The 54,518-nt window shown below is 52.6% G+C and carries 68 protein-coding genes and 3 tRNA genes (1 of these 71 running past the window's edge); 57 read left to right on the top strand and 14 right to left on the bottom strand.

All coding sequences use genetic code 11. The features are described from left to right. The 3 genes in view from DW56_RS10305 to DW56_RS21660 are tightly spaced (at most 35 nt apart) and all read left to right on the top strand, a layout consistent with a single transcriptional unit that may run on beyond the window. Nucleotides 1-84, top strand: partial view of a tellurite resistance TerB family protein gene (locus DW56_RS10305; protein ID WP_029589798.1) — the final stretch only. 348 nt of this gene lie to the left of the window's left edge; only the last 84 of its 432 coding nucleotides appear in the window; its start codon lies off the left edge, out of view; it ends in the stop codon at nt 82-84. Then, nucleotides 81-236: a DUF3927 family protein gene (locus tag DW56_RS22395; RefSeq protein WP_029589797.1), complete on the top strand. Its 156-nt coding sequence runs from the start codon at nt 81-83 to the stop codon at nt 234-236. The genes DW56_RS10305 and DW56_RS22395 overlap by 4 nt, the downstream gene beginning before the upstream one ends. A 35-nt stretch (nt 237-271) precedes the next feature. After that, entirely contained in the window at nt 272-544 is a 273-nt protein-coding gene (locus DW56_RS21660) for a hypothetical protein (RefSeq protein ID WP_071812494.1), read from the top strand. Here DW56_RS21660 and DW56_RS23160 read toward each other — a convergent pair. After that, nucleotides 435-686, bottom strand: coding sequence for an ECs1072 family phage-associated protein (locus DW56_RS23160; RefSeq protein WP_029589796.1), 252 nt, complete (start codon nt 684-686; stop codon nt 435-437). The genes DW56_RS21660 and DW56_RS23160 overlap by 110 nt on opposite strands. Nucleotides 687-827: 141 nt before the next feature. Here DW56_RS23160 and DW56_RS10295 point away from each other — a divergent pair, with 141 nt between their 5' ends. From DW56_RS10295 to DW56_RS10195, 23 genes are all read left to right on the top strand, one after another. Beyond that, nucleotides 828-1,019, top strand: coding sequence for a hypothetical protein (locus DW56_RS10295; RefSeq protein WP_024551882.1), 192 nt, complete (start codon nt 828-830; stop codon nt 1,017-1,019). A 307-nt stretch (nt 1,020-1,326) separates the two neighbouring features. Next, the gene (locus DW56_RS10290) at nt 1,327-1,569 is read left to right on the top strand and encodes a phage holin (protein WP_029589795.1); all 243 of its coding nucleotides are present in this window, start codon (nt 1,327-1,329) and stop codon (nt 1,567-1,569) included. Nucleotides 1,570-1,571: 2 nt separating this feature from the next. Then, complete coding sequence (locus DW56_RS10285; RefSeq protein WP_082456569.1) at nt 1,572-2,075, top strand: lysozyme; 504 nt, start codon at nt 1,572-1,574, stop codon at nt 2,073-2,075. 31 nt (nt 2,076-2,106) lie between these two features. After that, nucleotides 2,107-2,430 (top strand): hypothetical protein, encoded by a 324-nt coding sequence (locus DW56_RS10280; protein WP_412778675.1) that lies wholly within the window; start codon nt 2,107-2,109, stop codon nt 2,428-2,430. Between the two features lie 667 nt (nt 2,431-3,097). Continuing rightward, nucleotides 3,098-3,244, top strand: coding sequence for a hypothetical protein (locus DW56_RS22715; protein WP_162838665.1), 147 nt, complete (start codon nt 3,098-3,100; stop codon nt 3,242-3,244). Nucleotides 3,245-3,686: 442 nt separating this feature from the next. After that, complete coding sequence (locus DW56_RS10275) at nt 3,687-3,941, top strand: hypothetical protein (protein ID WP_029589792.1); 255 nt, start codon at nt 3,687-3,689, stop codon at nt 3,939-3,941. Further along, nucleotides 3,938-4,141, top strand: coding sequence for a hypothetical protein (locus DW56_RS10270; protein WP_029589791.1), 204 nt, complete (start codon nt 3,938-3,940; stop codon nt 4,139-4,141). The genes DW56_RS10275 and DW56_RS10270 overlap by 4 nt, the downstream gene beginning before the upstream one ends. A 3-nt stretch (nt 4,142-4,144) precedes the next feature. Then, on the top strand, nt 4,145-4,783 hold the full coding sequence (locus tag DW56_RS10265) for a putative metallopeptidase (RefSeq protein WP_029589790.1): 639 nt from the start codon (nt 4,145-4,147) through the stop codon (nt 4,781-4,783). A gap of 31 nt (nt 4,784-4,814) precedes the next feature. Further along, the gene (locus DW56_RS10260; RefSeq protein ID WP_029589789.1) at nt 4,815-5,294 is read left to right on the top strand and encodes a DUF2280 domain-containing protein; all 480 of its coding nucleotides are present in this window, start codon (nt 4,815-4,817) and stop codon (nt 5,292-5,294) included. Continuing rightward, on the top strand, nt 5,281-6,768 hold the full coding sequence (locus DW56_RS10255; RefSeq protein ID WP_029589788.1) for a phage terminase large subunit family protein: 1,488 nt from the start codon (nt 5,281-5,283) through the stop codon (nt 6,766-6,768). The genes DW56_RS10260 and DW56_RS10255 overlap by 14 nt, the downstream gene beginning before the upstream one ends. Nucleotides 6,769-6,986: 218 nt before the next feature. Continuing rightward, the gene (locus DW56_RS10250; RefSeq protein ID WP_029589787.1) at nt 6,987-8,348 is read left to right on the top strand and encodes an anti-CBASS protein Acb1 family protein; all 1,362 of its coding nucleotides are present in this window, start codon (nt 6,987-6,989) and stop codon (nt 8,346-8,348) included. After that, nucleotides 8,293-9,231, top strand: a complete 939-nt coding sequence (locus DW56_RS10245) for a phage minor head protein (RefSeq protein ID WP_035889865.1) — start codon at nt 8,293-8,295, stop codon at nt 9,229-9,231. The genes DW56_RS10250 and DW56_RS10245 overlap by 56 nt, the downstream gene beginning before the upstream one ends. Before the next feature lie 3 nt (nt 9,232-9,234). Then, entirely contained in the window at nt 9,235-10,506 is a 1,272-nt protein-coding gene (locus DW56_RS10240; RefSeq protein WP_029589785.1) for a hypothetical protein, read from the top strand. 41 nt (nt 10,507-10,547) lie between these two features. Next, complete coding sequence (locus tag DW56_RS10235; RefSeq protein WP_029589784.1) at nt 10,548-11,006, top strand: gp53 minor capsid family protein; 459 nt, start codon at nt 10,548-10,550, stop codon at nt 11,004-11,006. A gap of 17 nt (nt 11,007-11,023) precedes the next feature. Beyond that, on the top strand, nt 11,024-12,100 hold the full coding sequence (locus tag DW56_RS10230) for a major capsid protein (protein WP_029589783.1): 1,077 nt from the start codon (nt 11,024-11,026) through the stop codon (nt 12,098-12,100). A 9-nt stretch (nt 12,101-12,109) separates the two neighbouring features. Then, on the top strand, nt 12,110-12,403 hold the full coding sequence (locus DW56_RS10225; protein WP_029589782.1) for a hypothetical protein: 294 nt from the start codon (nt 12,110-12,112) through the stop codon (nt 12,401-12,403). Between the two features lie 65 nt (nt 12,404-12,468). Next, nucleotides 12,469-12,873, top strand: a complete 405-nt coding sequence (locus DW56_RS10220; RefSeq protein WP_029589781.1) for a DUF7370 family protein — start codon at nt 12,469-12,471, stop codon at nt 12,871-12,873. Then, nucleotides 12,873-13,046, top strand: a complete 174-nt coding sequence (locus tag DW56_RS22385) for a DUF551 domain-containing protein (RefSeq protein ID WP_152976861.1) — start codon at nt 12,873-12,875, stop codon at nt 13,044-13,046. Before DW56_RS10220 ends, DW56_RS22385 begins: the two co-directional genes overlap by 1 nt. Beyond that, on the top strand, nt 13,043-13,408 hold the full coding sequence (locus DW56_RS10215) for a hypothetical protein (protein WP_029589780.1): 366 nt from the start codon (nt 13,043-13,045) through the stop codon (nt 13,406-13,408). The genes DW56_RS22385 and DW56_RS10215 overlap by 4 nt, the downstream gene beginning before the upstream one ends. 7 nt (nt 13,409-13,415) lie before the next feature. Further along, nucleotides 13,416-13,811 carry a hypothetical protein gene (locus DW56_RS10210; protein ID WP_029589779.1) on the top strand — a complete coding sequence of 132 codons (396 nt, stop codon included), beginning with the start codon at nt 13,416-13,418 and terminating at the stop codon, nt 13,809-13,811. Beyond that, nucleotides 13,808-14,194: a phage tail termination protein gene (locus DW56_RS10205; protein ID WP_029589778.1), complete on the top strand. Its 387-nt coding sequence runs from the start codon at nt 13,808-13,810 to the stop codon at nt 14,192-14,194. Before DW56_RS10210 ends, DW56_RS10205 begins: the two co-directional genes overlap by 4 nt. A 15-nt stretch (nt 14,195-14,209) precedes the next feature. Continuing rightward, nucleotides 14,210-14,944: an immunoglobulin domain-containing protein gene (locus DW56_RS10200; RefSeq protein WP_029589777.1), complete on the top strand. Its 735-nt coding sequence runs from the start codon at nt 14,210-14,212 to the stop codon at nt 14,942-14,944. A 30-nt stretch (nt 14,945-14,974) separates the two neighbouring features. Next, complete coding sequence (locus DW56_RS10195) at nt 14,975-15,628, top strand: DUF6246 family protein (RefSeq protein WP_029589776.1); 654 nt, start codon at nt 14,975-14,977, stop codon at nt 15,626-15,628. Nucleotides 15,629-15,642: 14 nt separating this feature from the next. Here the strand turns inward: DW56_RS10195 and DW56_RS21655 are convergent, their stop codons facing one another. Next, complete coding sequence (locus tag DW56_RS21655; RefSeq protein ID WP_071789726.1) at nt 15,643-16,008, bottom strand: hypothetical protein; 366 nt, start codon at nt 16,006-16,008, stop codon at nt 15,643-15,645. Nucleotides 16,009-16,172: 164 nt separating this feature from the next. On the opposite strand from DW56_RS21655, the gene DW56_RS10190 reads away from it, so the two are divergent. The 11 genes from DW56_RS10190 (at nt 16,173) to DW56_RS10140 (ending at nt 27,706) form a co-directional block, all read left to right on the top strand. After that, entirely contained in the window at nt 16,173-16,529 is a 357-nt protein-coding gene (locus tag DW56_RS10190; RefSeq protein WP_024551903.1) for a hypothetical protein, read from the top strand. A 126-nt stretch (nt 16,530-16,655) separates the two neighbouring features. Next, nucleotides 16,656-17,066, top strand: coding sequence for a hypothetical protein (locus tag DW56_RS10185; RefSeq protein ID WP_029589775.1), 411 nt, complete (start codon nt 16,656-16,658; stop codon nt 17,064-17,066). A gap of 60 nt (nt 17,067-17,126) precedes the next feature. Continuing rightward, nucleotides 17,127-20,753, top strand: coding sequence for a tape measure protein (locus tag DW56_RS10180; RefSeq protein ID WP_029589774.1), 3,627 nt, complete (start codon nt 17,127-17,129; stop codon nt 20,751-20,753). A 43-nt stretch (nt 20,754-20,796) separates the two neighbouring features. Next, nucleotides 20,797-21,009, top strand: coding sequence for a hypothetical protein (locus tag DW56_RS10175; protein ID WP_024551905.1), 213 nt, complete (start codon nt 20,797-20,799; stop codon nt 21,007-21,009). Between the two features lie 54 nt (nt 21,010-21,063). Next, a complete protein-coding gene (locus DW56_RS10170; protein WP_024551906.1) occupies nt 21,064-21,411 on the top strand; it encodes a phage tail protein in 348 nt (115 codons plus the stop codon). 36 nt (nt 21,412-21,447) lie between these two features. Continuing rightward, complete coding sequence (locus DW56_RS10165; protein ID WP_024551907.1) at nt 21,448-22,152, top strand: phage minor tail protein L; 705 nt, start codon at nt 21,448-21,450, stop codon at nt 22,150-22,152. Beyond that, nucleotides 22,080-22,871: a C40 family peptidase gene (locus DW56_RS10160; protein ID WP_411431224.1), complete on the top strand. Its 792-nt coding sequence runs from the start codon at nt 22,080-22,082 to the stop codon at nt 22,869-22,871. The genes DW56_RS10165 and DW56_RS10160 overlap by 73 nt, the downstream gene beginning before the upstream one ends. Further along, the gene (locus tag DW56_RS10155) at nt 22,814-23,344 is read left to right on the top strand and encodes a tail assembly protein (protein ID WP_035889863.1); all 531 of its coding nucleotides are present in this window, start codon (nt 22,814-22,816) and stop codon (nt 23,342-23,344) included. The genes DW56_RS10160 and DW56_RS10155 overlap by 58 nt, the downstream gene beginning before the upstream one ends. Nucleotides 23,345-23,354: 10 nt before the next feature. Beyond that, nucleotides 23,355-26,744 (top strand): TipJ family phage tail tip protein, encoded by a 3,390-nt coding sequence (locus DW56_RS10150; RefSeq protein ID WP_024551910.1) that lies wholly within the window; start codon nt 23,355-23,357, stop codon nt 26,742-26,744. A 54-nt stretch (nt 26,745-26,798) separates the two neighbouring features. Continuing rightward, a complete protein-coding gene (locus tag DW56_RS10145) occupies nt 26,799-27,059 on the top strand; it encodes a hypothetical protein (RefSeq protein WP_139152791.1) in 261 nt (86 codons plus the stop codon). Nucleotides 27,060-27,094: 35 nt separating this feature from the next. Next, on the top strand, nt 27,095-27,706 hold the full coding sequence (locus DW56_RS10140) for a hypothetical protein (RefSeq protein ID WP_234409185.1): 612 nt from the start codon (nt 27,095-27,097) through the stop codon (nt 27,704-27,706). A gap of 87 nt (nt 27,707-27,793) precedes the next feature. Here the strand turns inward: DW56_RS10140 and DW56_RS22380 are convergent, their stop codons facing one another. Then, a complete protein-coding gene (locus DW56_RS22380; protein ID WP_139152792.1) occupies nt 27,794-28,129 on the bottom strand; it encodes a hypothetical protein in 336 nt (111 codons plus the stop codon). Nucleotides 28,130-28,192: 63 nt separating this feature from the next. Here DW56_RS22380 and DW56_RS10135 point away from each other — a divergent pair, with 63 nt between their 5' ends. The 3 genes from DW56_RS10135 to DW56_RS23215 all read left to right on the top strand — a co-directional run bounded on the left by DW56_RS10135 (nt 28,193) and on the right by DW56_RS23215 (nt 30,183). Continuing rightward, on the top strand, nt 28,193-29,482 hold the full coding sequence (locus DW56_RS10135) for a tail fiber domain-containing protein (protein WP_024551913.1): 1,290 nt from the start codon (nt 28,193-28,195) through the stop codon (nt 29,480-29,482). Between the two features lie 82 nt (nt 29,483-29,564). After that, entirely contained in the window at nt 29,565-29,804 is a 240-nt protein-coding gene (locus tag DW56_RS10130) for a hypothetical protein (protein ID WP_024551914.1), read from the top strand. Between the two features lies 1 nt (nt 29,805). Continuing rightward, a complete protein-coding gene (locus DW56_RS23215) occupies nt 29,806-30,183 on the top strand; it encodes a HumD family translesion DNA polymerase (protein WP_024551915.1) in 378 nt (125 codons plus the stop codon). 210 nt (nt 30,184-30,393) lie between these two features. Here DW56_RS23215 and DW56_RS10120 read toward each other — a convergent pair whose 3' ends face one another. The 4 genes from DW56_RS10120 to yedE form a co-directional block, all read right to left on the bottom strand. Next, nucleotides 30,394-31,590, bottom strand: coding sequence for an acyltransferase family protein (locus DW56_RS10120; RefSeq protein WP_024551916.1), 1,197 nt, complete (start codon nt 31,588-31,590; stop codon nt 30,394-30,396). A 198-nt stretch (nt 31,591-31,788) separates the two neighbouring features. After that, complete coding sequence (locus DW56_RS10115) at nt 31,789-32,475, bottom strand: SOS response-associated peptidase family protein (protein ID WP_024551917.1); 687 nt, start codon at nt 32,473-32,475, stop codon at nt 31,789-31,791. 82 nt (nt 32,476-32,557) lie between these two features. Continuing rightward, nucleotides 32,558-32,791: a sulfurtransferase-like selenium metabolism protein YedF gene (yedF, locus tag DW56_RS10110; RefSeq protein ID WP_024551918.1), complete on the bottom strand. Its 234-nt coding sequence runs from the start codon at nt 32,789-32,791 to the stop codon at nt 32,558-32,560. Next, nucleotides 32,788-34,002, bottom strand: coding sequence for a selenium metabolism membrane protein YedE/FdhT (gene yedE, locus DW56_RS10105; protein ID WP_024551919.1), 1,215 nt, complete (start codon nt 34,000-34,002; stop codon nt 32,788-32,790). Before yedE ends, yedF begins: the two co-directional genes overlap by 4 nt. 205 nt (nt 34,003-34,207) lie before the next feature. Between yedE and yedD the strand changes: the two genes are divergently transcribed. Beyond that, nucleotides 34,208-34,621 (top strand): lipoprotein YedD, encoded by a 414-nt coding sequence (gene yedD, locus DW56_RS10100; protein ID WP_024551920.1) that lies wholly within the window; start codon nt 34,208-34,210, stop codon nt 34,619-34,621. 293 nt (nt 34,622-34,914) lie between these two features. Here yedD and fliT read toward each other — a convergent pair whose 3' ends face one another. The 3 genes from fliT to fliD are packed head-to-tail and all read right to left on the bottom strand — an operon-like array spanning nt 34,915 to nt 37,118. Beyond that, on the bottom strand, nt 34,915-35,283 hold the full coding sequence (fliT, locus tag DW56_RS10095; RefSeq protein WP_024551921.1) for a flagella biosynthesis regulatory protein FliT: 369 nt from the start codon (nt 35,281-35,283) through the stop codon (nt 34,915-34,917). After that, nucleotides 35,283-35,690, bottom strand: coding sequence for a flagellar export chaperone FliS (gene fliS / locus DW56_RS10090; protein WP_024551922.1), 408 nt, complete (start codon nt 35,688-35,690; stop codon nt 35,283-35,285). Before fliS ends, fliT begins: the two co-directional genes overlap by 1 nt. Before the next feature lie 15 nt (nt 35,691-35,705). After that, on the bottom strand, nt 35,706-37,118 hold the full coding sequence (gene fliD, locus DW56_RS10085; protein ID WP_024551923.1) for a flagellar filament capping protein FliD: 1,413 nt from the start codon (nt 37,116-37,118) through the stop codon (nt 35,706-35,708). A gap of 254 nt (nt 37,119-37,372) precedes the next feature. On the opposite strand from fliD, the gene DW56_RS10080 reads away from it, so the two are divergent. The 8 genes from DW56_RS10080 (at nt 37,373) to tcyN (ending at nt 45,134) form a co-directional block, all read left to right on the top strand. Beyond that, nucleotides 37,373-38,881 carry a flagellin N-terminal helical domain-containing protein gene (locus DW56_RS10080; RefSeq protein ID WP_024551924.1) on the top strand — a complete coding sequence of 503 codons (1,509 nt, stop codon included), beginning with the start codon at nt 37,373-37,375 and terminating at the stop codon, nt 38,879-38,881. 78 nt (nt 38,882-38,959) lie between these two features. Next, nucleotides 38,960-40,165, top strand: coding sequence for a flagellin lysine-N-methylase (gene fliB / locus DW56_RS10075; protein ID WP_024551925.1), 1,206 nt, complete (start codon nt 38,960-38,962; stop codon nt 40,163-40,165). A gap of 203 nt (nt 40,166-40,368) precedes the next feature. Further along, nucleotides 40,369-41,088 (top strand): RNA polymerase sigma factor FliA, encoded by a 720-nt coding sequence (locus DW56_RS10070; RefSeq protein WP_024551926.1) that lies wholly within the window; start codon nt 40,369-40,371, stop codon nt 41,086-41,088. A 55-nt stretch (nt 41,089-41,143) separates the two neighbouring features. Further along, nucleotides 41,144-41,695 (top strand): flagella biosynthesis regulatory protein FliZ, encoded by a 552-nt coding sequence (gene fliZ / locus DW56_RS10065; RefSeq protein ID WP_024551927.1) that lies wholly within the window; start codon nt 41,144-41,146, stop codon nt 41,693-41,695. Between the two features lie 87 nt (nt 41,696-41,782). Then, nucleotides 41,783-42,583 (top strand): cystine ABC transporter substrate-binding protein, encoded by an 801-nt coding sequence (tcyJ, locus tag DW56_RS10060; RefSeq protein ID WP_029589773.1) that lies wholly within the window; start codon nt 41,783-41,785, stop codon nt 42,581-42,583. A gap of 123 nt (nt 42,584-42,706) precedes the next feature. After that, nucleotides 42,707-43,693 carry a D-cysteine desulfhydrase gene (gene dcyD, locus DW56_RS10055; RefSeq protein ID WP_024551929.1) on the top strand — a complete coding sequence of 329 codons (987 nt, stop codon included), beginning with the start codon at nt 42,707-42,709 and terminating at the stop codon, nt 43,691-43,693. A 23-nt stretch (nt 43,694-43,716) separates the two neighbouring features. Further along, a complete protein-coding gene (tcyL, locus tag DW56_RS10050) occupies nt 43,717-44,385 on the top strand; it encodes a cystine ABC transporter permease (RefSeq protein WP_024551930.1) in 669 nt (222 codons plus the stop codon). Continuing rightward, nucleotides 44,382-45,134: an L-cystine ABC transporter ATP-binding protein TcyN gene (gene tcyN, locus DW56_RS10045; RefSeq protein ID WP_024551931.1), complete on the top strand. Its 753-nt coding sequence runs from the start codon at nt 44,382-44,384 to the stop codon at nt 45,132-45,134. Before tcyL ends, tcyN begins: the two co-directional genes overlap by 4 nt. Before the next feature lie 149 nt (nt 45,135-45,283). Here the strand turns inward: tcyN and DW56_RS10040 are convergent, their stop codons facing one another. Next, the gene (locus tag DW56_RS10040) at nt 45,284-46,645 is read right to left on the bottom strand and encodes a CoA transferase (protein WP_024551932.1); all 1,362 of its coding nucleotides are present in this window, start codon (nt 46,643-46,645) and stop codon (nt 45,284-45,286) included. Nucleotides 46,646-46,795: 150 nt separating this feature from the next. Between DW56_RS10040 and sdiA the strand changes: the two genes are divergently transcribed. Next, nucleotides 46,796-47,521 carry a transcriptional regulator SdiA gene (gene sdiA / locus DW56_RS10035; RefSeq protein ID WP_024551933.1) on the top strand — a complete coding sequence of 242 codons (726 nt, stop codon included), beginning with the start codon at nt 46,796-46,798 and terminating at the stop codon, nt 47,519-47,521. A gap of 68 nt (nt 47,522-47,589) precedes the next feature. Here the strand turns inward: sdiA and DW56_RS10030 are convergent, their stop codons facing one another. Continuing rightward, nucleotides 47,590-47,814, bottom strand: a complete 225-nt coding sequence (locus DW56_RS10030) for a DUF2594 family protein (protein ID WP_024551934.1) — start codon at nt 47,812-47,814, stop codon at nt 47,590-47,592. Nucleotides 47,815-48,302: 488 nt separating this feature from the next. On the opposite strand from DW56_RS10030, the gene uvrY reads away from it, so the two are divergent. The 6 genes from uvrY (at nt 48,303) to DW56_RS10000 (ending at nt 51,860) form a co-directional block, all read left to right on the top strand. Then, nucleotides 48,303-48,959 carry a UvrY/SirA/GacA family response regulator transcription factor gene (uvrY, locus tag DW56_RS10025; protein ID WP_024551935.1) on the top strand — a complete coding sequence of 219 codons (657 nt, stop codon included), beginning with the start codon at nt 48,303-48,305 and terminating at the stop codon, nt 48,957-48,959. Continuing rightward, a complete protein-coding gene (gene uvrC / locus DW56_RS10020) occupies nt 48,956-50,788 on the top strand; it encodes an excinuclease ABC subunit UvrC (protein ID WP_024551936.1) in 1,833 nt (610 codons plus the stop codon). The genes uvrY and uvrC overlap by 4 nt, the downstream gene beginning before the upstream one ends. 55 nt (nt 50,789-50,843) lie before the next feature. Further along, nucleotides 50,844-51,392 (top strand): CDP-diacylglycerol--glycerol-3-phosphate 3-phosphatidyltransferase, encoded by a 549-nt coding sequence (gene pgsA, locus DW56_RS10015; protein WP_024551937.1) that lies wholly within the window; start codon nt 50,844-50,846, stop codon nt 51,390-51,392. 165 nt (nt 51,393-51,557) lie between these two features. Beyond that, nucleotides 51,558-51,633 (top strand) — tRNA-Gly (locus DW56_RS10010). Between the two features lie 54 nt (nt 51,634-51,687). After that, nucleotides 51,688-51,761: transfer RNA gene (locus DW56_RS10005), tRNA-Cys, on the top strand. Between the two features lie 12 nt (nt 51,762-51,773). After that, a tRNA-Leu gene (locus DW56_RS10000) sits at nt 51,774-51,860 on the top strand. A 240-nt stretch (nt 51,861-52,100) separates the two neighbouring features. Here DW56_RS10000 and DW56_RS09995 read toward each other — a convergent pair. Continuing rightward, nucleotides 52,101-52,841, bottom strand: coding sequence for a hypothetical protein (locus DW56_RS09995; protein WP_024551938.1), 741 nt, complete (start codon nt 52,839-52,841; stop codon nt 52,101-52,103). A gap of 80 nt (nt 52,842-52,921) precedes the next feature. Here DW56_RS09995 and DW56_RS09990 point away from each other — a divergent pair, with 80 nt between their 5' ends. Then, nucleotides 52,922-54,121 carry a site-specific integrase gene (locus DW56_RS09990; RefSeq protein WP_001172378.1) on the top strand — a complete coding sequence of 400 codons (1,200 nt, stop codon included), beginning with the start codon at nt 52,922-52,924 and terminating at the stop codon, nt 54,119-54,121. A gap of 340 nt (nt 54,122-54,461) precedes the next feature. Here DW56_RS09990 and DW56_RS23155 read toward each other — a convergent pair whose 3' ends face one another. Next, nucleotides 54,462-54,518, bottom strand: coding sequence for an IS1 family transposase (locus DW56_RS23155; protein WP_003032489.1), 57 nt, complete (start codon nt 54,516-54,518; stop codon nt 54,462-54,464).

The following is a 54,518-nucleotide window of genomic DNA, read 5'->3' as shown; positions in this document are numbered from 1 at the left end:
GACGGTGAAGTTGAGCCAGAAGAGCGCAAGGTGCTGGAAGAGATTGCTAACGCGCTGGGCCTGCGTCTGGAAAACCACCTCTGATGAAAAAACTCCGCTTCGCCGCCGCCGGGGTGCTGCTCTTTCTGGTTATCGCTATCGACTTCACCAGCAAAGTGATGTCTGTCCTGGCGGATGGCGTGCTGGTGGCCGGGGTGATTGCTCTGCTCTGGCCGATTATTCAAAACGAGAAGTAGGGCCGCTCGACGGCATTTTCATCTCCGGAGGCAGTATGGAAAGTATTAAAGATAGTGTTCCCCATTTTTTCAACCCTGGATTGACAACTGAGCAGCTTGAAGACTGGCTTAATCAGCAGCGGTTACATGTATCGCATTTCAACCGTTTGATGAAAGAAAAAGCCGCTCTTGAGGAACGGCTGGAAGAAGTCAGTAAAACTATTGAGTTGCTTTCAGGGCCAGGCTTCGAAGGAATGTTGAGTTTTCCCTATAGTTCCAGTCCTCTTCTGGAAAATCCTCAAACAGAAAAGCAACAGAAGGCAGATTGAACGTGCTCAAAGCGTCCCGAGCTTCGTCGCTGATGTTCTCTACCCTCAGTTCATCCTGAATAACAAATAGAGCATCCTCCAGTTTCAAATCCCTGATCTCTGAAGGCAGCCATTTTGTTTTCATAAAGATGAGGTGGTGCAAAGCAGCTTTTCCCTCAAGTGGATTGAAAATAGTGGCATATTTTTGTCTGTGCTGATGGAGTTCGCTTTCCGCGTGCCGATTTCCCTCCGCTCTATAATTCCACCGTCTGGCTGTTTAGTTTAACAATCACAGGGGGCAGGGATGGAAGAGGGCTTTTACTGGGTGCTTTACGCTGGCGAAAAGCTGGCGGCGTATTATTCGCAAGAAGAAACGCGGCACCATGGGACAGGTGAATTAGTTAACGGCGTCTGGCACTTTGCCGGAACCAGCGGCTGGATAGCACTCAAAGAAGAGGCTTCGGTTCTTGATGGACCGTTACAGCCACCAGCATGAATAAAAGATTTATTCGCTCTGTGAGCGGAGTCACCCTTTCGCTTAACCGGCCATCTATATTTTAAATGTGATGACAGTCTCTCCCGGGCAGATGCCCGGCATCACACCGACGATTAGCATTTGTTGAGTGAATCCTGATTCTCGGCCAGTTCCGTCCGGACTGGCCTTTTTTTTATTCCCGATTCCGCCCGGCTCGTCCGGGCTTTTCTTTGGCCGCAGGCAATCAGCAACCAAACACCCTTGAACCGCATGCCTCGCGGCCATTCCCCACTACGCACAGCCTCCCAACCCTGCGGAGGTACGAGACATGTTTAATATGAGCAAACTGGCTACGGGCGCGGCTTACGGCGCATCTGCCGGGACGGTAGCCAATAGCCTGCTTACCCGGCTCAGCCCTGACGAGTGGAGCGCCGTCGGCGTTATCGTTGGCATCGTGGTCGCGATTATGACCTTCGGCATCAACTGGTATTACAAGCGCAAAACCACACTGGCGCAGATACAGGCTTATGAGCGCTGGCCCGCCGGTCCTCACCAGATTAAAGAGGATTAACCATGGCAATATCTGCTTCATTACGTAACAAGCTTATTGCCGTGGCGGGTGCTGGCTCTATCGCTATCGCAACGGTATTTCTCGGCGGTAAAGACGGCGTGGAAGGGCGCAAGTACGAAGCCTATAAGGATGTGGCTGGCGTCTGGACAGTTTGCGACGGGCATACGGGCCGTGACATCGTGATCGGCAAGAAGTACACCGATCGCGAATGCGACCAACTCCTTTGGAAAGACCTCCAACCCGCTAAAAAGACCGTTGACCAGTTGGTAAAAGTACCGCTCGGCGAATACCAGCGCGCAGCGCTCTACAGCTTCGTGTTCAACGTTGGTGCCGATGCTTTCTCCAAATCTACTCTCCTTCGCAAGCTGAACCGCGGCGACAAGGAAGGCGCATGCGAAGAAATGCGGCGCTGGGTTTTCGCCGGTGGCATGAAGTGGAAAGGCTTGCAGAACCGTCGCGAAATGGAGCGCTCGATGTGTCTGGCGGAGAGTAAAGATGACCTTTAGCATTCGAACGCTCTTGCTTGTTCTGCTCTCAATGGTTCTGCTGGCAGTTGGCTACGGTGAAATACGCTACCGCAACGGCTGGTATGCACATGCTGACCATATCAATGCGCTGGCGGATAAAAAGAAAGACAAGGCGGCTAAAGCAGTCCAGTCGGGCGAGCAAAAAGCGGCGCAGGCCACCAGTGAAGGCAAAGTCATCTACCGAACCATAACCCGCGACGTGGTGAAATATGTTCAGAACCCGAATCGTACCCGCTGTGATTTTGATGATGAGTCTGTCCGGCTGCGCCAACGAGCTATCGACGCTGCCAATTCCATCAGCGGATTTGATGCAGGAGCCGTGCAAGGCAAGTGACGCTGGCAGGAACAGCGATGAAGACCTGCAGTCGGATGTAGAGATAGCGGAATGCCTGCGTCAGCTGCGGCTTGATAAGTATCGCTGGCAGGCCTGGTATAACGCGGTTAAGTGATTGTGGAAAATAGCCCTTCTGGTGAAACCTCTGTTGAAACACCAGAAGGGGGCCAAAGGCCACACATAGTCTAACGTTATAACTATTAGCTATCTTCTGACGTGTTTCCAGAGGGATAAATTTGTTTTATGTATAAGCATTATCAACGGCTTCAGCTACTTCTCAGATAAGAATTATTAGATAATTCGTTGACTAACAGTAAGGGCCTTACGCACTAACTGAGAATAATGAATTCAAAATTACTGATAATAAGCAGGCAAAAAAAAGCCTCCTGGTGCGGAGGCAATTATGAGTCAATCTTTATTATGTGCTTCTTGCTTTAATAGCAGGGCAAAAATAACAGCTCTCTGATAAATTACAAATCAAATGCATCTTTCGAGTTGGCATTCCGTGCTTTTGTTTGTTTACGGCTTCTTATGAATTGGCTTAGCTTATAGCTAGCGCCGCCAGTTGCGTTTTCAAACGTACCGATGCTGATTACACCGACATATTTTGGGCAAGGCTCCTGACTTGACTAGACTTAAGATCCTTTAAGTGAAAAGAGAGGTTCATATGACTGACCGTCCAGTTAATGGTGACCATCCTGACTTTAGCCCCATCCCGGACAATGTAGGTGACGATAAGCCGGAGCAGTCAGAAACAACCAAAAAAGATGATCCTGGCTCAGCACCAGAATCTGGTGATAAAGAGCCAGAATGAACAGAAGCCGCCTCCGGGCGGTTTTTTTGTGACCATCACAAGGCGCTTTCACAGCAGAGCGCCTGATGATGTTCTCTCCGCTGCACAACAACACGGTTAGCCACGCTGTGAAGCGCCGCGAAACCGGCACTACATAGAGAAAAAGTTATGAGCCATTTATCTGATGAAGAGGTACGTCGCCGAGCGGAAAGTCGCCGCCGCCGCGATGAAGAACACCGTCGGCGCATGGTAAGCAATTCAGCCGCAGGTAGTGATCTGATGAACCCGCTCAACCCAGTCAGTCCGGTTTACGTCGGTAATGACTACGGAAGCTCTGATTCATGCAGCAGCAGTTACGACTCTGGCAGTTCGTCGGACAGTGGCGGCAGTTGCAGCAGCGATTAAGGCATTCCAGCAGGCATTTACTGAGTGCCTGGGATAATGCAAACCAGAGGATTAATTCATGCCCCAGTACGCTGTAACGGTCAAAAAGAAAGACGGCACTGTCTACGAAGGCATCATGACCGTCAAAGAGCCTCAACTGGTCAACGGCATGTTTGCCCTCGCCAGAGCTAACGGCGGGTGGAAATACCTTCAGCCTGACACGGTTGATGAAATCGACTATGAGCCGGTTGAAGAGGCAGACACCAAAGGCACCGACGAGCTTCAGGCAGATGAAGCCGGAGTTACGGAAGAAGAGCAGGAGGGTACGAAATGACTAAGATAGGCCCTATCACCCTGAATCTCGACATGAAAGAACATGTTGAAAAATCCCAGGCGGTCATTTCTGAGTTAAAACGCAGGGTCGATGAATTAAGCCCGCAAATTTCAGAAGAGGAAGCCCTTTACATTCTTCTCATCGATATGACCTTCGACTACCTGAAGTTCAAGGATAAGGTAGAGCAAAAAACGGAGTAACCCATGGCTAACGATGACGAGCGCAGGCCCTTCCCGCCGGTTAACTTCATCAACTCCGATAACTGGCAGCCATACACCAGGCTAATCCCCGCCAATGAAGTGCATGAATGGGTAAGCCGTCAAATCCTCAGCGATGCCGGAAGAATCCATAACCCTGACCACGCACACCTTACTGATGCTGACCTTTGCTTCATGTGGGCCTCCGACTCTTTCGCGAAGAAAGGCCGTTACGTTCTGGGGCAGGCTGAGCAGGTAATGCTGAGAGCTGGGGGATGGCAGAAAGCCCGCATGGAACAGCAGATGCATGAATGGTTCGGCCGCATACCGAAGTTCATCATCACGCTGGCCGCTGATTATTGCTCTCAATGCAATGACATCGAGTTCTGCGCGCTGGTGGAACACGAGCTTTATCACATCGCCCAGGCAACTGATGATTTTGGTGCGCCGAAGTTCAACAAAGAGACCGGGCAGCCAGTGCTGACATTACGCGGTCACGATGTGGAAGAGTTCGTCGGGGTTGTGCGTCGTTACGGCGCCAGCAAAGACGTACAGGAATTGGTTGATGCAGCAAACAGGCCAGCGGAGGTTGCGCATCTTGATATCGCCAGGGCGTGCGGAACATGCATGCTGAAACTGGCTTGACTATTGGACTGAATATGACGAGTGGTGATTTATGGCTGCACTAAAACCTGAGGTGAAAGCCTTCATCGTTCAGGCTCTCGCATGCTATGACACGCCGTCACAGGTAGTTGAGTCTGTCCAGGAAGCTTTCGGCATTACGATAAGCCGCCAGCAAGTCGAATCCCACGACCCGACAAAGGTTAGCGGCAAGACACTAGCGCAGAAGTGGGTGGACATGTTCAACGCCGCCCGCGAGCGATTTCAGAACGAAGTCGGCGACATTCCCATCGCCAGTAAGGCGTACCGCCTGCGCGTTCTTAACCGCATGGCTGCCAGCGCTGAAAAGATGAAGAACTTTGGCATGACCTCTCAACTCATCGAGCAGGCTGCCAAGGAGATGGGCGACGCCTACACCAATAAGCACAAGCTTGAACATTCCGGGCCGAACGGTGGCGCCATCCAGACGATCACCATGAGCAAAGAGGAATACAAATCCGCAAGGCAGGAGATGATGGAGGATGACGACTGCTGAGCAAAAGGCATTCGCCCGCAAGGTTGAATGCGAAGAGGATGGTTTGTATTACGCGCGCTACTTCTTCAAGCAGCGTACCGGCGGCAAGATGATCGTCGCGCCGCACCACCGCGTGATTCAGCAGACGCTGGACCGGGTGATAGACGGCGAGATAACCCGCCTCATAATTAACGTTCCTCCTGGCTATACGAAAACAGAACTGGCGACCATCAACATGATGGGGCGAGGGCTGGCGCTGAACCAGCGCGCCCGCTTCATGCACCTGTCGTACTCCCACCAGCTCGCATTACTCAACTCATCCACCGCGCGCGGCATGATCAAGTCACAGGCGTATCAGTCGATGTGGCCGATGGCGCTGCGGGATGATGCCGACAGTAAGGCTATGTGGTGGAACGAATACGGCGGCGGGGTTTATGCCAGTTCGGCAGCCGGGCAGGTTACTGGCTTTCGTGCCGGTCATATGGAGCCAGGCTGGCAGGGCGCGCTGCTTATCGACGACCCGGTTAAACCTGATGATGCTTATTCCGAGGTGGTGCGCGACGGCGTAAACAACCGTTTTAACGAAACCATCAAGTCTCGTCTGGCAATTGAAACGACGCCAATGATAGTGATCATGCAGCGCATCCACTATCACGACCTGAGCGGATACCTGCTGCGCGGCGGCTCCGGCGAGAAATGGCATCATCTGAATCTGCCGGTGATTATCGACAACAGCCAGGCGTATTCAGCGCAGTATCCGGAAAACACTCACGCTATCCCGATTGAACATGGCCTGCCTGATGGCTGGCTCTGGCCGTTTAAGCATAACGAAAGCCATCGCGTTTCTCTTTTCTCGCACAGGCGTACCGCTGAAGCGCAGTACATGCAGAAGCCGCGCAAGTTCAACGCAGAGGGCGCGCTGTGGACTGAGGCAATGATAAGCGCCGCGCGCGACATGGAAATCCATGCCGATAAGGTGCGAACGGTCATTGCAATTGACCCTCAGGCAACGAACAGCGAAGAGAGCGACGAATCAGGCATCGTGGCCGCGAGTGCTTATGGAGCTGGCGACAAGAAGCGGTATTCGGTTGACGGTGACTACAGCGCGAAATACTCCCCAGCGGGCTGGGCTAAGAAGGCCATGTGGGCCTACGAAGAGCACGGTGCCGATGCGATCGTCATCGAAACGAACCAGGGCGGCGACATGGCTGAGGAAACGCTGCGTAACGCCGGGTTTAAAGGTCGCATTATTCGCGTTCACGCGAGCAAAGGTAAGTATGCCCGCGCTGAGCCTATTTCCGCGCTCTACGAGCAGGGGCGCGTAGCGCATCACGGCAATCTCTACGTGCTGGAAAACCAGTTGATGGAGTACGTGCCGGCCACTGCCAAAAAGTCGCCTGACCGCCTCGACGCAATGGTTTATGCGCTTACTGAATTAGGCGGGGTACAGCCGATGGGCATGATGATTCCTAAACGCCTGCAAGGCAGGGGATAAATGAGGGATTATGGAGCTTATATTCTTACTTTGTGTCGCTCTGTTTGTGGGTTTCATACTTTTTGCATCAAATACAGGTAGGTCGCGTGATGGAACCTGTCATCGTTGCGGCGTGGGCATAAAGCCTCCTGCTATGTTCTGCGGCCAATGCAGGCCCGAAAAATTTACTCCGGCCAAGGGGCCAAAACTTCCACCTTTCAAACGCTGACGGACAACTCATGACTGACAAATTAACACTGGCCGTCAACCATGCGTTGAACGATGCGCGAATGGCTCGCGCCAGAATGGCGATGCTGGCGCCCACAATGGGGCTGGATGCGAAGCGCAGCACGGCATGGTGCGAGTACGGCTTCAAAGAGGACATTACCTATGATGACCTCTACGCCCTGTACCGGCGCGGCGGTATCGCCCATGGCGCAGTGAAGAAAATCATCAGCGCGTGCTGGCAGACCAATCCGGAAATCATTGAAGGCGATGAGCAGGACGAAACGCGCAAAGAGACCGCATGGGAGAGAAAGGCAAAGACGGTTTTCACAAACCGTTTCTGGCGGGCACTCGCTGAGGCAGACCTTCGTCGGCTTGTGGGCCGCTATTCCGGCATCTTGCTGCATATACGCGACAACAAGGACTGGAACCTGCCCGCCACTATAGGAAAGGGGCTGGAGAAAATCACCGTCGCCTGGGCTGGTTCGCTACAGGTCAAAGAGTGGGATACAGGCATTAACTCCCGCACCTACGGGCAGCCGAAGATGTGGCAGTACCTGGAGAGCCTGCCTAATGGCAGCTCGCGGCGAGTGGATGTTCATCCCGATCGCGTATTCATCCTCGGAGATTACTCAGCGGACGCTATCGGCTTTCTTGAGCCTGCCTATAACGCTTTCGTTAGCCTGGAGAAAGTAGAGGGTGGCTCGGGTGAATCATTCCTGAAGAACGCCGCCCGCCAGCTCAACATCAATTTCGATAGAGAAATCGAATTTTCCAATATCGCCTCGATGTATGGCGTAACTGTTGAAGAGTTGCAGGGCAAGTTCAATGAGGCTGCTGCTGAAGTTAACAAGGGTAATGACGTTCTGTTGACAACGCAGGGCGCAAGCGTCACCCCCCTGGTGACTTCAGTCGCTGACCCCGGGCCAACCTATGACGTAAACCTTCAGACAGCAGCAGCTGCGCTGGACATCCCCACGAAAGTGCTTGTCGGCATGCAGACAGGTGAGCGTGCCAGCACCGAAGACCAGCGTTATATGAATAAGCGCTGCCAGTCTCGCCGCGGCGATCTGTCGTTTGATATCGAAGACCTCTGCGACAAGCTGGTTGGTCTTGGCATTCTCGACCCGGTATCGCAAAAGACGGTTATCTGGGATGACCTGAACGCCAGCACCGACGCCGAAAAGCTGGCATCTGCCAAGCTGATGGCCGATATCAACAGTGCATCCATTGCCACTGGCGAGCAGCCGTTCTCTGGCAAAGAGATTCGCGTCGCGGCTGGTTACGAAGGTGAGTCGCAGTCACTGGGAGAGGATGACGATGAAGAAACGGAAGGCGAAGAAGACCCGACCTCCGATCCTGCCGGGAAACCTTAGCGACCCGACCGGCGTTGACAGACTTGAACGCGGCGCGATTAACGAGTTCTCCAGGCGAATGAAGAAGGTCGCAAAAGTATATCAAAGCATTCTCGACCGTATCCCCGCATCACTCGCAGTAAACCAGCGTTACACCTTCGACCTCGACACAACCATGCTTTCGATGCTTCTGAATAACGCATCGGCATTCGTTGACGAGATTCTCTACGGGAACAGCGATATCGATTTCTGGCTCTGGTCTGATTACGTCAAGCCAGCGTACCAGCGCGGTACGGCGCAGGAGTTTGCCAGCCTGTCGCAGCAGTCGCCGGTCTATGCCGCCGGGCAGGAGAGTCTGGAGCAGGTGCTGCTGAGCGAGCCTTACCGCCGTCGCCTGTCTCTGCAACGCGCTCGCACGTTTGAGGAGATGAAGGGACTCAGTGCTCAGGTTAAGACAGACATGGCGCGCATCCTGACGGATGGCCTCGGGCGCGGGCAGAACCCGCTTGATATTGCTGAGCGCCTTAATGAGCAGATCGGTATTGAGCAACGCCGGGCGAACCGCATTGCCCGCACCGAAATTACTACCGCTTTACGCCGAGCGCGCTGGGATGAGACCGATGAGGCAACAGAGCAGTACGGCATCCGCATGAAACTGATGCACATCTCGGCGCTTAGCCCCACGACGCGACGGAGCCACGCAGCGCGCCATGCGCACCTGTACACCTCTGAAGAGGTGAGGGAGTGGTATTCCATCGGCGCCAACGCCATCAACTGCAAATGCAGCCAGATTTCCGTGCTGGTGGATGAGGATGGGCAGCCGCTCAACGAAAACATCGTCGAAAAGGCAAAGAAAACATTCAACACAATGAAGGCCCGGGGCTACGGCTGGGCTGAGGGTTAATTCATGCCACAAGTACAAGTCAACGTCACCACTAAGGTGAACAGTCAGGCCATTCGCCGCGAAGTTCATAACGGACGCGATCACTTGGTTCTGCCGAGTTATACGCTTCCGGCCAATGTCGTAATGAACGGTGGGCTTTATCCGGCCAGTGAAATCGACGCGCATTATAAAGGCCTTGAAGGGACGCTGGCGCCGCTGGGGCATCCTCAGGTTAACGGCCAGTTTGTCTCTGCGTTCTCGCCCGAAGGGCTGAACGTGGGCTTTGTCGGCGCGTGGAACCGTAACGTTAAAAAGGCAGGCAATCGCATCTACCTGGAAAAATGGGTTGATGTGAACAAGGCCAGTGAATCAGAAGGCGGGCGTGAGCTGCTGGAACGAGTAGAGGCCATTGAACGCGGGGATGACGTGCCGCCCATTCATACCAGTGTCGCCGTGTTCCTTGACCAGCTTGAAGCCAACGAAGAGCAGAAATCGCTCGGCGCTGAGTGGGTGGCGAAGATTCACGGCATGGACCACGACGCGATTCTCCTGCATGAAGTGGGGGCGGCTACCCCGGAGCAGGGCGTAGGCCTGATGGTTAACGCGGACCTCGCTACGCCCTTAAAAGCCAATTCTGGCGCGCTGGTGGGGGAATCATACCGCGAACGCGAGCAGCGCCTTGACCGTGCTGCTAAAGCGCGATTTGCGCCCGGCGAGAACGAATACGCCTGGGTGGCGGACTTCACCGACTCGCAGGTAGTCATCATCCGCAACGGTGGCAATGCTCAGGTGTTTGGGTACACCTCAGAAGGCGGAAAAATCACCTTTGACGAAACCGGAACGTCGGTTGCACGCCAGGAGTCGTGGGTCACCATCGTAGCCAACAAAGTTAAATCCCTTTTTACTCCGCAGGATCAGCCTGCACCTAACCATCAAACGGAGGGCGACATGCCTTTAACCAAAGAAGAAATGGAACAGATCGGCACCATGATCGGTGAGGCTGTGGCCACCAACACCAGTAAGGCTATCGAGCCTCTTCAGCAGCAAATTACTGCTTTACAGGCCAACCAGCAGCAACTCACTGACACCATTACCGCTAATTCTCGTGCTGAAGAGCAGACAATGCGCGAAGCAGTGAAAGCAGTGCATGGCGAGCTGGTGGCAAACGCGCTTTCTGGCGATGCCCTGAAAGACATGTACAGCAAGCTTGGTAATGCCGCTCCGCTGGGCGCCAATTCTGCCACGCAGCCGAGCCAAAGCGGCGCGCCGGACGCAAGCACCTACTTCCCGGCCTAAGTAATCAGGCTGAACAGTCATCTATTTAAGAGGAGACCGGCATGGCTTCCCGCTATCGTCGCGTAAATATCGACGGGCAGTCGCTCTATAAGACTGAAACCCGCACCACCGCCGCAGCATTGCTGCCCGGTACCGCAGCTGTCATCAATGCTGATGGCGAGTTTGCACAGGCCACTGCGATTACCGGCCGCCTGTACATCATCGACTCCGCTTATCACCAGGGTCTTGGCATCCGTGATGCCGTTCCGGCAGGTGATTCCGCGGTTGGCAATTACGTCGAAGAGGGCCGCGAACTGGCGCTGCTTTGCGTGCCCGGCGCGTACAAGAAAGACAGCCCGATTAAGCTCGGCGCGAATGGTCAGTTCACCCTTGCGACCGATGACACCGACTCGGTGATCGGCTACAGCCAGGATGAGGCGACTATTGCCGCCAGCTCCACTGATTTCATTCGCGTGCGTATGCGCGTCGGCACCGCAGCCGCCGCAGATGCTGGCGCATAACTAAAGGACAGACGCACATGTATTTTTCACGAGAAACACTGGCGACTAACAGTCGCCTTGGCGGGCACTGGAATGAACTGTGGGCGAACCGCAACATGTGGAATCTGCAGAATGATTCCATCATTGCGGCTAACCGCGCAATCATGACTCCGGATATGCTGGCCTGTAACGCTGTGGGTGGTTTCACCCGCGATTTCTGGGCTGAAATCGACCGGCAGGTGCTGCAACTGCGAGACCAGGAAGTCGGCATGGAAATCGTGAACGACCTGATCGGCGTTCAGACGGTGCTGCCGGTTGGCAAAACCGCCAAGCTGTACAGCGTGGTTGGCGATATTGCTGACGACGTTTCAGTAAGCATCGATGGTCAGGCGCCGTTCTCCTTCGACCACACTGAGTACGCCAGCGATGGCGACCCGATTCCGGTATTCACTGCCGGTTACGGTGTTAACTGGCGTCATGCTGCCGGCCTGAACTCTGTTGGAATTGATCTGGTGCTGGACTCGCAGATGGCGAAGATGCGCAAATTCAACCAGAAACGCGTTAACTACTATCTGAACGGTGACGCCAACATTCAGGTTCAGTCATACCCGGCGCAGGGTATTAAAAATCACCGCAATACCAAGAAAATTAACCTCGGATCTGGTGCAGGCGGTGCAAACATCGATTTGACCACCGCAGACATGACTGCGCTGTTCACTTTCTTCGGTAAAGGTGCTTTCGGGACTCTGGCCCGCGAAAACAAAGTTGCGACCTATGATGTGATGTGGGTATCACCTGAAATCTGGGCCAACCTGGCACAGCCGTATGTTGTGAATGGTGTTGTGAGTGGCAATATACTGAACGCTGTTCTGCCTTTCGCCCCGGTCCGCGAAATTCGCCCAACCTTCGCGCTGTCAGGCAACGAATTTATCGCCTACGTTCGCCGTCAGGACGTTATCTCTCCGCTGGTTGGCATGGCTGTCGGCGTTGTGCCGCTGCCGCGTCCGCTGCCGAACGTTAACTACAACTTCCAGATCATGTCTGCTGAAGGTCTGCAAATCACCGCAGATGAGCAGGGGCTGTCCGGTGTTGTTTACGGCGCCAATCTGGCCTAAGGGGTGAGCATGGCTAAGTACGAAGTAGTGCGCCCGTGGAATGGCGTTTCGCTGGGTCAGGTGGTTGAGATGGAAACACTGCATCCGGCTCTTAAATCCAATGTCCGCCTGATGCGCGGTGAGGCGGGCGGCACGCTTACCCCGGCAACACCGGAAGGTGGCACTGGCGAGAAATCCCGTAAAGAGATCATCGCTGAGCGGTTGAAAGAGTTGAACATTGAGTTCAAAGGCAATCTGGGAGCAGACAGGCTCACGGAGCTGCTGCCGGAAGGCGAGCTCGAAAACCTCTTCCCCGCTGAATAACAGCCGCCGCTAAGGCGGTTTTTTATGCCCCGCTCCGGCGGGGTATCTCACTTATGGAGTCGATGATGGTAACTCTCGAACAGGCGAAGGAGTACCTGACCGGTCAGGGGATTACCATTCCTGATTTCGTGCTTCAGGCTCTCGTTGACCAGGCTAACAGCATTCAGGATTGCCTTGATGCTCATTATTCGGCATCAACAGCGCTGCTGATTCAGGTCTACCTCCTGGCACTGATGGGGCTGGGGCAAGGTGACAAATACATCTCCAGCCAGACGGCGCCAAACGGCGCGTCACGCTCTTTCAGATTCCAGTCATTCTCCGATCGCTGGAAAGGCGCACTAAGCCTGTTGCGTGGGCTCGATAAACACGGCTGCGCGACAGCGCTTATCCCCGCTGACCCGACGGCAGCTCCCGCTTTTGCGGGCATCTGGATAGCGAAGGGCGGCTGCATGTGCAACGGTGACCGTTAATGACCTGGATATCCGTTAAGCAAAGACTGCCTGAGCCGTTCACGAAAGTCTGGGTGCTGACCGACAGCGGCAGGAAGGTAACCGGATACGTCAAAAGTAACGGCGAATGGCATCTGTTATGCCCGCAGGTAGCCGCTACAAAGCCTGAAGTTATCCGCTGGGAGGGCGAATGAGCGCTACGTCAGAATGGGTGTATACCAACCTGTGCACTGTTTACCCACTTGTCGGCTATGAAGACTGGAATAACCGTCATCAGTACGGCGAGCCCTATCTCATCGCCTGCACATGGGAATCTGAAGCTAAAACCGTAACGGACGACAACGGCAAAGAGTTCGTTTGTCAGCAGACGATCTACACCGAGTCGAAACTGAATGGCGAGCTGGTTCGCTTGCCGCAGCGTGAAGACTATATCTCGCATGGCGACACCAGGGTGCAGGCCGATCCGCTCAAGGCCGACGCTGACAAGATTGTTGCTGTTCGCAGCGATGACATGAGCTTTTTTGGCGAAGACCCTGATTATCAGATTATGACGTGAGGTGAATATGCCCGTTAAAGGCATAAAGCGCGTGCAGATGAACGCAAAAAAGATGCTGGGGGATATCGCCGGGAATCGTACCGAAAAGGTGCTGACCGAAGTGATGATTGTGGGCTCCGCTTATGCGGCGCAGATTACGCCAGTTCACACCTCGACGCTGGTTAACAGCATGTATCGTCAACTGAAACCTGTAGCTGGTGGCATGACAGGGCGTGTCGGATACACAGCAAGTTATGCCGCTTTCGTTAATGCATCTGAAGGCACTCTTAAAGGCACGCCGCGGCCAGATGGTAGCGGTAATTACTGGGACCCTGACGGTGAACCAGACTTCCTGCGTAAAGGCTTCGAGCGCGACGGCCTTAACGATATCAGGGAGACCATTAAAAGAGGTTACAAGCTATGACCCGTGGCGAGGTTTACGACGCGTTGCGCGCCTGGCTCCAGAAGCATGGTCTTGATGCTGGCTACCGCGTGCAAAAACGCGTCTGGAATGAACTGGAGGATACGCAAAGCGATCGCTATCTCGTGATCCAGCAGAACGGCGGCGGCGCCACAGAAGAAGCGTTAACGCGTGATTATTATCGCTTCATTCTGCTATCCGGTCAGAACGACGCCAGCGTTGATGAGGTTGAAAACCGAGCCGATGCTATCCGCCAGGCGCTTATCGACGACCATAAAATCGAATGCATCACCTCGATGCAGCCAGTCGGCGGCATCCCCGCCATCCGAACAGAAGAGGGGCGTTTTCTCTTCGAAATTAACTTTCAAACCATCATTTCCCGCTAATACGGAGCAAAATATATGGCATGTGAATCAGGTGCATTCACAGGGCGCGACGTCGTCGTTTATTACGCGATCGGCTGTCCCGAGGTTCAGCCAGCGGCGAACCAGTATCGCCGCCTTGGCATGATGCGCGGCAAAACCACCGGGGTCGAGTGGGATACTGCTGACGCTACTGCTGACCAGAGCGCAGCCTACACCCAGGAAAACCTTGTCACGTATAAAAACGTGTCGTTCTCCGGTGACGGCGTGACGCGCAAGGAAGATGCCTATGCGCAGAACGCGCTTAAGCGTCATGTTTACAACCCGCCGGCGGCCACCAGCAGCCAGCCTTATGTGTGGTTTAAAATCATCTCCCCGAACGACATCACCGAAGGCCCGTTTCTGGTGACCAGCTGGGAAGATGAATCGCCGCATGATGATGTTGCAACCTGGTCTCTGGAAGCATCCAGCGCCGGGCTGGTGGACGTGCGTGATGTTGGCGAGGTGATCACTGTGACCTCTCAGCCTGTCGATAAGGCTCTGACTGAGGGGCAGACGCTTACGCTGACAGTGGCCGCTGCTGCGACCGACAATTCACCGCTTACCTACCAGTGGCAGAAAGACGGCTCTGATATCACTGGTGCTACGTCAGCAACCTACACCAAGGCTAACGTGGCGGAAGCCGATGAAGGCTCCTACGCCTGCATCGTTTCGTCCCCTACGGCAGGCAGCGTAACGTCCAACCCGGCGACAGTTACCGTAAGCGCCGATTAACAGCAGGGGCTACGGCCCCTTTGAGGATTTATGCAGGCGATTACCGATATCGGCCAGGCGGTGATCCGCGCTGGTGGGCGTGAGATTTTCCTTAACCCGTCTTTTCTTGCAATGTCCCGGCTCGGAAGCCCAGAAGAAATCGTTGAGATATTTGTCACTGTTCATGCAGGGCATTATCCGCAGCACCGCATCAGCGACAAAGCCGTTATGAAGGGCGTTCTGGCGCATTGCTTTGCTGAGATGGCGGTAGCTGCCGCTGCGGTGGTTCAGGCCTGTGCAGGCGAAAAGTTGAAGGACGTGATCGGTTCTTTTGCCGTGACGTCGAAAGGGAAGCTCTCTTATCGCCCGGGTGCGATACCCGTTTCTGACGTGCTGGAGCTGGCGCGCCATCTGATACGTCATGGTGTGATGGGCGATCAGCCACCGGAAGAGTTCGCGGAAAAAAAGGGCGAATACTCCAGCAGGTTTGATGCACGGTCATTTGTTTATACGGCGGTGGCGCACATTGGCATGAGTGAAGCCGATGCCTGGAACATGACTATGACAAGCTTCCGCGCGGCGATGAATGCCAAATATCCACCGAAAGAGAAGGCAAAAATCCCGACCCAGAAGAAGTACGACGAGGTTATGGACTGGGCCGAGAAGATGCTGGCGCGTGATGCGCAGCGGAATGGACTTCACTGACCCAGGATGATTGATCAGGGAGTACAGCCGAACTGGTTGCAGTAATGAGAATAGCTTTGTCCTTTAGAGTTGGTGCCGGTAACCATTCTGCTCCCGCCGCCAAGATTCGTCTGCGTTTGATTCCATGACTGACCATTTGCAGCCCGGCCATTGGTATAGGTCTGGTTGCCAAATGTCTGAGAGGTTTGAGACCACGTTGAACCCGTGCTGGCATTACTTCCGTTAACGGTTGTCATTCCACCCATGCGATTGACAGTATATGTGTTACCGTTGTTGTCATAGCAGGTGGAAAGCGCACTGCTGCCTATACATTGCGCCATGGCACCAGATGAAATGCCACTCACTGCGACTGTTAAAAGCACTGCTGCTAGTTTATTCATTTGGGTATCCGAATCGATGGTTGATTTGCAATAAACATATTAACGCATGGTTTTATGACGTTCCCTTAATACCTGCTTACGATTGACCTACCAATAATAAGGGGTAAAGCAATAAGGGAAATAAATGTTAGGATGTTTCCGATTGCAATCAATGGAAACATAAAATGAAAAAGGTAGTGGCTATCGCGCTTGGAGCGCTTTTGTTGTCTGGTTGTACTGTCCGTGTTGCTGATATGACTGTTGGTAGTACCAAAAATTATAACCTGAACTCAGCGCAGTTTGTAAAAGGCGCTCGCGTTATTGGTGAAGACACCGCACCAGTATTTATCTTCCCGCTGGGTATCCCCAACGTCAAAACCGCAATGGATCGCGCCATTGAAAAAAACCGTTGTTCCGTAGCTTTGTCTGACGTTGTTGTTACACAGCTCAACCATGCATTCATTGTTGGGCAGATTGGCTACCGCATCGAAGGTACATCCATTATTGATCGCAGCCAGCCTGGTTGTGAGAACGCGAACTAACACTTAAGCCACCTCCGGGTGGCTTTTTTGTATTTCTCTCATGAGATCAAAAAATCACCCGTCGCCGTTGCGCCGGAGCGCTGCCCTGTTAGGATGTGACTAAACGTTACTGATGGGACCTTTAAAATGATGATGGAAATACCCGGCAGCGTTCAAGATTACTACACAGAATCAGAAAACGAAGCGGGAGAAAAGATTTACCTGGCTAACCGGCAAAGGTTGCGGGCTTTAGTTTCCCTGATAAATCAGAAAACACAGGAAGTAATTGCGAGCGGTGGTAACCCGCATACTGCATCCCTTGATCTGAACGACCAGTTTAATGATTTTATTTCCACAGCCCCTGTATTGGCGCAGGTTTCAATACTGGATGTTTTTGCTCAAGAAATGAATGCATCTGCTATGGAGATGAATGATGAGGCTAATCGCCTGAACAGGCAGGCAGCCAAACATGAGGCTGCTGGTTTTGCAATTGGTCAATGGGTCGGCGCAGGCATTCTTCTGATATTCCTTCTGGTTTTATTTGGCATCATTTCCTAATCAAATCTAGTAAAAATAAACCTCGCTTCGGCGGGGTTTTTTATTGCCCGGAGATAATCAATGTCTGAAAACCTTGGAACCATTGAATACATTATCAAGGCTGACACAGCTCAGTTGTTGATGGCTGATAAGGAGGTCGCCAAGGCTACCGATAATATGCAGGATGGCTTTGACGCGGCTGATGAGGCGGCACAGTCACTATCATCATCTCTGGGCGAGTTGAGTAAAATTGCTGCGGCTGTGATGGCTGTGTTATCGGTGAACCAGGTATCAAAATATGCTGATGCCTGGACCGAGCTCAACAACAAACTTACAAACGCCCTACGTCCAAATGAAGATTTGGTTGATGTAACTGAGCGCGTTTTCAATATAACTCAGCAAACCCGATCAAGCCTGGATGCTACAGCATCGCTCTACTCTCGCCTGGAGCGAGCAACTAGGCAGTACGGTACCAGCGCAGAAGATTTAGCGAAGCTTACATCCATCATCAACCAGGGATTTATTGTTTCTGGAGCATCAGCTGAAGAGGCAGAAAATGCCATCATTCAGCTTTCTCAAGGGCTGGCTTCTGGTGCGCTTCGCGGTGAAGAATTCAACTCCGTTAACGAGCAAGGAAATCGTTTAATCGTGGCTCTTGCTGATTCACTGGGAGTCACGATCGGGCAAATGAGGCAACTGGCTGCGGATGGAAAGCTTACAACCGATGTAGTTGTTAATGGCCTTTTATCACAAGGGACAACTATCGGTGCTGAATTTGCCAAAACCACAACAACTATCAGCCAGGCAATGCAGGTTGCTGGCAACAACATCACCAAATTCATTGGAGAAAGTACATCAGTTAAAACCGGCGTTGCAATTTTCAATGATGCCATTATCACTGCTAGCGATAACATCTCAGGGCTGAGCTTGGCCTTAACCGCAGTTGCGGCTTTAATGGGCAGCCGATATGTTGGCGCACTCACTATGGCAGCATCGGCACAGGTTCGCAGCACTGTGGCTAAGATTGCTGATGCCAAGGCTGCAGCAGCTACAGCGTCGGCAGCTGAAGCACAGGCTGCTGCGCAACTGCGTTCTGCTCAGGCCAGTAAAAGCGCAGCAACGTCTGAACTCAATCTTGCGCAGGCCAGGCTGAACACCCTTAAAGCGACCGGAGCAGCGTCTGTTGAAGAGGTGCGCCTTGCTGCCGCCGAATCGCAGACAATCCGCACCCAACTGGCACAAATCAATTCTGAGAAAGCTCTTGAGACTCAGCGTTTGCGTGCACAGATTACAGAGCAAGGGCGCATTCAGACAGCCACCAGAATGGCTCAATTACAGCAGGCTTCAGCAACACTTACCGCGCGACTGGCTGCTGCAGAATCTGCCGTTTCGCAATCGCGCGCTGCAGCTATAGCCTCAGCTGAAGCCCAAGTATCAGCAGCTCGAATGGCTCTTGCTGATGCAACTGGAGTTGCTACGGCAGCTAACGGAAGGTATATCGCTTCACAAGAAGCATCGGCAGTAGCATCCCGCGCTGCGTCTACAGCAGCTACTTTAGCCAAAGGCGCTCTTTCTCTTATTGGTGGGCCTGCTGGCGCAGCCATGATAGCCGCTGGCGCCATATTCTATTTTTGGCAAAAAGCTCAACAAGCCAGAGAAGAAGCTATCTCTTTCGCTGACGGCGTCGATAAATTAAATGCCTCGTTGAAGTCGATGAGTAATACCCAACTTAGAGGAACTATCGCTGACGCGAATATTGCTTTTAAAGGCCAGACAGATGCGGTTCAGGATCTGAAAGATGAAATTAAAGACCTGACCGCTGAACGAGATAGGGCACAAAAAGCGGGAGAGATATACGGCACCACTATTGAACAGGGAAACGGCTTGCTAAAAAGGGCCGCAGACCTTACTGATCGGATAAACCAGAAGCAGCGAGACCTTGAATCCTTAGAGCAAAAGGCTGCCAGGACAAAACAGTTACTTGCTGATGCCACCACTCAAGTAACTAATAACATGCTTTCTTCAATGGGTGTTCACGATAAGCTTATTAAAAAAGGCACCACGCTGGAACGAGTACAAGGTGCGGTGGCCCGGGCTTTCGGTGATACAGCGGATGAAATAAACCGCGCCAATCAGGCCGGTAAAAGCTTTAATCCTAAGGCTTTGCAGGTTTCACCTCCTACCGAAGATGGCGATAAAGTAATTCTGAATCTTCAGGAGCAAAATGAGCTGCTGAAAATACAGGATGACCGCTTGAGAGCTGTAACCAAAGCCGGAATGGAGGCAGCCAAAGCAACCAGCAATCCTAATCAGATAGAATCTGCCCGGCGCCTAGCTGGTGAAAATTACGACCTTCAGCAAGCTGAAGATGAGCGTAAAAAAGCACAGCAGGAAAGCGAACAACAAGGAAAAAGGTCAGCGAATGCAGCTGAATCAGTAGCCCAGAAACTCGCGAATCTTAAGCAGCAATCTGAACTTGCAGCTGACTCAACGCAAACTTTGAGCAGAGAGCAGGCAATTCTGCAAGCCCAACAGTCTCTTGGTAAGGCCGCTACAGAGACGGATATCAAGCTTGCGGGTGAATACGCTGCGAAAAAGTGGGATACGGCAAACGCTTTAAAAGCGCAAGCGGCAGCGGAAAAACTAATTCCGGATTTACGTGAGAACGCATCTTACGCCAAGGATGTTAGTGACCTACAAGCCGCTTTAGATGCGAAAAAAATAACACAGCAGCAATATGATGCTGCATCGGTAAGAATGGAGCAGGACCATCAAGCAAATCTCGCTAAAATCCGTTCACAACAGGCTATAACGCCTCAACAAGAGGCTGCCGGGCAAATCGACCCGGTGCAACAGTTGGCCAACCAGCACGCGCAAGAACTGGCGATGATTCAACAGTTCGAGCAGCAGGGCGTGCTGGCACATGAACAGGCCCTTGCTCTTAAAAACGCAGCAGATACAGAGTACGAACAGCAGCGCATTGCCGCGCAGTGGGAAATATTCCGTAACCAGAGTCAGGCTAACGAGTTGCTGGCATCTTCTCTCGATGGACTTCAGAGCGGAACCAGTAGCGCTATTACTGGCCTGTTAAATGGCACGCAGAGCCTTCAGGAATCATTCGCCAACATCGGATCCACCATCCTAAATAGTGTGGTCGGCAGCCTTGTGCAAATGGGTGTCGAGTGGGTTAAAAGCCAGATTATGGGGCAGGCGGCAGCGGCTACTTCGCTGGCTTCCACCATGGCTCAGGCGACTGCGGCAGCGGCCGCGTGGGCACCAGCAGCGATAAGCGCCTCGATAGCAACGATGGGAGCTGCGAACGCAACCGGTCAGGCAGCGTATGCCACATCACTTGCCACAGCGAAGGGGATGGCGCTTGCAGGTGCCCGCCGATATGGCGGCACCGTTTCGGCAGGCAATGCCTACCGTATCAACGAGAGCGGCGAATCTGAGATTTTCCAAACTGCGGGAGGGAAGCAAGCCTTCATCCCAAACCAGTCGGGAAAGGTCATTCCAGCGGATAAGGTCGGAGGTGGTGGAGTTCAAAATGTTTACTTCACCATTAACACTACTGGCGGAATAAGTGATGCTGAGTGGGCGCAGATCGAGGCAAAGGCCGTTAGTATTAGTAAGAAAATGGCGCTTTACCAGATTAGCGACCAAGCCAACAGGCCGGGCGGAATAATACAGCGAAGGAAGAACGGATAGTTATTGTTATCATGCTGCTTCAACCAAATGATGGAGTTTTTGTATGGAATACCAGATTGAAGACATCACGCCTTATGAAGACGAAAGTGGCTCAGCTATCCTTGCCTGCGTATATGTAAATTACGAAGATCACTGCAAGGGTGTAAAAGTCCGCGTTCATTTACCGTTAAACCGGGAAAAGACACTGGCGGAAATAGAGCAGCAAATTCTTGAAGAAGCAAAGCAACAACTAAAGGAACTTGTCGCCACCTTTTAATTTAATCGCTGCTCATATGCCCCGCTCCGGCGGGGTTTTTTATTGGGGAAAATTATGCCAGAAGTATTCACATGGATACCGCAGAAGGGATACAGCGTTGAGCGAACGCCGAACGTTTCTGTCGTAAAACTGGGTGACGGCTACGAGCAGAGACAGGTGAAGGGTATCAATCCGCTTATGGATAAATACTCTCTCACGTTTAGAGGCGTGGGCAGCGCCTGCCGGAGTAATTCTGCTAAGGATGCTGAGGCCTTCCTGAAAGCCAGAGGGGCGGTTGAATCGTTCTACTGGACACCATCAGATACGGGAGTGCAAAGGCTCTTTGTTTGCCGCTCCTGGAGCATGGTTAAAACCGGGCCGTTATACGAACTCACGGCCACATTTGAGCAAGTGCCACGATAAGCCGCCTACGGGTGGCTTTTTTATTGGGAGTTATCCGTGCGCGATATTCCAGCGGAACTGATTATTGAAAGCGTTGATGCCGGAGTAGGCGCTTTCATTGACCTTTTTGAAGCGGACCTGCAACCCTACGGCGGTGATGTTGTCCGTTTCCATTCCGGTACGAATGGTTATTACGGCGATGTTATCTGGCGCGGGCTCGCCTACCCGGCGTACCCGATAGCAGTCGAAGGCTTCGAGCAAAAAAACGAAGGCACTTATTCCCGCCCAACAATGACGGTAGCCAATATCACCGGTCTGATAACGGGCATAAACCATGATTTCGACGACATGCGTGGTGTCGTTATCACCCGCCGGCAGGTTCCCGTAAAGCATCTTGACGCAGTGAACTTCCCTAACGGCAACCCCGATGCCGATCCGACTATGGAAGCGCTGTCGCGATATGTCGTGGAAGAGATGAGCCAGGAAACGGCGGAGCAGGTTACCTATGAACTTGCGACGCCCATCGATTGCGACAACGCCATTATTCCGGCTCGGACAATACTGGCCGATGTGTGCCAGTGGCAGTACCGCGGCATCGGGTGCGGTTATGACGGCCCGCCGGTGGCAGATGAGCGGGATAACCCGACATCTGATCCGGCGAAAGATAAATGTTCACACAGGAGATCAGGATGTCGCTTCCGCTACCCGCGGCCCGAGCCGATGCCGATCAGCAGCTTCCCCGGTTCGCAGAAAGTGAGTTGATAGGCGCATGCCTGGACTATGCGGCCTCATCAGCTGAGGAGGTATGCGGCCTGATTATCGACAATTGCCGCTTGCATCGCTGCCGCAACATCCACCCGCAGCCCACCACCAGCTTTCGCATCAGCGATGATGACTGGCTGGCGGCTGAGGATTCAGGCCAGATAACGGCCGTGTTTCACTCCCACCCGATGCTCTCTCCGGTGCTCTCTGGCGCCGATCGTCAGATGCAGATAATAACCGGGCTACCGTGGTGGCTGGCCTGCGGCGGCTCGCTGAGGCAGTTCCGGCCGGTTCCGCATCTGCTGGGCCGTCGGTTCGAGCATGGCACCATGGACTGTTACACGTTGTTCAGGGATGCCTATCACCTGTGCGGCATTGATTTGCCTGACTTTGAGCGAAGCAATGGCTGGTGGTTGCGCGGCGAGAACCTTTACATCAAGAACATGGCCGCCAATGGCTTCTGCCAGGTGTCTGCCAGCGAGGCATGTCCCGGCGATGTAATCATTCGCCAGCCTTTCCCTGGTGCTGACCCTTGCCACGCGATGATCCTTCTGGAAGACCATAAGGTGCTTCATCACGACTGTGCCGGGCACCTGAGCCGACGTGAGGATTACCGTCTGGCCTTTATAAAACAAACCCATTCGATATGGAGGCACGAACAATGCTCGTCTTTAGATTTGCGGGGCATTTCCGCCGACATTTCCGCCAGGTCTCACTGAATGTTGATACGCCTGCTCAGGGGCTTCGTCTGTTGCTGGCGCAGAATCAGGAGTTTAAAAAAGATTTCCTCAGAACACGTTTTCGAATGCGAATAGCGGGAGAAGAGGTAAAGGAAGTCGACATGAAGCTGCACATGGACAGGCATCTTAACGACGGATCAACCGTGTTTTTTGTGCCCGTGGTGGAAGGCGCAGGTATCGAAATCGGTATCGCAGGCTGGATTGCTATCAGCCTGGCTGCGGCGTCGGTTGCTTACTCCGTTTATGCTGCGCGCAACTTGAAAACCAAAACTTCGGCAGAGGCGGCCGAAACGAACACCATCACGAATAACTCATTCACCAGCGCTGAAAACCGCGTCGGGCAGGGGCGACCGGTTCCTATTTTACTCGGCGAGATGATGGTGGGCTCAAACGTAATTTCCCTCGGTATCGACACATCGAATAACCAGGACTGGACCGAATCAATTAGCTAAGGTGGCTTAAATGTCTTCAGGCGGCGGTAAAGCATCCACTCCGAAACTCCTCAACGATAACCTCAAATCAAAACAGTTTTACCGCGTGCTGGACCTTATCAGCGAGGGGCCGATTTATGGGCCGGTAGACCAGGCTCACCTGTCGTCTTTCATGCTGAACAAAACACCAATCACCGACACCAGCGGCAATGTCAGTATTAACGGTGTAAGCGTTGCCTGGCGGCCGGGTTCTGAAACACAGGCGCCGATTAATGGGTTTGGTGCCATTGAGGCGACAACCATTATCAATACCGAAGTCACCTACGATACGCCGCTGGTGCGTACCGTAACCGACTCGGAGGTGACCCGCGTACGCTTTAATATCGGCGTAACAAGCCTTGTTGAGCAGGATTCAAAAGGCAACCAGAAAAACACCTCAGTAACCATGGTTATCGAGACGCGGACAGCAGGCGGAGCGTTTGCCATTGCAAAGACGGTAACCATCGGGCCGAATAAAATCTCCGGAGAATACCTCGAGGCGCATGTTATCGACGCGCCGGGAATCAAACCGTTCGATATTCGCGTTCGGCGCATTACCCCAGACAGCACCAGCGATTTGCTGAATAACGGGACCATCTGGAACAGTTACACCGAAATCACTGACGACAATCTGTCTTATCCTTTTTCGGCTATTGCCGGGGCCGTTATCGACCGTGACCAGTACACCGATACGCCGAGCCGAACCTATCACCTTCGGGGATTGATCGTTGATGTGCCGGATAACTATGACCCGATAGCGCGAACGTATTCAGGCCTGTGGCTTGGAGGCTTTAAAAAGGCGTGGACCAATAACCCCGCCTGGCTGTTCCGTGAGTTGGTGAAAAATACCCGTTTCGGGCTTGCCCGCCGCGCTGGTTACATCGATGTTGATGACGGCGCTCTGTATGTGCTTTCTCAGTATTGCGATCAGCAAGTAGATGATGGCTACGGCGGAAAAGAGCCGCGTATGGTGCTGAACGCCTATATCACCGAGCAGGCCAGCGCCCGCGACATTCTTGATAAAATCGCCGGGATGTTTCGCGGTATTGCATTGTGGGACGGCATGCGCCTGACGGTCATGCTGGACGCGCCGCAGGACCCGATCGCCACAGTAACCAATGCTAACGTGGTTGACGGCAAGTTCAGCCGTAGCTCGGTGAAGCGCTCTGAGAAATACAATGCTGTGGTTGTGTCCTGGACGGACCCGGATAACGGCTGGGAGCAGGTGAAAGAGTACGTCTCTGATGATGAGATGATCGCGCGCAGCACCTATAACGAAACCACACTGGAGGCGTTTGGTTGCACTTCCCGTGGACAGGCCTGGCGCGCGGGAAAATGGCTGCTTGAGACAGCGAAAAGGGAAGGGGAACGGCTGTCGTTCCAGATGGCGAGGGATGCTATCCACTTTACGCCTGGCGATATTATTGAGGTAATGGATAACAACTATGCCGGGACGCGACTTGGCGGTCGCATTATGTCTCATTCCGGTACCAGAATAAGGGTTGATGCGGTTGACCCATCTCTTATAAGTAATGGCGATACCATGTCTGTTATGGGTCCAGACGGTAAGTTTGTTAAATACGAAATTGCCTCCGCCACGGATAGCATTGTCACCCTGAAAACAGCGCCCGCCTGGATTCGCGACGGTACAGTATTCGCTATTTCCACCAGCGAGATATCAGTCCGCTTATTCCGCATTCTCAGTATTGCCGAAACAGAGAATAATTCCGTTTACAGCATCACAGCATCTCAGCACGACCCTAACAAACAGGCTGTCGTGGACGAAGGCGCGGTTTTCGATATACCCAGCGACACTCTGAACGGATACCGTGTGCCGAACATTGAAAACCTGCGTATTCTGAACACGAACAGCGAGACCGTGCAGGTGACCGCAACGTGGGAGACGGCCACCACGACTAAAAAACTGGTATTCGAACTGTACGTTTATACCGAGAGCGGCGCGGTTGTGGCGCAGTATGAAACTGATCAGTTCCGTTACGACTTTTACGGGCTAAACGCCGGGAATTACACACTTGGCGTACGTGGTCGCAATGAAAATGGGATGAAAGGTGCAGAAACTCAGGTTAGCCTACTAATTGGTGCCCCTTTACCTCCCAACTCAGTGCAGTGGATACCCGGGCCTTTGCAGGCCACTCTTGTCCCGGTTATGTCTGTTTCTGCCACCTCTGATACTTCATTTGAATTCTGGTATGCAGGGGAAATCCCTGTTACTGGCGATATTGAAAACAACACACAGTTCCTGGGTCGCGGATACCAGTGGACGCTTCAGAGGCTTAAATTCGACCACACCTATTACGTTTATGTCCGAACCCGGAATGCTTTTGGCGTGTCTGATTTTGTTGAGGCCTCAGGTAAACCGACAGACGATTTCAGTGATATTACTGATGCAATTCTTGAGGAAATGGAGGAAACAGAACTCTTCAAGGATATGGTCGAAAACGCCGTTGATACCAGCGAGAAGGTCTCGCAGATGGTGACGGATATCCAGGCCAACGCTGACAGCCTTGAGCAGCAGGCGCAGCAGATTAAGGAAAATGCCGACGGACTTTCAGCGGCAGAAACCAAAATCGATGATATGCGCGTGAGCATCGACGGGATGAGCGGCGGCGTTAAAAACTCTGCAATCTCTATCATCCAGGGCAATCTCGCGCAGGTTACGAGCCGCCGCAGCCAGACGGCTAAGAACGCCAGTAATTCGGCGTCTATTGACCGTGTTGAAACAACAATAGCGACTAATGAAGAGGCAACCGCGCAGGCATTAACCGAGATTCGTGCCAGTGTTGCCACCAACACCGCAAGTGTCGTGTCGCTGACGACATCATTTGCGGATTATCGACAGGCCACAGCAACGCAAATAGATTCTTTGACTGTTTCCGTAAACGGAACAACCGCAGCCGTTACGACAAATGCCCAGGCTATTGCATCACTGTCGGGGAGCCTGTCCGCGATGTATTCAATCAAAGTAGGGGTGGATGCAAACGGCGTGAAGTACGCAGCGGGAATGGGGCTGGGTGTTGAAAATACTCCGTCCGGCATGCAGTCGCAGGTCATTTTCCTGGCGGACCGTTTCGCTGTAATGAGTCAGGCGGGCAGTGCTGTAAGTCTGCCATTTGTTATTCAGAATGGTCAGACGTTCATTCGCGACACGTTCATCCAGGACGGCACCATCACTAACGCCAAAATCGGCAGCTTTATTCAGTCGTCAAACTATGTGGCAGGTTCGGCTGGCTGGAGACTGGACAAGAGCGGAACATTTGAGCGCAATGCCGCCAATGGCGCCGGAAGAACGGTAGATAACGGCGTTCTGCGACTGGTTTACGACGCTAACGGAACGCTCAGAATTCGTGACGGACTCTGGTAAGGAGGAGTTATGCCGTGCGGTTTACAGTGCTGGGATGCGAGTGGAAAGCTGATAGTGGATATCGGCGACTACAACACGCGTTATCTCGGTAGGACAACCATCACAATCCCGGACAATATAAATGCAGTTACCGGCGGATTTGCAGGGCTGACAGCAGCAGGCAGCTTTGTTGTTGTCGTATCAACGGTGAGTTCCGTCAATTATACCCCAGCTAATTTCGCAGCCCGTGCTTATGATGGAGGGTTCCGCATTTTCAAGTTATCGAGATATACCCCCTCCGTAACTCTCACTCTGGATATGTATGCATTCTTATGAGCGGATATCAGGTATGGAATGATAAAGGCGCCCTTGTGATCGACTCGAATTATAAAGGAACCTATTATTACGATAATCGTATTTATTCCGGAATAAGCGATATCGGATATTACAATATATCCTGCCAACTGGGTAACTCTGTTGATATGGGTTTTGCGGGTGGCAGTGCCCCGCTGGATGATGGTCTCAGGTGGTTTAAACCTAACAATAACGCAAAGATGTTTTTTGCCGGACCGGACTGGATGACGGCGAACGCGGGTTCAATGGCAAGAACACGAAACGACATCCCGGTTGAAAGTGGTTATCGCGATATTTTTAATGCCGCCGGTCAACTGGTGTGGTCTGCCGTTATGGCCGCTAAAATCCCCCGTATTCTGGGGTTTTTTGATGTGCCAGCAGGTTTTGACCTTGATAATGCGGTGTATTCCCAGACCATCGGCACCAACAGCTGGATACTGGTAAGCGCTGTGCCAGGAGGAAATATTTCAGATGATGGTACCGTTACAGGTTTTTCCGGCCCGTTTTTCAGGTTCGTCAACGGTGTGCTCCAGTGTCAGTGGGTTAACCAGAACCAGCAAACATGGGCTAATACACTGAAACCCTACGGGATGCGGATACCTTACGGCATCCTTTCAAATCTGTCTTAAACCTGCATAAAGCACTGAGCATTTCAAAGTAAACAGTCCGCCGGACAGCGGGCTGTTTTATTTGTGGGGTATTGGGCTGTAGCTTATCTAAACCGGCGTTCTTGATGGCTGAGTGGCAAGCATGTTCTGGCCGGTTCCTCTTACCGGGTCAAAACGATAGGTTACTTTAAACTGTCCCTGTTTTTTAAAGCATATATTCCAGGCTCTTCTGTTGAGATGCCTGGCGAATATTCCATTGCTTGTGTCTGATATTACGGACACCTCTTTTTTATCACAGTCAACAACAGCTGTAATTTCTCCGCCCAAAGACATTCTTGATGCTTCTACAGGGTAATCCATCACGTAATCAGTATTTCTTCCGGACGTTGCACAGGCAGAGGTAGCCAAAGCAATAACCAGAGTCATGGCTTTTGTCAGTTTCACTTAAATACCTTTTTGTTTTTTATTTTATGCCTGCCGATTATATCAGTAGGCTGGAGAAATAATATGATTTACAGCACGGGAACAATTTCTTTAAACGGCAATATAGCTACCGGAAATGGTAGTAACTGGACCGCCCCTTCAAGTCAGGTTCGTCAGGGGCAAGTGTTAATTGTTCTCTCCACGCCTGTGCAACTGTTCCAGATTAATGCGGTAAACAGCGCAACAGAACTTACCGTGTCGCCGGCAGCCGCAGCCCCTTTAAACGACCAGGAATACGGGATTCTTGTCAGTGATGCCATGTCAATTGACGGCCTGGCTCAGGCGATGTCACAGCTCATCAATGAGTACGATGAGAATATCGGTTCATGGGAAGCCTTCGCGCTCACATCTGCGGCGCAGGATATTACGGTCACCATCAACGGCCAGCAGCTCAGCATCCCTTCAATTGGTAAACTGAAAGACAGCATTAGCAAAAAAGCGGACAAAGATGCTCTCGAAAAGAAAGCCGACCTTGTTTCTGGTGCTGTTCCTGTAACGCAGGGTGGCACCGGCGCCACTGATGCGGCGGGGGCACGAACGAACCTGGGTCTCAAAGGCGCAGCAACGCGCGATGTCGGGAAGGCTTCGGGTACAGTCGCAGCGGGTGATGATTCTCGACTCAACACAATCGACGGCAAAACGGGCGGAGCTGTTACAGACTCAATATATGTCAAGACGATAAATAACAATCTCGGTGTTGTCGGCGGGACAATTGCATCGACCATACAGAATACCATTGGTGGAACCAGCACGCAGTTCCAGATGTTTTCTCAGCTGGCATCAGGGGGGCAGCGTTACGGATTTCTGCGTTTGTATCAGGATACATCTTACAAAGACTGGTACTTTGACTACAGTGGCGGCGTTGCTTATGCACCTGTGGGCTGGAGTCAAGCCTCTGACAGGCGCGTAAAAGATAAAATAACCAGAATTCCAGAGCCTTTAGCCAAGATGCGCAAGATATCTGGAAATACATGGGTTCGTAAGGATGACCAGTCCAAAGGTGCATTCGGGATGGGGTTCATTGCTCAGGAAGTAGCTGAAGTATTCCCTGAAGCCGTTAGCTATGCAAGAGAGGGCTGCTACACGGTTGATGGGAAAGTGATAGATAAGCCTTTAGCTCTTTCCCCGGGCGATGTTGCCGCTGCCCTGCATCACGAATCGCTACTTAGCCTGATGGATATCCTGAAATCAGCGCTGGAAGTTATTGCAGACTCCACTTCCGATACCGAGACACGGGAAAAACTGTCTGCCATTGCGGCATTGATACCTGAAGCAGGGACGGCGCAAAAAGATAGCGCCGTTGAAAATCAGTAATATTGATAGGCCGCTTCGTCTTGATCCCCCTCCTGTTTAAAAATACTGTATATAAAAACAGTATAATTTATTGGGAGGGAATATGCCGCGCAGAGATGACATTGAAACGGCCTTCAGAGCCGCAGTTGAGTTCAAACCAGATGCCCGCCGGATTGTGACGACGGAAGCGTTTGTGAGGGAGTTGCAGAAACATAACTGGGACTGGACACTGAAAGAGGCGAATAAGTGGATTGAGCTTTCCGTCAGCACGTTCAGAGACGTGTCCACGGAGGAGGGCGAGAACAGGACGTTCACTCTCTACAATCCGAACGGAGGCCTGTGACATGTTCGCATCTCCGGCTACCGATTACCTCGAACAAAAGATATCGCTCGACGCGCTCTGCGTCAGGAGTCCGGCATCTACCTATTTCCTCCGCGCCAGTAACACATACTGGAAGGCGGGTATACTTAACGGCTCACTGCTCGTAGTAGACATGAGCGTTAAGCCGTGCGACGGGTCAATCGTTGTATGCGCATATGAAGGCGAGTTAGTGCTTAGGCGGCTTAAGCTTATCTCGCGTCGTTGTTTGCAGGATATCGACCACCCAAACTTCACATGGCCGCTGCCAACGGAAGAGGATGAGGTGAGGGTTGTTTATGGCGTGGTGACGTATGTCATTAACGATACCCGGGGAGGGGAGTTTGATGACACTCCGTTTTGATGGGGCATGTATGGGGCAAAAAAACATGCGTGAACTATAACGAACTACACCGCCACGCTTTCTCGTGACGGCTAATAAACTGTTATGTAAAGCGCTCTTGGACGATCTATAACGTTTAGAAAAAATGCATCTTCATATTATGAACATGCAGGTCTAGTTTCCCCGCTTTAATTCAGCCAGCTTTTCGTGCTGGCTGAAGGGTAAAACTCCTCATTCTTTTGCATTTGCAGGCGTAAACGCATAAACCGCTTTTTTACTCTGTTTAATAAAGGGGCGCTCGACCCACCGGTAAGTCAGCATGCTGACGGATGCGGTAATCAGCAGGCTGATGATTACGCCCGGTATAAAGCTCAGATGCGTCCAGGTAAAAATGCAGGCATAGACAACGCCATGCAGCAAATAGATGCTGTAGCTGGCGGTGCCTGCCAGTCTTAACGGCATAAACGTTAATAAGCCCAGTAGCGACGCGCCGGAAGCGACCGAAATAAAAAGCGGAAACAGCATCGGCGCGCTGTAAATACTGTAGGCCTTATATTTCAATCCCCAGACCATAATCACCAGCGAAGCGATGGCGAATAAGACAAAGAGCTTGTTCACCAGCACCCTTTTTAGCGCCGGGTAATATTCATGCAGCAGCGCGGCCAGAATGCCAAAGCCAAAACAGAGCGCAAGCGTAGCGTTTTTCTCGTTAATGATACCTAGCTTACAAACGGCGGCTATCGTTATAATCGCCACAGCCAGGCAGGCGACTTTATTTCGAAAAAGACAAATAAAAGCAATGATGGCCGGGAAGGCGAGGTAAAACATCCACTCATAAGCCAGCGTCCAGATAACGCCGGCGACAATCAGCGAACCCCGATAAACAGGGGTGAACGACACCGGCTCCACAAAACCAAACGTTAGCCAGGAGACGATAAAACGCAGGATCTCCGCAAGCGTTGTCGACGGCTTAAGCCCCATGGCAAAGGAAACAAAGAGCACCGCCACCAGGACAAAAAGGTATTGCGGAACGATGCGGGCAAACCGCTTGTAATAAAAAAGCGGAATGTTGATGCCGTTATTTTTAATGCCGTGATTACCGAAAAGATAACCTGTTATCATAAAAAAAAGCATGACCGGCACATAGCCAAATGAGGCCAGCAAAATTAACGGGTAGTCATTCTCTGTTGAAAAGAAATGATTCCCTTCGCTCAGCGACCAGCTTCCCTGATGATAATAGTTATAAGCAAAGACCGAATGGTGTAGCGCTACCAGCAACGCCGCAAGGCCTCGCAGCGCATTAATATGGTTAGAACCCGGATCGCGATATTCTGAATCAGCCAGTAAAGTGGATTTTTTATAAGAGGCCAGCCAGAACGGCAACAGAGCGGCAGCCATAAACAGCAGATAAGCTGCAAGAGCGTACATTTTTTTCTCGCTTACAGGCTCTAAGGCGTGCAGAGGAACCAGGATAGTAATAGCGTAGCGAAGGGCGGTAAAAAGCAAAGCGCGAAAAATGAAATACAGATTAAGGCTATGCCCTTATTCACGATCTAAAGGAGTTGGCCGCCGCTAACCTTTTACATATCAATAAGTAAATATAAGCGGCCGCCCGCAGAAAAAAACCTAAGAATGGGGTTTATCTACCGGCTCCACTAATTCAGGCCCCTGGTTTTTTACATTCCCCACCGCTCTTGTTACCGGATGCCAGGCGAAAGCGTCGGCAGGCAGCGCGCCTTCATGGGCAAGCTCATCCGCCCGCTTAGCGGATGTGTCGGGGTGCAGCCAGGCAAGGGCCGCTTCGGGCGTTAACACCAGCGGACGACGATCGTGGATATCCACCAGCCCTGCATCTGCGGCAGCGGTGACGATGACAAACCCTTCGGCTTCACTGTTGGCGTCAAACGGCGTTTTGCCAATCGCAGCGAAACAGAGCGGCGCTTTATCCTCGCGATAGATAAAGTAGGGCTGCTTTTTATCGCCCACACGCTGCCATTCATACCAGCCATCAGCGAAAACAATGGCCCGGCCGTTCTGCCACAGCGGTTTAAACATCCGGCTTTGCGAGGCGGTTTCCACGCGGGCGTTAATCAGCGGCGCTTTATGCCACCACTCCGGGGCGTAACCCCAGACCACGGGATCTAAATGCAGCGTATCGTTTTCATCCATGCTGAGCAGCAAAACGCGGCTGCGCGGGGCAACGTTGTAGTGGGCGAGCGGCTCCGGGTCCCAGGGAATATCACGTTCAAAATTCTCGGTGAAAGGGGCAAGGTATTCTTCCCGGCTTCGCGTTTGCGCGAATCGTCCGCACATGGCCGTCTCCTTAAAGCAGAAATAATGATTAAGTATAGGGCACAAAATGCGTGGCCCTGCGCGAAGCAGGGCCGGGAGGGCGTTAACGCTGGATCAGGTAGCGGATGGTTGGCCCGTCTTGCTGAATATCCAGCACCGTATAGCCGTGGTTGCGGGCATCAAGCGGAATGTTGTTGATCGACTGGGGGCAATCGCTCACGACTTCAAGAATTTCCCCTTTCCTGAGCTGCGGCATGGCTTCAAGGGTAGCGACCGCCGGGTAAGGACACGGCTCGCCGACCATATCGAGCCGGTAATCAGGAACCCAATTTTTCATACGCTCTCCTTAACAGGTTGCGAAGCGACAGTACGGGCCGCGCGGAAAAAGCGTTTTTCCCAGACGATCACAAAAAGCAGCGCGGCGAGCAGCAACAGGTAGGTGACCAGCAGGCCGCCGAGCGGGCCGAAAGCGGTAAGCAGATTCACCTTATCCCAGCGGGTGGCAAGCGCCGGGGAGATATCGTCCCAGAAATAAGCCAGAAGCGTGGAGCCAATGACGTTGCCAAGGCCCACCCACCAGTAATGCACCTGGCCTTCCACGGCGCGGTACATCCAGCCGGTTTCGCAGCCGCCCGCCAGCACGATGCCGAAGCCGAAAAGCAGCCCGCCGATCGCGGCGTTAGGCCCGGCCCACATGATCTTCGGCTCCGCGCCAAGCTGCACATAGCTAAAGATGCCGATGGCGCTCGCCGCCATGCCGAAGATAATCGCCTTCGCCATATGGGTGCGCCCGGTTATCCACATATCGCGAAACGCCGAGGTAAAGCAGATTTGCGCGCGTTCAATCAGCAGCCCAAAACCAACCCCAAAAAGCATCGCCAGCCCCAGTTTCGGCATCTGCATGGCGGTAAGCAGCGCCCAGCCAACGGCGCCGATAAACACCAGCATGCCGAGACGAAAACGGCGGCGCGCCTGCGCAAGATTCTGGGTGAGCGGCGAGGCGCTGGAGACCTTTTGCAGCTTCACCGGAATACGGAACATCGGCAGCAGCGTAAAGCGGGCGCCCGCCCAGGAGCCGATGGCGGTAGCAATAGCGAAAAACCAGGCGTGGAGAGAGAACTGCGGAATGCCGGTGAAAAAGGCCGCCAGGTTACACCCCATGGCAAGACGGGCGCCAAAGCCTGCAATAATGCCGCCGGCTACCGCCTGGATAATACGGATACGATGCTGCGGCAGGCGCAGCTTCACGTTGTTCGCCCAGAGCGCGGCGGCGAAACAGCCAGCGAACATGCCGATAATCATCCGCCCGTCGATGCGGGTGAGGGGCGTTCCCTCAAGGTGGATAAGCTTAAAGTATCCCCACGTCTGCGCCTGTACGCCCATCAGTTGCAACAGCTGTCCGCCCCAGCGGGTAAATTCGCCGGTCACGGCCCAGAAGGTGCCGGTGAGACCGAAATAATAAGTGGAAAGAATACCTGCTGCGATAACGGCGGGAAAAGGAGACCAGAACGTAATGAGATAGTGTTGTTTAAAGTATTGCCATGACATGAAACTTTAGCCTCTGAACTCAGACGGAACTAAAACGCGCCCGGGCGGGCGCAAGGAGTCGAGATAGTACTCCCCGCAAGCGCGATGCCCAGCGAAAAAAAGCGAAAACTTCGTCTCGATCAATTTTTGCGGCGCTCCGGAGTAATGCTGGCGAGCTTACGGCTTTAATGCCACACTCCTTTTTCTTCGCAGGGAGGAAAAACGAATGAAAAAATTGATGCTGTTAACCGCATGGCTGGCTTTATCGGGTTGTGTGCAGGTGAGTGATTATAATGAGGTTGTTAAAGCGCCCGCGCCCGCTGGGCTTGCGGGATACTGGCAGAGCCAGGGGCCGCAAAGCGAACTGGTAAGCCCGCAGGCGATAGCAAGCCTGGTGGTCACCGCACAGGGCGATACGCTGGATTGCCGCCAGTGGCAACGCGTTATTGCGCTGCCCGGCAAGCTGATGCAGCGGGGCGGCGACCTCTACAACGTGACGGTAAAACAGGAAGTTTATGACCTTGAGCGGGCAGGCGATACGCTGGAATACGCAGGCATGACGCTTAAACGCGTGGCGCGCCCGACTGCGGAATGCGCGGAGGTGCTGGCGAAAAGCCCGCTTGCCACGCCGCTGCCTTAATGCGGCTGTTTATCTGACGCACTCCTGGCGCAATAAATGGTAAGCCAGCCCGCGTTTGTTGCGGTCGTTTTGAGAGGGCGTGTCGGCGAGCGCGCTCGACGTGCAGGGTGTTATTACTCCCTTCGCCAGCCGACGAGGCGATTAACGGCGTCGGAGCGTTGTTAATGACGAAGCATAAGGGGAACGCCTGTTCCTTTTTTCGGGATTTTCGTCGCAGCAGGAAAGCCGGCGAGCTTTATTGCCTCTATGCTCCGGCAGGCTGTCAACACCGTTCGGAGCATGGAGGAAGGCGGTCATTGTCCTGAAGGCGCCCCTGGCACTAAAAGCATACCAGAGAGCCGGCCATAGGTATGGTTAAGCGATTGCTGACGGGATGATTGCCCAATCAAGGAGCTGAGCTCATCAAGCCGTTTTTTTAACAACAGCTTCAGTTGCTCTTCATTATCCAGCGTTTGTCTGAGATAGCCCGCAACCAGACTCTGAACATTTTTTGGCAACCCTTGTGGAGTTTCGGATCCCATTACAGTTTCGACACTCTGGAGGTAGACAACTTCCTGTTCCAGTAAAAGATCCCATTCACCTCGCTGTGCAAGTTCAAGCAGCGACTGGCTGAGCAACGCAATCTGTTGCCAGCGGTTAATAAACTCCACATAAGGCGACATCAAATGGACTCCTGCGCGGTGTGGTTTGGAGAGATTTGCTTCCAGGCTTCTGCAATATTGGTGAGCAAGTGTTCCACTTCCTCGATCGCCTGGGTATCGTTACGCAAATTCGCCTGCAATAAGCGCCGAATCATGTAATCGTACAGAGAAGAAAGGTTATCTGCGATCTCCCCGCCTTTCTCCTGATCCAGCCCCGCCTTGAGTCCGTTATCGATAATGTTAATCGCTTTACTGAGCGCTTCGCCTTTAGCAACGGTTTCGCCCTGTTGCATAAACAGACGCGCGCGCACCAGCGCGCTCATCGCGCCGTCAAATAACAGGGTTATCAACTGATGGGGACTTGCGCTCATGACGGCGCTCTCCACGCCGATTTGAGCATACGCTTTTGTACCGCTCGCGGTATACATATCAACCTCTTATCATTACGAACTGCTGCTCATCGATTCAAACTGCTGAGACAGGTAAGAACTGGTGTTGTTTAACTGGCTCATCATGGTGTCGAGCTGCGTAAATTGCGCTTTATAGCGGGCCATGGTGTCATCAATACTCTGGCTTACTGAGAGATATTGCTTCGTCAGTTTCTTCAGCGTCGAGTTGATACTGTCCTGCGCGCTGTCAATAATGCCGTCATCCGCGAGGTAGCCTTTTACCTGTGTAGCGACTTTGGTGGTGATGCCTGTGGTTTTGCCATCGCCAACCAGCAGTTGCTGTACATCAACTGACTTATCGGTAAGCGCCGTTTTTAATTTGGCGTCATCGATTTTCAGCTTGCCTGTAGAAGCATCCTGAGTGATGCCTATCTGCGTCAGGGTCTGGAAACTGCCGCCGTTGCCTACATCCGTGAACTGCGCGCGAATGCCTGTCTGGATCGTGCGTACCGCGCTGTCGCCAAGCAGGGCGCCGTTGCTGGTGTCTTGCGCGTCCGTACCGGCATCGACGGAGGTGTACTTGGTCAGCGAACCAATGGTATCGACCAGCGAGTTATAAGCATCGACCCAGGTTTTAATCGCGCTTGTCGCTTTGTCGTTGCTCTTGCTGACAGTAACGGTGACGTCGCTGACGACTTTAGAAAGATTGAGCGTCACGCCCTGCGGCGCATCGGTAATGGTGTTGCTGCTGCGAACGATATTAATGCCGTTAACGCTTAACTCTGCGTCTTTCGCCTCGACAATTTGTTCCACGCCGCTGCCGGTCACATCCGGATTATTGAAGCTGATGAACTGATTGAGCGTGTCGTCTCCCGAAACCGAGATGCTCATTTTATTGGCGGTGCCGGTTTCGCTGGAGGTCAGCACCAGCTGGAAATCATTATCTTTGAGCTTAACAATACTGGCTGAAACGCCGCCGTTGGCGTTGTTGATAGCATCGCGAATGCCTTCAAGCGAGGTCTGGTCTTTCGTCAGCTTAATTTCTAACGGCTTTTCTTTACCGTCCTGCTTGATTACCAGCGTGCGTTCTTCGTTGCTGTTGCCTTGCGCCGCTTTTGAATCGGTCACGGTTGCCGTCGTGCGTACCGATTGCGCTTGCGCCAGCTGGGTCACATTAATCTTATAGGTGCCTGCCGCTGCGCCTGCGGTGGTGCTGACGGTTAAGTCTGTGCTGTTGCTGGTCGCCGTCGTGCTTTTAAATAAGGAAGCGTCATTTAATGCCGTATTGGCTGTCTGGAACTTTTCAAGTGAGCTTTTCAGTGTGCCATAGGCCGTAAGCTTGGCCGAGAAGCTACTCTGCTGGGTTGAAATCGGGGTCAAACGACCTTTCTCAGCGGTTTCCAGGTTAGTCAGCAACGTACTCAGCGGCAGGTTTGAACCCACGCCTAAAGAAGTAAAAGCAGCCATGCGTGATCCCTTTTTATGCAAATAGTGGTTAAGCACGGTATCGGCAACAGAAGAACAAAGTTTAGAGGTTTATTTATTCAGTTAATGGACCGAATAGTGGCTAATAGAGAGGCTATTTCGCCCTGGAAAAAAAAGTCGTGGGAAGTACAAAATTTTCTAAAGTTCGAATTTAAGGTGCCGATACATGGGTTACGGTGCGAAACCGTGGGCAACAGCCCAACAACATCAAGATGTAAATTGATAAGGAAAAGATCATGGCACAAGTCATCAATACTAACAGCCTGTCGCTGTTGACCCAAAACAACCTGAACAAATCTCAGTCTGCTTTAGGCTCTGCTATCGAGCGTCTGTCCTCTGGTCTGCGTATTAACAGCGCGAAAGACGACGCTGCCGGCCAGGCGATTGCTAACCGTTTCACTGCGAACATCAAAGGTCTGACCCAGGCTTCCCGTAACGCGAACGACGGTATCTCCATCGCGCAGACCACTGAAGGTTCTCTGTCTGAAATCAACAACAACTTGCAGCGTGTTCGTGAGCTGTCTGTTCAGGCGACCAACGGTACTAACTCCGACTCCGACCTGAAATCTATCCAGGCTGAAATCACCCAACGTCTGCAGGAAATCGATCGCGTTTCTGGTCAGACTCAGTTCAACGGCGTGAAAGTGCTGGCTTCTGACCAGACGCTGAAAATTCAGGTTGGGGCGAACGATGGCGAAACTATCGATATCAACCTGAAAGAGATCACTTCCAGCACCCCAGGCCTGGGCAACCTGGACGTGACCAACAAAGGTCTGGACCTGAGCAAGCTGTCTTCTGCTGCTCTGACCGAAGCTAAGCCATCTTCAAGTGTTGCTGGCGTGAGCAAAACTCTGGTTGGCGTTGATAAAGCAACTGCCAGCAACTATGAGCTGTATGTTGACGATGCTGATGCAAGCAAAGTTTACGTAGGTGACGGCACCGATTACTATGCAGTAGATGGCTACAATAAAGATACTGGCGTAGTTTCCTTCGATGGTTCTACTAAGATAGGCACGCCGCCGACTGCAACTAAAGTTACTGCTGGGCAGACTGTTAACATCGACGGTACCACCGTCGCTGATGCTGACGACCTGACCCTGACCAACACCGAAGCAGCTGCATCAACCAGTTTCTCCGTGGACGAAGATGGTAAAATGTACGTCACTGTGGGGTCTAATACCTATAACGGTACGCTGAACCAGGCGACTGGGGTTGTTGAGTATGACAGCAGTTCTACAGCTGTGTCCCCAGCAGGTACTGAAGCGACTGTCACCACTGCAGACGTTATCGGCAGCACAACTCCAGCGGTTAAGCTGAACACCAGCGGTATCACCGACCTGGGTGATAACCCGCAGGTGTTCTCCGTTAAAGGCGGTGGCTATGTAATCAAAGGTACCGAGAATGGAGCTGATGCTTACTACAGCGCAACCATTAAAGATGACGGTACCGTTGTTAAAGGTGACGAGCTGAACTCTGACCCGCTGGCTGCGATCGACAAAGCGTTGGCACAGGTTGACTCCCTGCGTTCCGACCTGGGTGCGGTACAGAACCGTTTCGATTCCACCATCACCAACCTGGGCAACACCGTAAACAACCTGTCTTCTGCACGTAGCCGTATCGAAGACGCTGATTACGCGACCGAAGTTTCCAACATGTCCCGCGCGCAGATCCTGCAGCAGGCTGGTACTTCTGTTCTGGCTCAGGCTAACCAAACTACTCAGAACGTACTCTCTCTGCTGCGTTAATCCAGCGATTGAAATTTGGGAAGTTGAAGATAATCAAGGCAGCGAAAGCTGCCTTTTTTTTCGACCGGAGCAAGCGTAATGAAAGAAATAGTGATTAACGAACCTGCATTTGTGCGTTCATTCAGCTGTACGGGAGGAGCCTGCCGCGACCATTGCTGTAAGGGTTGGCAGATTACGCTTGATAAGCAGACAGTAAAGAAATACACCACCAGCAAAGACTTTATTATCCGCACGATCGCGGAGCAAAGTATTGATATTGTAAAAAAGAGCCAGCAGGACTGGGGTATTGTAAAGTTTTCACCACAAACCGGGAACTGCCCTTATTTCGATGAGGATCGGTTATGCCGGGTGCAGAAAAGTATGGGGGCTCAGGCGTTAAGTCAAACCTGTTCTGTTTTCCCACGTTCGAATCGTGTCTATAAAGCGGAGGTTCAGCATTCGCTGAATATTTCCTGCCCGGAAGTGGCGTCAATTATTTTTAGCGATGCGGATGCAATGCGTTTTTCTGAGCGCGTCGTATTGCAGGATAAATTCAATAACACCGGGCCTGCTCGCGCGCAAAACAAGCTTCTTAACCTGTTTTGTCTGAGCCTGATTGATTTTGTTGAAACGGATGTTGAAACGGGTCTCTACGCTATCATCAAGTTTCTTATGTTTATTGAGAAAATTGAAATAATTGATGATGCTTCGCTTGTTGAAATTGAAAACGCCTATGCCATTTTAGCCGGGCAGTTACAGTCGGGCGAAATGAAACAAGAGTTGGCCGCACTTAGTACCGATAAAAAAGTGAAAGTATCGTTGGTCTTATTAATGCAGGATTTCTTTCGCAAAAAAGCGACGACCCGTGGCAGCGGCGTGCTTAATTATTATATCGATTACTTATTACATGCGCTCTTCGCACAGCAGGATGCGGGTCTCGAAGAAAAAATTACTGCTATTGAAAACGCCTGGCAAGAAATCGTGCTGCCTTCTTTTGAAGAGAGCGCGTTCGCCATCAAAAACTTTATTCTTTATAAGTTCTGGCAAAACAATTTCCCTAACTATCAGGGCGTGCCGCCGCTGCGTGCGCTCTATATGATCGTAGCCGAATATTACTTTATTAAACTTCTGGCTTCGGCTTGTGCGAAGCATAAAGGTTCGATAGAGCGCGACGATTTGGTGAATATTGTCTACAGCTTCCATTCGCTAAGTCAGCATAACAAAGCGCTGACCGAGACGTTTTATGGTCATATCGAAAGCGTGAGATCGGGTGACGATCTCTCTATGATCCATCTTCTTGGTTAATCATCAACGGCAGGTTCTCCTGCCGTTAAAATGTTTATATCATTGAAATATATAAATAAATCCGCTGGGTGTCGTCTTTTTTTCCTGCTATCTGGTTAACAAAAGTCAAATAACCCTCCTTTTGTGTCTTTATTCATTCGATAGATACCCCTCCAGAAACGGATAATCGTGCCGATAACTCAATTAACGCAGGGCTGTTTATCGTGAATTCAATGTATACCGCTGAAGGTGTAATGGATAAACACTCGCTGTGGCAGCGTTATGTGCCGCTGGTGCGTCACGAAGCATTGCGCCTTCAGGTGCGGCTGCCGGCGAGCGTGGAACTGGACGATCTGCTTCAGGCGGGCGGTATTGGCCTGTTGAACGCGGTCGAACGCTACGACGCCCTGCAAGGAACGGCATTTACCACTTACGCAGTGCAGCGTATTCGTGGCGCGATGCTGGATGAACTGCGCAGCCGTGACTGGGTACCGCGCAGCGTCCGACGCAACGCGCGCGAAGTGGCGCAGGCGATAGGCCAACTGGAACAGGAACTGGGACGCAACGCGACGGAAACCGAAGTGGCGCAGCGCCTGGATATCCCGCTCGAAGAGTACCGGCAGATGCTGCTCGATACCAATAACAGCCAGCTTTTTTCCTACGACGAGTGGCGGGAGGAGCATGGCGACAGCATCGAGCTGGTCACCGACGAGCACCAGAATGAAAACCCGTTGCAGCAGTTGATGGAGAGCAATCTTCGTCATCGCGTCATGGAAGCGATCGAATCGCTGCCGGAGCGCGAACAGCTGGTGCTGACGCTCTACTACCAGGAAGAGCTCAATCTCAAAGAGATTGGCGCGGTGCTGGAAGTGGGAGAGTCGCGGGTGAGCCAGCTGCACAGCCAGGCTATTAAACGTCTGCGCACCCGGCTGGGTAAGCTTTAGGTTGAGTTGCTCACCTGCCGGTAACGCCACACACAGCATTTATTGAGGAGTTATCATGACGGTGCAGCAACTAAAAAGACGGCCTTTGAGCCGCTACCTGAAAGATTTCAAACACGCGCAAACCCATTGCGCGCACTGCCATAAGCTGCTTGATCGCATCACCCTGGTCCGCCAGGGCGAGATAGTCAACAAAATCGCTATCGCCCAGCTCGATACCCTGATGGACGAAGCGGCCTGGGAAGAAGAGCGGCAGGCATGGGTGGCGCTTTGCCGCTTCTGCGGCGATTTGCACTGCAAAGAGCAGAGCAACTACTTCGATATCATCGGCTTCAAGCAGTACCTTTTCGAACAAACCGACATGAGCCACGGCACGATCCGCGAATATGTGGTTCGCCTGCGCCGTCTGGGCGCGCATCTGTCGCAAAAACAGGTGCCGCAAGAGCTGGCGAAGCAGGGCGATATCGACGCCCGGCTTGAAATGTGGCTGCCGCTTACCAGCACCAACAACTACCGCATCGCGCTGCGCAAGTATGCCCAGTATCTGGCGCAAAAATCTTTTCCTCCCGCGCATAAACCCGTCGTCCAGCCAGCATGTGATATATATTAAAAAAGAATAAGTTGTAGCGGAGTGGATTTTGCTTTCACTGCGAAACTATTTACACTGCGGCTTAACGTTTTGACTCTTGGGGGAAATATGAAATTAGCTACTTTTGGCCGCCAGGCGCTGATGGGCGTCATGGCGGTAGCGCTGGTTGCGGGCATGAGCATGAAAACTTACGCTGCGGAAAATCTGCTGAATAAAGTCAAAGAGCGCGGCACGCTGCTGGTAGGGCTGGAAGGCACCTATCCGCCGTTCAGCTACCAGGGCGACGACGGCAAGCTGACCGGCTTTGAGGTCGATTTTGCCGAGGAGCTGGCGAAACATCTTGGCGTGAAAGCGTCGTTGAAGCCGACCAAATGGGACGGCATGCTTGCGTCGCTCGACTCTAAACGCATCGACGTGGTGATAAACCAGGTCACCATCTCCGACGAGCGTAAGAAAAAGTATGATTTCTCCACCCCTTATACCGTTTCCGGTATCCAGGCGCTGGTGAAGAAAGAGAATGCCGGCAGCATTACCAATGCGGAATCGCTGAAGGGCAAAAAAGTGGGCGTAGGCCTTGGCACTAACTACGAAGAGTGGCTGCGCCAGAATGTGCAGGGCGTGGACATTCGTACCTATGACGACGATCCGACCAAGTATCAGGATCTGCGCGTAGGCCGTATCGACGCCATTCTGGTTGACCGTCTGGCGGCGCTGGATCTGGTGAAGAAAACCAACAACACGCTGGCGGCGGCGGGCGAACCGTTCTCACGTCAGGAAGCAGGCGTGGCGCTGCGCAAAGGCAATGACGATCTGCTGAACGCCATCAACAAGGCGATTGCGGATATGCAGCAGGATGGCTCGCTCAAGCAGCTTTCCGAAAAGTGGTTTGGCGCTGATGTAACCAAATAAGCGGCGTTTTAGCGAAAAAAGGTGCTGATTTCAGCACCTTTTTTTATTGTATTTAGCCGGGCTCGCGCCGGGTGATGCATAATAAAACGTTACGCCCTTTCTGAAACGGCAACCGGAGGCTGTATGTCTTTGCAAAATTTGACCCGCTTTGCGCGTCTGGAACTGATTGGCGCGCCGACGCCGCTTGAATACCTGCCGCGCCTGTCTGACTACCTGGGCCGCGAAATTTACATCAAGCGCGATGACGTCACGCCGGTGGCGATGGGCGGCAATAAGCTGCGCAAACTGGAATTTCTCGCCGCCGAAGCGCTGCGCGAAGGCGCGGACACGCTGATTACCGCGGGCGCCATTCAGTCTAACCATGTGCGCCAGACGGCGGCCGTGGCGGCGAAGCTTGGGCTTCACTGCGTGGCGCTGCTGGAAAACCCGATGGGCACGCGCGCTGAAAACTACCTCAGCAACGGCAATCGTCTGCTGCTGGACCTCTTCAACGCGCAAACTGAAATGTGCGATGCGCTGACCGACCCGGACGCGCAGCTTGAAGCGCTCGCAACCCGCGTGGAAGCGCAGGGCTTTCGGCCCTACGTCATTCCGGTGGGCGGCTCAAACGCGCTGGGCGCGCTTGGCTATGTGGAAAGCGCGCTGGAAATCGCGCAGCAGTGCGAAGGCGCGGTCGACCTCTCATCTGTCGTCGTCGCCTCCGGCAGCGCCGGCACGCATGCCGGGCTTGCGGTGGGGCTGGAACAGCTGATGCCCGAAGTGGAACTGGTTGGCGTAACGGTTTCACGCACCGTTGAGCAGCAAAAGCCTAAAGTGCTGGCTCTGCAACAGGCGGTGGCGCAAACGCTGGAGCTGGAAGCCCATGCCGACATTATTTTATGGGACGACTACTTTGCGCCAGCCTACGGCGTGCCGAACGACGAAGGCATGGAGGCGGTGAAACTGCTGGCCCGCCTTGAAGGCATTCTGCTCGACCCGGTTTACACCGGCAAGGCGATGGCCGGGCTGATTGACGGCATTGAGCAGCAGCGCTTTAAAGATAACGGTCCCATTCTCTTTGTGCATACGGGCGGCGCGCCGGCGCTTTTTGCCTATCATCCGCATATCTGATAACCCAGGGTGCTATTTATATAATGCAAGAAAGTATTCAACTGGTGATCGACTCCGCGCCCTTTTTGCTGCGGGGCGCGGTCTTTACGCTACAGCTTAGTATCGGCGGCATGTTTTTCGGCCTGGTGCTCGGTTTTGTGCTGGCGCTTATGCGCCTGTCTCACTTCTGGCCGGTCTCCTGGCTGGCGCGCTTTTATATTTCGATTTTCCGCGGCACGCCGCTTATCGCCCAGCTCTTTATGATCTACTACGGCCTGCCGCAGTTCGGCATTGAACTCGATCCGATCCCGGCGGCGATGATTGGCCTTTCGCTTAACACTGCGGCTTATACCTCCGAAACCCTGCGCGCGGCGATCTCCTCCATCGACAAAGGGCAGTGGGAAGCAGCGGCGAGTATTGGCATGACGCCGTGGCAGACGCTGCGCCGCGCTATCCTGCCGCAGGCGGCGCGCGTGGCGTTGCCGCCGCTCAGCAACAGTTTCATCAGCCTTGTAAAAGACACCTCGCTCGCCGCCACCATTCAGGTGCCGGAGCTGTTCCGCCAGGCGCAGCTGATAACGTCGCGCACGCTGGAAGTCTTTACGATGTATCTGGCCGCGTCGCTGATTTACTGGGTGATGGCGACCGTGCTTTCCGCGCTGCAAAACTATTTCGAAAACCAGCTGAACCGCCAGGAGCGTGACCCGAAATGAGTGCGATTGATGTCAAAAATCTGGTGAAAGCGTTTCACGGCCAGACGGTGCTGCACGGCATTGACCTGGAGGTTAACGAGGGTGAAGTCGTGGCGATCATCGGGCCGAGCGGCTCAGGTAAAACCACCTTGCTGCGCAGCATTAATCTGCTCGAGCAGCCTGACAGCGGCACAATCAAAGTAGGCGAAATCGTTATCGACGCCGGTAAGCCGATGAGCCAGCAAAAGGCGCTGGTGCGCCGGTTGCGTCAGCATGTTGGCTTTGTGTTCCAGAGCTTTAACCTTTTTCCTCACCGCACGGTGCTGGAAAACATTATTGAAGGGCCGGTTATCGTTAAGGGCGAACCAAAAGCCGAGGCCGCCGCCCGGGCGCGTGAGCTGCTGGCGAAAGTCGGGCTGACGGGAAAAGAGTCCAGTTATCCTAAGCGGCTTTCCGGTGGGCAGCAGCAGCGCGTGGCGATAGCGCGAGCGCTGGCGATGCGCCCGGATGTCATTCTCTTCGATGAGCCCACTTCAGCGCTGGATCCTGAACTGGTAGGCGAAGTGCTTAATACTATCCGTCAGCTGGCGCAGGAGAAGCGCACCATGGTCATCGTCACCCATGAGATGAGCTTTGCCCGCGACGTGGCGGATCGCGCCATTTTTATGGATCAAGGACGCATCGTGGAGCAGGGGCCAGCGAAGACGTTGTTTGCTAACCCGCAGCAACCGCGCACCCGGCAGTTCCTCGAAAAATTTCTAAACGCCTGATGTTGTTCGCCTGATACCGGCGTTAAGCCGGTGTCAGACTAAAACGCCGTAAGCAGGCGTTTCGGCGCTGAGCGCTTTTCCCTTTCCCGGGAGGGGAAAACGGGCCAGCGCCGGGTAACTATTTACGCTTTCACAGGCGCCGCCGCTGTCTATTCCCATCTTGCTTTATCGCTGCCACAGGGCGAAGGCGCCCGCGCCCAGGCAAGCGGCGTCCCTGAAAGCCATAGCGGCGGTTTAAGACGCGCACCGAGTCCGAACGAAGACCACTCGTAATAAGGCATTTCATCATGGCGGCTTCGCGGAGCGAATGCTTCCTGAGGTGGTTGAGGAAAAGCCATCAATAATGCGGCGGTTCGCGCAAGCGACAACCGCGCCTGGTAACCCTGTTGATGATGCAGCCGGTGGTAAAGCCCTTTCAACACGGCAGCCGCCATCAGGTAGCCCGTCGCGTGGTCAAGCGCCTGCACCGGCAGCGGGGTGGGCTTGTCGCCGCCTCGCCACAACATGCCCGCATGAGCTATTCCGCAGGCCATCTGAACCAGGCTGTCGAAACCCCGACGGTTGCGCCACGGGCCGCTCCAGCCCCAGGCGTTCAGCGAGACATCCACCAGGCCCGGCGCCAGCGCGCTGCGCGTTTCTTCATCAAAACCGAGCGCCGCCAGCGCATCGGCGCGGTAGCCATGCACCACCACATCGGCTTTAGCCAGTAGCTCGCGCAGTTGCGCTTTGCCTGCGTCACTTTTCAGATCAAGCCGCGCGCAACGCTTGCCTGGCGTTATCTCTTCTTCCAGCGTCGGTTCGGCCCAGTCTGGCGGGTCAATACGCAGCACCTGCGCGCCAAGGCCCGCCAGTAGCCGGGTGGCGACCGGGCCGGCGATAATACGGGTTAAATCCAGTACGCGAATGCCGAGCAAAGGTCGCGCGGCAGGCAAAGGCCAGCCGGGGGCAGGCGCAAAACCCGTGGTTTGCTGAAGAAAAAGCGGTTCGCGTGCGACCGCCAGGCCCTGAGGATGCGTTCGCCATTCGTCTTCACTGCGCATCGCCGCTGCGCAGCCGCCCGCCTCAGCAATCGCCTCTTCAAGCGTTGCGCTTTGCCAGCCTTTTACCGTAACGCTTAGCGCCTCCCGGTTGAGAGGCTTACCCAGCACGCTTTCCATTGCACGGCGGTGATGCGCGGCATTGGTGTGCAGCCTTATCCAGCCATCCTGCGTGGCGTAATCGCCAGCGAAAGGATCCCACAACGCCGGCGCAGGGCGGTTAAGCGGGCGCAGGCTCATGGCAAACCACAGGCTGGCCAGCCGGCGATCAACAACGGGGATGGACGCAGAGTCGATGAGCGAGCGTAACGTTCCGGCGACTAAACCCAGACTGGCGGCGGCAAGGTCGCTCACCGCATAACAGGAGGGCAGGGTGCCAGGAGCGGTAAAGGTAATATCAGGAAGCGGGGAAGGGTCGTGAAGCGATCGCCAGAGCATGGCATAAAGCGATACTGTCTCTGTTGGTTTACACATTTTTATCTCCTACTTATCGCATAAACCTTAGCAAGAGATTCCTTCTCATGTTGCGTTCAATGATAATGTGTACAAATGATTTCAAAGAAATGTTACGTTGTATTCGCATAATTGGACAATATTAATAACGCAGGGGAATAATCGCACAGCATGAAGGAAAGTGATTTTTTTGACTGGCGACAGGATATACTGGCTCGCTTTCAGTCAATCGAAACTGCCGATGAGATTTACGACCTGCTACACCAGCAAACGCAAAAATTAGAATTTGATTATTTCGCGCTTTGTATTAAGCATCCCGTTCCTTTCACACGGCCAAGATTAACGCTTTATTCCACTTACCCGCAGGCGTGGTTAGGTCACTATCAGGCGGAAAATTATTTCGCGATCGATCCGGTGCTAAAACCACAGAATTACCGGCGTGGTTTTCTTAAGTGGAATGATGAACTTTTTGCCGCGCCGGCAGAGGAGTTGTGGCAGAGAGCGCGTGATTTCGGGCTTCGTAAGGGAATAACGCAGTGTGTCATGGCGCCAAGCCGTACTCAGGGCTTCCTTTCCGTTTCCCGTACTCAGGCTAACGGTAAAACGTTTGCTGACAGCGAAATGGAGCTACGTCTTCACTATTTAACAGAGCTGAGCATGATGACGCTCGCGCGGATCGAAGACCCGGCAATGGCCTGCCTTGAGATGAAACTCAGCAAAAGGGAAAAAGAGATTTTGCAGTGGACGGCGGAAGGCAAAACGTCAGCGGAAATTGCTATCATCCTTGCGATTTCCGAAAACACCGTTAATTTCCACCAGAAGAATATGCAGAAGAAGTTCAATGCGCCCAATAAAACGCAAATTGCCTGCTATGCGGCGGCGATAGGCCTGATATGACATTTTCTTAGGTTCTGCGTGTCAGACAGCAAAACGGCAGCCCGCTTATCCGGCTGCCGTTTTTTATATTACTGACGGTAAGCTTGTTTAATTTGCTTAACCGTATTGCTGAAAACGGCGGCCTGCGCTTCATCTTCCATTTCAGCAATCTGCCTTTCCATTTTAATGATAACCCGACCGGCGTCCGCCTGGCCCATAGCCTGCAACATCAGGGTAATCAGGCTTTTCAGACAGGTGACTTCCTGGGCCAGTTCCTGAAGATTGTCTGCGGTAGAAAAATCTGGGGTGCTCATCTCTTTTCCTCTGTGATTGGCGCAACCAAAAGCGCGGCGAGATTATTGAGGGCGCGGAGTATACCATAAGGCGTACAAAAGTAATCATTGCTGCTTTTTTGAACGCCGATTCGCGCTGGGTTTAGCTTTGCAAAAGTAATTTTTCATACGCTACATTCCGGCAATGTGAGTAACATTTTTCACGCCGTTAAATATTATGTTTCATGCTGGTTTTTCAATGGTTAATTAATATATTCGATAATTTAGATTTATTTTTTCTTCGCTTGCTAAAATGGTTATATAAAACTAAGCTATTGAAAAGTAAGGGTGTGCATTTTTGGTGTGGCATTGTGTTGCCACTTTTGGGCCGGAGTCGTCGCGTTTTATTTCCAAAAAAAGGCGGAAACTGAACTACCGCTAACGTTTTACATTTTAAAGTTAGCTTAAAACCCGTTAATATACGGCGGATTGGCTTTATCAGCGTTATCCCTTTTCTGGAGAGTTTTCCATTGATCAACGTTCTTCTTGTTGATGACCACGAACTGGTGCGCGCAGGGATACGACGCATTCTTGAAGATATAAAGGGCATTAAAGTGGCAGGCGAAGCTTGCTGCGGCGAGGACGCCATCAAATGGTGCCGCACAAATCCGGTAGATGTTGTCTTAATGGACATGAACATGCCGGGTATCGGCGGCCTTGAGGCAACCCGAAAAATCGCCCGTTACTCTTCTGACATCAAAGTCATTATGTTAACCGTGCATACGGAAAATCCGCTACCCGCTAAAGTCATGCAAGCTGGCGCTGCGGGATACCTGAGTAAAGGCGCCGCGCCTGCTGAAGTGGTCAGCGCTATCCGCTGCGTTCATGCCGGTCAGCGTTACATCGCATCAGACATCGCTCAGCAGATGGCGCTCAGCCAGATAGAGCCTGCAAAGACGGAATCGCCGTTTGCCAGTTTGTCTGAACGCGAATTGCAGATTATGCTCATGATTACCAAAGGCCAGAAGGTCACTGAGATTTCCGAGCAGCTTAATCTCAGCCCGAAGACGGTGAACAGCTACCGCTATCGGATGTTCAGCAAGCTGAATATTCATGGCGATGTGGAGCTGACTCATCTGGCAATCCGCCATGGCCTGTGTAATGCGGAGACGTTAACAAGTCAGTGAGTGAAGTTTTTGATTCCAAATCTTTCCTGAAAACCGTGACCAGCCAGCCTGGCGTTTATCGAATGTATGACGCCAGCGGCACGGTTATCTATGTCGGTAAGGCAAAAGATCTCAAGAAGCGCCTTTCAAGCTACTTTCGCAGCAACCTCGCCAGCCGGAAAACGGAAGCGCTGGTCGCGCAAATTCAGCAGATTGACGTGACGGTAACCCATACCGAAACGGAAGCGCTGCTTCTTGAACATAACTACATCAAGCTTTATCAGCCGCGCTATAACGTCTTATTGCGCGATGATAAATCTTATCCTTACATCTTTCTGAGCGGCGATACGCACCCGCGCCTCGCCATGCACCGCGGCGCCAAGCATGCCAAAGGCGAATATTTCGGCCCGTTCCCTAATGGCTATGCGGTAAGAGAAACGCTGGCGCTGCTGCAAAAAATCTTCCCCATCCGGCAGTGCGAAAACAGCGTTTACCGCAACCGCTCGCGCCCCTGCCTGCAATACCAGATTGGCCGCTGCCTTGGGCCGTGCGTTGAAGGGCTGGTGAGCGAAGAGGACTATGCGCAGCAGGTGGAGTATGTGCGCCTCTTTCTCGCCGGGAAAGATGACCAGGTTATAAACCAGCTGGTGGCGCGCATGGAGAAAGCGAGCCAGAGCATGGAGTTTGAAGAGGCGGCGCGCATTCGTGACCAGATACAGGCCGTGCGCCGCGTCACTGAAAAACAGTTTGTTTCTAACACCGGCGACGACCTGGACGTTATCGGCGTGGCGTTTGACGCGGGCATGGCCTGCGTACATGTGCTGTTTATTCGCCAGGGTAAAGTACTGGGCAGCCGCAGCTATTTCCCGAAAGTGCCCGGCGGCACGGACTTAGCGGAAGTGGTGGAGACGTTTGTCGGCCAGTTTTATTTACAGGGCAGCCAGATGCGCACGCTGCCGGGGGAAATTCTGCTCGATTTCGCGCTGGCGGACCAGAACGTGCTGGCGGAATCCCTGAGCGAGCTCGCCGGACGGCGCGTACACGTGCAGACTAAACCGCGCGGCGATCGCGCCCGTTATCTTAAGCTTGCGCGCACTAACGCCGCGACGGCGCTGACCACGAAGCTTTCTCAGCAGTCTACTATTACCCAGCGGCTGCTGGCGCTGGCTAAAACGCTCGATCTGCCGGAAGTGAAGCGGATGGAGTGCTTTGATATCAGCCACACCATGGGCGAGCAAACGGTCGCTTCCTGCGTGGTGTTTGACAGCAACGGCCCTGTGCGGGCGGAATATCGACGCTACAATATTACCGGCATTACGCCAGGCGATGACTATGCGGCGATGAATCAGGTGCTGCGTCGCCGCTATGGTAAAGCTATTGATGAAAGCAAAGTACCCGATCTCATTCTTATTGACGGCGGCAAAGGTCAGTTGGCGCAGGCTAAAACCGTTTTCGCCGAACTCGACGTGCCGTGGGATAAGCATCATCCGTTGTTGTTGGGCGTGGCGAAAGGCAGTGACCGAAAAGCGGGCCTTGAGACGCTTTTCTTCGAGCCGGAAGGGGAGGGCTTCTCTTTGCCGCCTGACTCGCCTGCGCTGCATGTCATCCAGCATATCCGTGATGAATCGCACAACCATGCGATAACCGGGCATCGTAAAAAACGCGCTAAGGTCAAAAACACCAGCACGCTGGAAGAAATAGAAGGCATCGGGCCGAAACGGCGTCAGGTTCTGCTGAAATATATGGGCGGGTTGCAGCCTCTGCTGAATGCTTCTATTGATGAAATCGCCAAAGTGCCGGGGATTTCACAGGCGCTGGCAGAAAAGATCTACTACTCGTTGAAACATTAGGGGCTATGTAGCAACATAGCGGTAATTTTACTGACGACAGATAGTTACCTGCATTATGCGATTTAATATTCCTACGTTGCTAACCCTGTTTCGCGTCATCCTGATCCCATTTTTTGTGCTGGCATTTTATCTGCCGTTCCACTGGGCGCCTTTTGTCTGCGCCCTTATTTTTTGCTTCGCGGCCATTACCGACTGGTTCGATGGCTACCTGGCTCGCCGCTGGAACCAAAGTACGCGCTTCGGCGCTTTCCTTGATCCGGTCGCCGATAAAGTGCTGGTTGGCATTGCCATGGTGCTGGTGGCGGAGCATTACCACAGCTGGTGGATAACATTGCCTGCCGCTACCATGATCGCCCGTGAAATTATCATCTCCGCATTGCGTGAATGGATGGCGGAACTCGGCAAGCGCAGCAGCGTGGCGGTTTCCTGGATAGGTAAAGTGAAAACCACGGCGCAGATGCTGGCGCTGGTCGGGCTTTTGTGGCGGCCTAACCTGTGGATTGAGTACGCCGGCATTGCGCTCTTTTTTGTCGCCGCGGTGCTGACCTTCTGGTCAATGTTCCAGTATTTGCACGCTGCGCGGGGCGATTTGCTCGAACGGTGATCTATCCGGCGCAAAATTCAGCAAACAAACCGGCTGATGGGAAAATTTCGTTGACTCATTTCGTCAGGTAAGTAGAATGCAACGCATCGAACGGCGGCACAGGTTGCCGGGAGATAAAGAAATCAAGCAATTAAGTTAAGAAATTAAGTCTGGTTGCTTCGATAAGCGGGAATAGCTCAGTTGGTAGAGCACGACCTTGCCAAGGTCGGGGTCGCGAGTTCGAGTCTCGTTTCCCGCTCCAGATTAAAAGCGCTGGCCGTTACGGCGGGTGCGGTCTGAAAAGACAAAGTATTAAGGCGCGTTAACAAAGCGGTTATGTAGCGGATTGCAAATCCGCCTAGTCCGGTTCGACTCCGGAACGCGCCTCCACTTTCTTCCCGAGCCCGGATGGTGGAATCGGTAGACACAAGGGATTTAAAATCCCTCGGCGTTCGCGCTGTGCGGGTTCAAGTCCCGCTCCGGGTACCATGGGAAAGACAAGAATAATCAAAGCAATAAGCAGTGTCGTGAAACCACCTCCGGGTGGTTTTTTTGTGCCTGAAATTCATGTCCTGTGCATATCCTGTGCTCACGGGGTGCGATGAGCTGCAATCTTCAGCCTGGCAATGCCGAATCGAACGTGTCGCTTCCAGCATAGAGAACCAGGCCGCTTTGCCTGTTTTCCGGTACGCTTCCGGGAAGGGGGCCCGCTGAGCAAGCTGTAATGCTCTAGCCACCCTGAGTACAAAGTTGCTTAATTCGTGCAATCACCTCATCTCTGTACTTCTGGTGTCCGCGCATAGCCCGTGGATGGGCAATTCTGAAACAGATTGCATTACCTGTTTTGAACTCCCATAGCTTCCCCGGAATGACTGAAGAAGTCTCATAGCCGCCCAGCTCAGTAAGCACCTGTTTTATGATGTAGTCTGTTCTCCGGGCTCCAGATGCAAAGATGATGAAATCAGGCTCAAGGTGTTTAATTTGTACCGCCAGCAGTTTCAGTGAGGCTAATATGACTTCCTGCAATTCATTTTGAGGGCGATCGAGGGGGGTCAGTCCGTCGTAATCCCACGCCATTAGATTGGCATACACGATAGCCTGAGGAGGAATATTAAGCTCCCGGGCCAGCCGGAAATGATACTGCGTGAAGCGGCTACGTGATTTGAGGTTCGTGGTGCCATCATTTTGTACCGGAAGATGATTCCTGTAACGATCTACAGCCTCTCCAACCACCTGCCCGATGGTGACGTCAGGTATAAGTCCCAGCACCCGTGATATCGTGTTCTTACCATTCAGAGTATTCCAGCCAGCGGTTTCACGTCCAACCAGCATGATTTTTACCGGTGAGTGCCAGTATTCTTCAAAGGGCACGGGTAAAAAGACGCCTGAGTATTTATCCTCATTCAGGTTAAATGACTGGGCGTCAACTTCCTGTAATATCCGTTTGTACGCGTCTAATAGCTTTTCCATTCTTCAATCCTGCCCCGTAATAAAAACACCTTCAGATATATATTATCTCCATGATATCAATCAGATACATGAGGATAAATATGCAAAAATCCTTCCGATTCACCAATTCATCCATCAAAGCCCTTCCGGCAAACACAGATACCCGATCTACAGAGCTTGAGGTATCCGATACTGAGGTCATTGGCCTCAAATGCCTCTCAGGTCGAACGGGTAACAAACGTTTCCTCCTGCGCTACACATTCCACGGTACCAAAAAAAGTATCAGTATTGGCAGATTCCCTGAAATCGATGTGGGGACAGCCCGTCAGATAGCTCGTCGTCACAAGGAGGCGATTGCACTGGGAAATGACCCTAAAGCAGAACGCGATAATTATCGTGCGATGCCAACACTTAGTGAGTTTTTTCACCAGACCTATGTTCCGTTCATCAAACGCCATAAAAAGTCCTGGGATAAGGATGTTCAGCGTTTCACGCAATACATTGAACCTCGTCTGGGAAAGATACGTTACTGCGATCTCAGGGCCAGAGAGATACAACAGGTGCTGTTTGACATGCTGGAGGGGCGTATTCACGGGCAGCAATATGCGCCGTCTACCTGTAACAGAGCCCTTGCTATTCTGAAAACGATGGGGCGTTATGCGTTGCGACAGGATGTGCTGGAAAAGAATGAAGCCGATAAGATCCCTTTACTGAAAGAGAATAATCAGCGGACGCGCTTTTTTGATGCTGATGAGATCAGGCGCATTCTTGACGCTGCTACCCAATATCCCAACAAAGCTGCCGGGGGATTGATAGCCATGTTGTTGTTAACCGGTACACGCAAATCAGAAATGCTTAATGTCAGGCATGAACATATCGACCGGGCCAATCGTACTCTGTTCATTCCTTATACAAAAAATGGTCGCAGTCGGACGGTATATCTAAGCGATGCCGCATTATCGATTATTGATGCTATCCCACGAGTTGGCAGTAATCCGTATCTGTTCGCCATTAAGGATAATGGAAAACCGATATCGGAACCCCGATGGGCATATGAAAAAATACTGGCACAGTGCGGTATAGACAAGAATGAAGTCTGTTTTCACACCACACGTCATTCTGTTGCCTCTTTACTGGTTTCGAGTGGTCAATTCAGCCTGTATGACGTTAAAGCCCAACTGGCGCATGCCAGTATTCAGAGTACAGAACGTTACGCGAAATTAACACCGGAACGTATGCGTCAGACAGGGCAGGGAGTGACTGACCTGCTTCTGAATACTGCGGCTACGAAGCAGATGTGACTACTTTTTAGCAAACTATAAATACGGAGAATGAGGATGCATTTAAAATGCCCACAGTGTGGCAGTTGTAATACATTGATAAGTTCAGCAGGAAAACTGCCATCAATAACCGATAATAAACGCTCTGGGTATATTAGCCTGGAGTTTTTACCTGAAATACTGAAAGAAATTATTAAGGCTATTAAAAAACTATTTGGATTCCTTGAACAGTGTGAAAGGAATAATGCTCCAGTGCTTATCTGTATGGACTGTGGGTATTATGAAAGAATTTAAATAGAAAACCAATAACTGTAAATAATAGTTATGCGGATGTATAAAAACCCCGGGTAATGACTCCAACTTATTGATAGTGTTTTATGTTCAGATAATGCCCGATGACTTTGTCATGCAGCTCCAC

This window comes from Franconibacter helveticus LMG 23732 (genome assembly GCF_000463115.2).
Lineage (GTDB): Bacteria > Pseudomonadota > Gammaproteobacteria > Enterobacterales > Enterobacteriaceae > Franconibacter > Franconibacter helveticus.
This window is presented reverse-complemented; position numbering and strand designations above follow the sequence as displayed.

Coding starts and splice junctions, on each gene's coding strand:
- DW56_RS21660 (WP_071812494.1), top strand. CDS start 272: ATGGAAAGTATTAAAGATAGTGTTCCCCATTTTTTCAACCCTGGATTG.
- DW56_RS10295 (WP_024551882.1), top strand. CDS start 828: ATGGAAGAGGGCTTTTACTGGGTGCTTTACGCTGGCGAAAAGCTGGCG.
- DW56_RS10290 (WP_029589795.1), top strand. CDS start 1,327: ATGTTTAATATGAGCAAACTGGCTACGGGCGCGGCTTACGGCGCATCT.
- DW56_RS10285 (WP_082456569.1), top strand. CDS start 1,572: ATGGCAATATCTGCTTCATTACGTAACAAGCTTATTGCCGTGGCGGGT.
- DW56_RS10280 (WP_412778675.1), top strand. CDS start 2,107: ATGGTTCTGCTGGCAGTTGGCTACGGTGAAATACGCTACCGCAACGGC.
- DW56_RS22715 (WP_162838665.1), top strand. CDS start 3,098: ATGACTGACCGTCCAGTTAATGGTGACCATCCTGACTTTAGCCCCATC.
- DW56_RS10275 (WP_029589792.1), top strand. CDS start 3,687: ATGCCCCAGTACGCTGTAACGGTCAAAAAGAAAGACGGCACTGTCTAC.
- DW56_RS10270 (WP_029589791.1), top strand. CDS start 3,938: ATGACTAAGATAGGCCCTATCACCCTGAATCTCGACATGAAAGAACAT.
- DW56_RS10265 (WP_029589790.1), top strand. CDS start 4,145: ATGGCTAACGATGACGAGCGCAGGCCCTTCCCGCCGGTTAACTTCATC.
- DW56_RS10260 (WP_029589789.1), top strand. CDS start 4,815: ATGGCTGCACTAAAACCTGAGGTGAAAGCCTTCATCGTTCAGGCTCTC.
- DW56_RS10255 (WP_029589788.1), top strand. CDS start 5,281: ATGACGACTGCTGAGCAAAAGGCATTCGCCCGCAAGGTTGAATGCGAA.
- DW56_RS10250 (WP_029589787.1), top strand. CDS start 6,987: ATGACTGACAAATTAACACTGGCCGTCAACCATGCGTTGAACGATGCG.
- DW56_RS10245 (WP_035889865.1), top strand. CDS start 8,293: ATGAAGAAACGGAAGGCGAAGAAGACCCGACCTCCGATCCTGCCGGGA.
- DW56_RS10240 (WP_029589785.1), top strand. CDS start 9,235: ATGCCACAAGTACAAGTCAACGTCACCACTAAGGTGAACAGTCAGGCC.
- DW56_RS10235 (WP_029589784.1), top strand. CDS start 10,548: ATGGCTTCCCGCTATCGTCGCGTAAATATCGACGGGCAGTCGCTCTAT.
- DW56_RS10230 (WP_029589783.1), top strand. CDS start 11,024: ATGTATTTTTCACGAGAAACACTGGCGACTAACAGTCGCCTTGGCGGG.
- DW56_RS10225 (WP_029589782.1), top strand. CDS start 12,110: ATGGCTAAGTACGAAGTAGTGCGCCCGTGGAATGGCGTTTCGCTGGGT.
- DW56_RS10220 (WP_029589781.1), top strand. CDS start 12,469: ATGGTAACTCTCGAACAGGCGAAGGAGTACCTGACCGGTCAGGGGATT.
- DW56_RS22385 (WP_152976861.1), top strand. CDS start 12,873: ATGACCTGGATATCCGTTAAGCAAAGACTGCCTGAGCCGTTCACGAAA.
- DW56_RS10215 (WP_029589780.1), top strand. CDS start 13,043: ATGAGCGCTACGTCAGAATGGGTGTATACCAACCTGTGCACTGTTTAC.
- DW56_RS10210 (WP_029589779.1), top strand. CDS start 13,416: ATGCCCGTTAAAGGCATAAAGCGCGTGCAGATGAACGCAAAAAAGATG.
- DW56_RS10205 (WP_029589778.1), top strand. CDS start 13,808: ATGACCCGTGGCGAGGTTTACGACGCGTTGCGCGCCTGGCTCCAGAAG.
- DW56_RS10200 (WP_029589777.1), top strand. CDS start 14,210: ATGGCATGTGAATCAGGTGCATTCACAGGGCGCGACGTCGTCGTTTAT.
- DW56_RS10195 (WP_029589776.1), top strand. CDS start 14,975: ATGCAGGCGATTACCGATATCGGCCAGGCGGTGATCCGCGCTGGTGGG.
- DW56_RS21655 (WP_071789726.1), bottom strand. CDS start 16,008: ATGAATAAACTAGCAGCAGTGCTTTTAACAGTCGCAGTGAGTGGCATT.
- DW56_RS10190 (WP_024551903.1), top strand. CDS start 16,173: ATGAAAAAGGTAGTGGCTATCGCGCTTGGAGCGCTTTTGTTGTCTGGT.
- DW56_RS10185 (WP_029589775.1), top strand. CDS start 16,656: ATGATGATGGAAATACCCGGCAGCGTTCAAGATTACTACACAGAATCA.
- DW56_RS10180 (WP_029589774.1), top strand. CDS start 17,127: ATGTCTGAAAACCTTGGAACCATTGAATACATTATCAAGGCTGACACA.
- DW56_RS10175 (WP_024551905.1), top strand. CDS start 20,797: ATGGAATACCAGATTGAAGACATCACGCCTTATGAAGACGAAAGTGGC.
- DW56_RS10170 (WP_024551906.1), top strand. CDS start 21,064: ATGCCAGAAGTATTCACATGGATACCGCAGAAGGGATACAGCGTTGAG.
- DW56_RS10160 (WP_411431224.1), top strand. CDS start 22,080: ATGTCGCTTCCGCTACCCGCGGCCCGAGCCGATGCCGATCAGCAGCTT.
- DW56_RS10155 (WP_035889863.1), top strand. CDS start 22,814: ATGCTCGTCTTTAGATTTGCGGGGCATTTCCGCCGACATTTCCGCCAG.
- DW56_RS10150 (WP_024551910.1), top strand. CDS start 23,355: ATGTCTTCAGGCGGCGGTAAAGCATCCACTCCGAAACTCCTCAACGAT.
- DW56_RS10135 (WP_024551913.1), top strand. CDS start 28,193: ATGATTTACAGCACGGGAACAATTTCTTTAAACGGCAATATAGCTACC.
- DW56_RS10130 (WP_024551914.1), top strand. CDS start 29,565: ATGCCGCGCAGAGATGACATTGAAACGGCCTTCAGAGCCGCAGTTGAG.
- DW56_RS23215 (WP_024551915.1), top strand. CDS start 29,806: ATGTTCGCATCTCCGGCTACCGATTACCTCGAACAAAAGATATCGCTC.
- DW56_RS10120 (WP_024551916.1), bottom strand. CDS start 31,590: ATGTACGCTCTTGCAGCTTATCTGCTGTTTATGGCTGCCGCTCTGTTG.
- DW56_RS10115 (WP_024551917.1), bottom strand. CDS start 32,475: ATGTGCGGACGATTCGCGCAAACGCGAAGCCGGGAAGAATACCTTGCC.
- yedF (WP_024551918.1), bottom strand. CDS start 32,791: ATGAAAAATTGGGTTCCTGATTACCGGCTCGATATGGTCGGCGAGCCG.
- yedE (WP_024551919.1), bottom strand. CDS start 34,002: ATGTCATGGCAATACTTTAAACAACACTATCTCATTACGTTCTGGTCT.
- yedD (WP_024551920.1), top strand. CDS start 34,208: ATGAAAAAATTGATGCTGTTAACCGCATGGCTGGCTTTATCGGGTTGT.
- fliT (WP_024551921.1), bottom strand. CDS start 35,283: ATGTCGCCTTATGTGGAGTTTATTAACCGCTGGCAACAGATTGCGTTG.
- fliS (WP_024551922.1), bottom strand. CDS start 35,690: ATGTATACCGCGAGCGGTACAAAAGCGTATGCTCAAATCGGCGTGGAG.
- fliD (WP_024551923.1), bottom strand. CDS start 37,118: ATGGCTGCTTTTACTTCTTTAGGCGTGGGTTCAAACCTGCCGCTGAGT.
- DW56_RS10080 (WP_024551924.1), top strand. CDS start 37,373: ATGGCACAAGTCATCAATACTAACAGCCTGTCGCTGTTGACCCAAAAC.
- fliB (WP_024551925.1), top strand. CDS start 38,960: ATGAAAGAAATAGTGATTAACGAACCTGCATTTGTGCGTTCATTCAGC.
- fliZ (WP_024551927.1), top strand. CDS start 41,144: ATGACGGTGCAGCAACTAAAAAGACGGCCTTTGAGCCGCTACCTGAAA.
- tcyJ (WP_029589773.1), top strand. CDS start 41,783: ATGAAATTAGCTACTTTTGGCCGCCAGGCGCTGATGGGCGTCATGGCG.
- dcyD (WP_024551929.1), top strand. CDS start 42,707: ATGTCTTTGCAAAATTTGACCCGCTTTGCGCGTCTGGAACTGATTGGC.
- tcyL (WP_024551930.1), top strand. CDS start 43,717: ATGCAAGAAAGTATTCAACTGGTGATCGACTCCGCGCCCTTTTTGCTG.
- tcyN (WP_024551931.1), top strand. CDS start 44,382: ATGAGTGCGATTGATGTCAAAAATCTGGTGAAAGCGTTTCACGGCCAG.
- DW56_RS10040 (WP_024551932.1), bottom strand. CDS start 46,645: ATGTGTAAACCAACAGAGACAGTATCGCTTTATGCCATGCTCTGGCGA.
- sdiA (WP_024551933.1), top strand. CDS start 46,796: ATGAAGGAAAGTGATTTTTTTGACTGGCGACAGGATATACTGGCTCGC.
- DW56_RS10030 (WP_024551934.1), bottom strand. CDS start 47,814: ATGAGCACCCCAGATTTTTCTACCGCAGACAATCTTCAGGAACTGGCC.
- pgsA (WP_024551937.1), top strand. CDS start 50,844: ATGCGATTTAATATTCCTACGTTGCTAACCCTGTTTCGCGTCATCCTG.
- DW56_RS09995 (WP_024551938.1), bottom strand. CDS start 52,841: ATGGAAAAGCTATTAGACGCGTACAAACGGATATTACAGGAAGTTGAC.
- DW56_RS09990 (WP_001172378.1), top strand. CDS start 52,922: ATGCAAAAATCCTTCCGATTCACCAATTCATCCATCAAAGCCCTTCCG.